The sequence below is a fragment of the Shewanella sp. VK101 genome, assembly GCF_056497865.1.
This window is the reverse complement of the sequence record NZ_CM151402.1, coordinates 2,754,803-2,812,473: the sequence shown is the minus strand read 5'-3', so window position 1 is coordinate 2,812,473 and position 57,671 is coordinate 2,754,803. Positions and strand designations below refer to the sequence as shown.

Sequence of the window (57,671 nt, the reverse complement as noted above, 5' to 3'; positions counted from 1 at the left end):
TGCCCTGAACCAAGGTACTCTCATTGAACCCGCCCATGCAGAAGGCCTGAAAATTACCGGCCCTGATGGTCAGGTGCGCCAACAGGTACGCCAGTATGGTCCGACTACGCCATCAGACACCTTCTGGAGCATTGCCCAGAAAGTCAGACCGGATTCCAGTGTTAGCATCTATCAGGTCATGGCCGCTATATTTGAGGCCAACCCGCACGCCTTCACCTCCAATAATTACAACAGCCTGGAACGGGGCATGATACTGCTGATCCCTTCCAAAGAGGTGATGCAGGCTATTCCCCAGAGTATGGCCAGAGCCCGTGCCGAGCAGGACGACAAGAGCTGGTCTTCCGGTAAGCCGCTAAAAGCAGATGATGGCAAAATTGAAACTGCCAAAGCCCCCGAGCGTGAAAGCCAAGCCGCAAAAGAGCCAACGCCGGCCACCCAAACTCCTACGGCGGCGCAGCCATCCAAGGTAGCTACAAGTGCCAAGGAAAACAGCGCGCAGCCGAAAGTCAGTGAGCCATCGACTGAGCCAACTCAAGTGGCTGCAGACAAATCGCCAGCCACCACAACCGAAAAAGCAGCCACGGAAGCAACTCCGGAAACGGCCGACGACAACAGCATTGAAGCGCTGCAGAGCCGCAATCTGAGCCTGACCGATGAACTGGGACGCGCGCAGGATCTGCTCACAGTGGCCAATACCGATAACCAAGGGCTGCAAGCGCAAATCGATGAACTGAATCAGCGTCTGTCTGTGTTGGAAGAATCGCTGCAGGCCAGCAAAAAGCAGGAGCAGCAACTCAAAGCCGAAAATGCTGAACTCAAGCAGCAACTTCAAGCTGCCAGTGCTACGGCTAATGAGCCGGACGACCTCTGGCGCAGCCTGATGGACAACCCGTTGTTACTGGCCCTGGCCGCGGCCATACCCGCGGTACTGCTGTTGTTATTGCTATGGAGCATGCTGCGCCGCAGACGTAAACAGAGTGATGCCCAAGCACCACAGACCGAAGCGGCTCCAACGGCTGCCGCGGCTGTCGCCGGCGCGGCCACAGCCGAGATGGCCAATGCCGACGATGAATTGGCGGTGCATCTGGATGATGATCCGGACGATTCCATTGATTCACTGCTGGATGTCGACAGCTCAGCGCTGCAGCCTGAGCCGGAAGTTGAGAGTGACAACGAGCAGATGGACATGGCGCAGGAGATGTTCATCGACTCGGGAGAGGGGGATGACACCCAAGAGGCCGAAGATGAAGGCCAGTCCCTCGATGATCTCTGGGCCGAAGCCATGGGCGAGCAGGAGTCGGGTGAGCAGGAAGACGCCGCAGAGGAAGACTTGGACTCACTGCTGGCCGGATTGGACGATACCGATAAACAGGAAACCATTCCTGAAGAGTTGCAGGCCGAAAGTGTTCCAGCATCAGAGCCTGAGCTCAGTGAAACCTTACCCGAAGATGTGACGGCCGCTTTCGACCAGAGCTTTGAAGCCGAGCTTGAACAGAATCTCAATCTCGAGCCCGAAGAGCAGAATTCCGAGCCTGAATTGGATACAGAGCTGCAGAGTTTGGATCTGGAGAGCCAGGCCGATGACAGCGCTGTAGTCATTGATGAGGATGAAGATCTCAGTGCCGCTATCGCTGCCGAATTGGCAGAAGATGAGCAGGCTGAAGAGACTCTGGATGAGACACAGGAAGCCGATCTCGATGCGCTGCTGGCCGGGTTTGACGTCAATGAAAACACAGAACCTCAAATTGAAGCCGGTACTCAAGTTGAAGACGATAGTAAGACTGAAGCAGAGGAAGATCTTAGCGCTGCCATTGCTGCCGAGCTGGATGAGGATGACTCAGCTGATACCGAGCTGGGCGAAGAAGCAGACATTGATGCCTTGTTGGCTGGATTCGACTCGCCGGCAGCAGAGAGCACTGAAACGGAAGACTTAAGTGACGCTATCGCCGCAGAGCTTGAAGATGACAATGTTGTCATAGACTCCAGCGATACAGAGGCAGACATAGATGCCTTGCTGGCAGGCTTCGATGACTTGGGCGATGCTGTCGAGACTCAAGCGGAAGCAGAGAAGGTTCAAGCTGAGGGAGAGAGTGAAGATCTGGACGCCTTGTTGGCTGGGCTTGCGGATGACGTAATTGCGATAGATAACGTTGATGAGGCGATAGCTGATACTGACGAGGAAGATAGCTCAGAGGTTGAGTCGGGTGATGCCACTGAGCGCAGCGATGCCGAATTGGATGCCATGCTGGCAGGCTTGTCGCAGGTTGAGGACTTGGATGAGCCTAAAAAGTCCGATGAAACCGATACTTTAGCCGATGAGAGCAGGGATACCGACAGCGCGCCACAAAGCGCTCAACGCAGCGACAAGGATTCCGGCTTCTTCGACGATCTCAAGGCCGGCAGCAAGAGCCATGATCCCCATATTCTTGAGTGGGAGCCCTCCGCACCCAAAGAGCCTTTGGTTGAGGAAGAGCCCTCAGCGCCAAAAGAGCCTTCAGCGCAAGAAAAGCAAGAGCCCTCAGCGCAAGAAGAGCCTTCAGCCATAGAAGAGCTCTTGGCTCAAGAGGAACTCTCTAATCAGGAACAGGCTGCTGATGTTGAAGACAGCGTAACAGATACCGAGCAGGCTCTGGATATTGACCTGGCCCAGGATACTGACGACAGTGACAAGAGCCTGAGCGACGATGACCTGTTGGCCGCTTTTTCTGAAAACGTTGCCAAGGAAGCCGAGGCGGATGAGGAATTCAGTCTCGAACTGGATGATGATGACTCGCTGGATCTCGAAGACCATAAACTGACAGTGGATGAAGCACTGGCGGCCCTCGATGCCAAAGAAAAAGGCAAGGTGGCTTCCAGCATGGTACCTGAGCACGATCTCAGCGCCTTCCAGAAGGAAAACGGTTTTATCGATATTGAGCGCCTGCTCAGTGAAGCCGATGAAGGCAACAGTGATACCGACCCCTACAAGGAGCTGGATGTGGATATGGGTGAGCTCGACTCCCTCGTTGGCGCCGCCGCTATGGTCGATGTCGATGATGAGGAAAACTCTGTCAATGCCAAGCTGGACTTGGCGCGGGCCTATATCGAAATCGATGACAAAGACAGCGCCAAGGCATTGCTTAAAGAGGTGGAGCTGGACGGCAACGCCCGCCAGCAAGAGGAAGCTGCAGCCCTGATAAAAACCTTGGGCTAGAGCTCAATCAATACTCAAACGGCGCCTGGAGCGCCGTTTTTTATGCAGTCCGTTTATTGTCCGGGCTTTTTCTTGGAGGCGAATGCTCGCTCTGTGGTAGAATTCGCCGCCTTGAGATCAGGGGAGAAACAGATGCGTATCGCGTTGGGTATCGAATATGACGGCAGCGGCTATTATGGTTGGCAGCGCCAGGCGGAAGTGGATTCAGTTCAGGGGCAGTTGGAGCGGGCCTTATCCATGGTCGCCAATGAGCCGATAGCACTGCAATGCGCCGGTCGCACCGATGCCGGGGTACACGCCACCGGGCAAGTGGTGCATTTTGATACTTCTGCCGTGCGTAAAGAAGGCGCCTGGACCCTGGGCGTCAATGCCAATCTGCCGGACAATATCGCGGTGCGTTGGGCCAAAGAGGTGGATGACAGTTTTCATGCCCGCTTTTCGGCAACCGCTCGCCGCTACCGCTATATTATCTACAACCACAATTTCCGTCCCGGCATTTTGCGTGGTGGCGTCAGCCATTATCACGGCGATCTAGACGAACAGAAGATGCATCAGGCGGCTCAGTATCTGCTGGGCGAGCGCGACTTCACCAGTTTCAGGGCGATCCAATGCCAGTCGCGCACCCCGTTTCGCAATGTGCACAGAGTCAGTGTGACCCGCCATGGTATGTATGTGATAGTGGATATCGAAGCCAATGCCTTTTTGCATCACATGGTGCGCAATATTGTCGGCTCGCTGCTGGAAGTGGGGCTTGGCAATCAGCCGCTGGATTGGCTGGGACAGTTGCTGGAGCTCAAAGACAGAACCAAGGCTGCCCCCACGGCCAAACCCAATGGCCTCTATCTGGTGCATGTCAGCTATCCTGAGCAATATCAACTGCCCAAGTTGGCCATGGGCCCACTGTTTATGCCGGACTGAAACCGTTAGCATGCTGTTGCCGCTACGCTTTTGCTTGCGGCAACATCAAGATTTAAGGGAAGAATCAAATGTCGCAATCATCCGCTCATCCGCATCAGCTACCGGGAGCCAACGCTCCTTTGTCTGTTTGGCTGGACTACCTGCTGGCCATTCATCCGACCGAAATCGATATGGGGCTCGAGCGGGTCACCCAAGTTGCGGCCAGGCTCGGGGTGCTGTCACTGGGCAGCACCAAGGTGATCACTGTTGCCGGTACCAATGGCAAGGGCAGCACCTGCCGTATGCTGGAGCAGATCATGCGCGCGGCGGGTTATCGGGTCGGGGTTTACAGCTCACCCCATATCATCAATTACAATGAGCGGGTGCGAATAGACGACGTCGATGCACCGGATAGCGACTTTATCTCGGCCTTTGAAACCATAGAAGCGGCCAGGGGCGACACCTCGCTGACCTTCTTTGAATATGCCACCCTGGCCGGGTTACTGCTGTTCAAGCAGGCCAAGCTGGATCTGGTTATTCTGGAAGTGGGCCTGGGAGGCAGGCTGGATGCCACCAATATCATAGATGCCGATGTCAGTGTGGTAACCGCCATAGATCTTGATCATCAGGCGTATCTTGGTGACACCCGGGAGTTGGTTGGCCGTGAGAAAGCCGGCATCTTCCGTAAGAACCGCCCGGCGATAGTGGGCGATGCCGAGATGCCTGCCAGCGTAGTTGATGTTGCCAATGAAAAGGGCGCCTTACTCAAGGCGGTGGGGCAGGCATTTTCCTACAGCCAAACCAGCACAGGCTGGGATTTTTGCGGTGAGCACTGGCAGTTTGCAGACTTACCCAAGCCGCAATTACCTCTGCCCAATGCCGCCACCAGCTTGGCTGCGCTGGAACAACTCTGGCCTGAACTCTCCGAAGCGGCGATTCGCTCAGGGCTCGCCAGTGCCAGGCTCAGCGGCAGAATGGAGCATATCAGTGAGGCGCCGCTGATTATTCTGGATGTGGCGCACAATCCCCACGCGGCCCGTTACCTGGCACAAAGGCTGGATGAACTGCAGGCCAAGGGGCGAGTCTATGGCGTTTGCGGTATGCTCAAGGATAAGGATATCGAAGGCGTGATGCAGGCGCTGGCGCCTAGCATAGACAGCTGGTTGTTGGTCACGCTGCATAATGAGCGTGGTGCCGATGCCGGCCGTTTGCGAAAAGCCCTGCCGGATGGCTGTGACGCCCGGGAATTTGAACAGATGCCGGATTGCTGGCAATACCTCAAACCCAAACTCGGCGCCGAAGATGTGGTAATTGTCTTTGGCTCCTTTTACACTGTTTCGGGCTTTAAAGCGCTTATCTAAGGAAGGTGCGAACAAATCCCATGTGTGCTCTGCGTTATCTGACTCAGGCAGGACCCGGCATGCCTTTAGTCAGATGCCTTGAACGCCAATTGCTGTGCAAGCCACTCTCTACAAAAGAGAAGGCCACGAGGACTTATTCGCACTATCCCTTATTGACTGGAAGGAAGATATTTTGTCGACTCAGTTTCATAACCGTCTTGTAGGTACCGTAGTATTGGTCGCCTTGGGGGTGATCTTTTTACCTGACATTCTCGATGGCAAGAAAGAGCGCCAGCAAGAGCAGTTCACTGAAATTCCGCTGCGGCCGGATACCGAATCGCAATTGGCGGAGCCGGGCGAGTTTGAAACCCTGGATGTAGCCGAGACTCTGGACTTGGCACAGGAAACAGACGAGCCTCAGGTTGAAGTCGAACCCGCTCCCGAGGTGAAAGCTACCGAAAACAGTGTTTCCAACACCGCCCAATCCAAGCCACAGGAGGTCAAAAAGACTCCTGAACCCAAGGCCAAACCCAGTGATGCAGCCTGGACTTTACAGCTCGGCGCCTTCAGTAACGCGGCCAATGTCAAAGCCCTGGTAGCCAAATTGCGCAAGGCCGGATTCAGCGCCTATACCTTGCCGGACAAGCCTGTGGACGGAAAGTTGACCCGGGTGTTTGTCGGTCCGGATGTCTCCAGTGATCGCATCAAACAGCAACAGAAGAAGGTTGAAGAGTTGACCAAACTCAAGGGTAAAGTGGTTCGCTATAACCCACAGGAAAGATGACAGTTTGCCCCGAGTCGGCAAGCAATTATTTACGCCCCGGGGGTGAGAATGCTTGCCTTCTCTGGTAGAATCCCGCCGACTTAAATCTTCACCGGATACTTCTACCCATGGTTTGGATAGATTACGCCATCATCATAGTTATCGGATTATCGACCCTTATCAGTCTGATCCGTGGTTTTGCCAAAGAAGCCATGTCGCTGGTGGTTTGGTTCGCCGCCTTTTTCATCGCCAGCCAGTTTTATCAGGACCTTGCCGTTCATATCACTCAAATCAATGATGAGGTGCTGCGAAACGGGGTTGCCATTGCCATCTTGTTTATTGTCACCCTGATAGTGGGGGCCTTGGTGAACTATTTGATCGGCCAGTTGGTCTCCAAGACAGGGCTCTCGGGAACGGACAGAATTCTTGGCCTGTGTTTCGGTGCGCTGCGCGGCGCATTGATAGTCAGTGCCATACTCTTTTTTATGGATGCCTTTACCGGCGCACCCAAAACCGATTGGTGGCAGGGTTCGCAACTGGTGCCCGAATTCGGGGTGGTTATCCAGTGGTTTTTTGACTACCTGGAAAATACCTCAAGCTTTGTACCCAAAATATAAAAAATACAATTATCAGAACATCTTACAATGAGGAAGCTTACCCATGTGTGGTATCGTCGGAATCGTTGGCCGCTCGGCGGTCAATCAGACCATCTATGATGCACTGACAGTGCTTCAACACCGTGGCCAGGATGCTGCAGGCATAGTGACTATCGATCAGAATGCCTTTCGCCTGCGTAAGGCCAATGGTCTGGTCAAGGACGTATTTGAACCCAAGCATATGCAGCGGCTGCAGGGCAACGCAGGCTTGGGCCATGTGCGTTATCCCACGGCCGGCAGCTCCAGTGCCTCTGAAGCCCAACCGTTTTATGTGAACTCTCCTTTCGGGATCTCTCTGGCGCACAACGGCAACCTGACCAATACAGTGCAACTGGCCGAAGGGCTGCGCAACAAGCGCCGCCATGTGAACACCACGTCCGACTCTGAAGTGCTGCTCAACCTGTTGGCCGATGAGCTGGACAAGACCGACAGCCTGACCTTGAGCCCGGATGAAGTGTTCGATGCCGTCTCCCGGGTGCACGCCGATACCCGCGGTGCCTACGCCGTGGTGGCCATGATTATCGGTCAGGGCCTGGTGGCATTTCGCGATCCTTTCGGTATTCGCCCTCTGGTGCTCGGCAAGCACGAGACAGCCTCTGGTACCGAGTATATGGTGGCCTCAGAGAGCGTGGCACTGGATGCCGTTGGTTTCGAAGTGATGCGCGATGTGGCTCCCGGCGAAGCCGTGTATATCACCACAGAAGGTGAGCTGTTTACCCGTCAGTGCGCCGAAGCGCCAAGCTATGCCCCCTGTATCTTCGAATTCGTTTACTTTGCCCGTCCGGACTCCACCATAGACAAGGTGTCAGTCTATGCCAGCCGGGTCAACATGGGCGCCAAGCTGGGTGAGAAGATCCGCAAGGAATGGTATGACCATGATATCGATGTGGTGATCCCTATTCCGGAAACCTCCTGTGATATCGCCCTGGAAATTGCCCGTGGCATGGATCTGCCTTACCGTCAGGGATTCGTGAAGAACCGCTACATCGGCCGTACCTTTATCATGCCGGGGCAGCAGGAGCGCAAGAAGTCGGTCAGACGCAAGCTCAATGCCATCAACGCCGAGTTCAAGGACAAGAATGTGCTGCTGGTGGACGACTCCATAGTGCGTGGTACCACTTCAGAGCAGATCATCGAGATGGCTCGTGAAGCCGGCGCCAAGAAGGTGTATTTCGCCTCGGCCGCGCCCGAGATCCGCTTCCCCAACGTCTACGGCATAGACATGCCAACCTCCAATGAGCTGATTGCCCATGGCCGTGATGCCGATGAAATCGCCCGTCTCATTGGCGCAGATGGCATCATCTTCCAGGACCTGAGCGATCTGGTGGAAGCGGTGCGAATGGAAAATCCGGATATCAAGCGTTTCGAAACCTCAGTGTTTGACGGCCACTACATCACCAAGGATGTGGATCAGGCCTATCTGGATCATCTTACCCAGCTGCGTAACGACGATGCCAAGGCCAACCGCAACAAGGATATAGGTACCAACCTGGAGCTGCATAACGTCTGCCATCCTTGATAAGTCCTCTCTGATAAAGCCAACCCTTGAGGTTGGCTTTTTTCTGTGCCAGTCAGTATGCTGAGCCTCGACTGTTGATGGTGCAGGGAGAGAAGCACAATGGATAAGTACCGGGAAACCGTGGCCACCTTTGACAAAATGGCGCTTCCCTATCGGGATAAGTTTGCCGGCAACGATTGTTATGACTCGGCCCATAACCGATTTGCCTCCTTGCTGAAGCAGTATCAGGCCTGTGCCGGACGGCGCCTGCGGTTACTGGATATCGGTTGTGGCCCAGGGCATGTCAGCGGCATGTTGGCAAAAAGGGTGCCTGAGCTCGAGATAGTGGGTATAGATGCGGCGCCGGCTATGGTGGCACTTGCCAGTGAATTGTTACCCGAGGGACGTTTTTATCGGCTGGATAGCCGCGAGCTTGGTTGTCTTTCGTCGCTGCTTGAAGCTGATGCCGTGCAGGCTATCGCAACCTTAGATGTGCCTGAAAGTGCAGCTACGCCCCTAAGCCTTGGGGTTTCTGATGGCTCTAATACCCTTGATGACTTTAATGCCCTTAATGGCTTAGACACGCTAGAGGGTTTTGATGCAATAGTTCTGCTCTTCGTCACGCCTTATCTTGAACGTCAGGATGTGATTGCCTTACTGCAAGACTGCCGTGCGCTACTGAATGACGGCGGGCTCCTGTATCTGGCCTCCATGGAGGATGACTATCAAGAGTCCGGCTATCAAAGCTCCAGCGCAGGAGACAGGGTATTTATCCACTATTATCCCGAAGTGTTTTTCGTCAGTGAGTTGGCCGCGGCCGGGTTTGAGCTCATCGACAGCCTGCGTAAACCCTATCTGGAGCAGGGCGAGGTCAAGGCCACAGATCTGTTTCTCTACGCCAAAGCCGTGTAAAAACAAAGGCGCTTCAGAGGCTGATAGCGCCTGAGCTTTTCAGGTAAAACGCTTATTTTGCCCGCTACTTTTTGTTCACTACTTTTTGTTCACTGCTTTTTATCACGACTGTTGGCTCGTGACTTTTTCTCGTGAATTTGTCTCACGATTTTTTCTCGTGGCCTTTTCGCGTAACTTTGTCTCGTGATTTTTTTCTCAGTTAGCGAGCCGTTTTGCGAATAAACTCCAGCAGGCGGTTATTGGCGGGCATGGCATGGTCCTGACAAAGCTCAAGTCCCTGGGCTGCGGCCAGCATCAGGATCCACTCTTGATCGCGAATGCCGCTTTGCGGATCGCGCTGCCTTAACATGGCATCGAACACCCGGTTGGAGTCGCTGCTGTAATCGCCTCGGTAGTTGAAGGGGCCATAGAGGCAGAAACGGCCGCCGCTTTGCAATACTTTGCCTATGCCGGTAAACATCGCCTCCACCATGGGCTGGCTCATGATATGCGCAGTATTGGCGCTATAGATGGCATCCGGCGCCGGCTCAGTTGCCGCCTGCGGCCAGGGTGAACATACCTCCAGAGTGATCACCTCGGCCAGGTTACTCGCCGGGAGTTTGGCATGCCAGGCGCGGATCCCATCCAGATACTGGGGCTGATCGCTGCATTGCCACACCAGATGCGGCAACTGCGGGGCAAAGTAGACCGAGTGCTGACCGGTTCCACTGCCTATCTCCAATACCCTGCGGCAGCCTGAAAATGCCTGTTTGAGTATTTTGAGTATCGGCTCGCGGTTGTTTTCACAGGCTTGGGAGAAGGGCGCGGGTATCGAAGACATAAAAGATTTCCTGCAATCTTGCCGTCGTGACGGCTGAGTGAGTCTGGTGTTTTATCGTACTGACTTTATAACATCGCCAGAGGTTTAAATCATGGCAAGACTAATCTTGCGAAGAACATAAAAAAGCGCCCCTGAGGGCGCTTGGGTCGTTTTCAGTCTCAGTCGACAGCCTTATTGGGCAGGCTTGAGATCTATGCGGTAGACGGCAAAGCCCAGCTCATCGGTACTCAGCTTGGTCATGGTCCTTTGCTGGTTGGCCTGGATGAAGTTGGCGGTCTTGTCACTGTCCTGGGTCGCAAAGCGGATATCCAGGGCAACAGCCGTATCTATACTCTTGAAGTCCCAGTTATAGTCGGCCGTGGGGTTGACCATGGCGTCATACTTGTCGGTTTCAGGATTGTACTTGGACTGCTCTGTGATGTAAGCCGCCAGAGCTTCACGGTTGGTGTCCGGCAGTTCCAGTACCACGTGCTCGCTGCCGGTGCCGGCAAACTTTCCGCCAAAGGCGCGGTAGTTGTTGGAGGCGACGATAAATTCCTTGGCCGCCAGGTTTTCACCTGTATAGACAGTGCCTTCGCTGTCGGTGAAGGCCAGATCCACAATTCGTGAGGCATCGGCATTGACCAGAGCACAATCCCGGTCGTATTTGCTCGGCTGTGTCACGTCTATCTTGTAGGACACGCCATCGATAACATCAAAGTTATAGGTGGGGTGGTTATAGTTCACTAGCTCCTGCGGCTCAGTGCTGGCAGGATCTATCTGGTTGAACTGGTTGGCTGAACACTCGAGCCAGTCTTTCAGCTCGGCGCCGTTGACCTTAACCGCTACCATAGTGTTGGGGTAGAGGTAGAGATCGGCGGCGTTCTTGAAGGTCAGCGGCCCCTTATCCACCATTACATACTGATCGGCATCACTGGTGGTGCTATGGCGGCCACCGGCCTTGAACGGCGCGGCTGCAGAGAGCACAGGCAATGACTTGAGCGCTTCCGGCAGTTTGGCCTTGACGTTGGCTATCTGGGCGTCGGAGACAATCTGCACAGTCGGGTCGTCCTGCACCAGCGTCAGGAAGCTGAACATGTCGGCGGCGGCTACCCCGATTGGCTGCTCGACAAAGGCGATGGTACCCTGGTGTTCCAGCTCAACCGCATCGTGAATGTCCTTATCGGCTTCCACCAGTGGTGTCTTGTTGGCACCGTCATAAATGGGGCGGGCCTCAGTGCGGGCCGAGAGCACAGTCCACTTGCCGTCTTTACGCTGCAGTTTGAAGTCGACCAGGCCCATGTTGTCGCCCCAGCGACCCGGCATCACGGCGGGGACACCGTTGAGCAGGCCTTTTTCTACATCTGTGTTGGGCAGGTCGGCATAGCGGGCATCGGGGAAGATGGAGTGGCTGTGGCCGAACATGATGGCATCAATGCCGTCGACATAGGTGAGGGCATAGGTGGCATTTTCGGCAGCAGGATCGCCTGGGTTTTCGGTGGAGCCAATGCCTGAGTGCGGAATGGCGATAATGATATCGGCGCCTTCAGCCTTCATTTGCGGCACAAATTTCCTGGCGCTCTCCACTATGCTCTCGGCGCGTACCTTGCCGGTGAGGTTCTGCTTGTCCCACAGCATAATTTGCGGAGGCACAAATCCTATATAGCCAATCTTGAGCTTGTGACTGTTGCCGTCAGTGTCCTTAACCTCGGTTTCCTTGATGAGGTAAGGAGTAAACAGGTTGTCACCTTTCTTGAGTCCCTTCCAGCAATCATCGGCATCACAATAGACGTTGGCGTTGACATAGGGGAACTGGGCGCCGGCGAGGGATTTCTCCAGAAAATCCAGGCCGTAGTTGAATTCGTGGTTGCCTATGTTACCCACGGCATAATCGAGCAGGTTCATTGCCTTGTAGGCGGGGTGCACTTCGCCATCGGCGATACCGACCTTGGCCATATAGTCGCCCATGGGGCTGCCCTGCAACAGATCGCCGTTATCGACCAATACTGTGTTGGTGACTTCTTTGCGGGCGGCATGGATCAGGCTGGCGGTACGGGCCAGACCTATAGTAGGGTCTTCCTTGCCGCTGTAATAGTTGTAATCCATGATGTTGGTGTGCAGATCTGTGGTTTCCAAAACCCGCAGATCCACGCTCACCGTTGGCTCATCCTTGTTGTCACTGCCACAGGCACTGAGACCCATTGCGGCGGCAACCGCCAGTGTTACTAATGTTTTAGTTTGCATTGTTTACTACTCTTGGTTTTTATTATCGACCCCGGGAGATTATCCCGTCCATCATCTGGTTAAATCACTGTTAATCATGTGATTAATCTGGTTAACCAAGGCGCAGTATACCCAAAGGCGGCGACACTTATGTGACATCGGCCGTTAAAAACGGGTGACAATTTGTGACAAGTGGCAAATAAATGTCCGCTTACTGTCCCGGTTGTTCAAAACTTGTTCCAGTGATCGCAAGAGGCCCGACTTTGGCGCTGAATTTCTGCTCAGTCATGTCGGCTCCATGGGGGAGGGCAGAATTTCTTACAGTTAAGTCATTGTCCAAATAGCGGAAGAGTTGTTAAGGTAATGGCGGGAATCAACAGGGCTGTTGCCCCGCCGAGACAGGTGTCCCGGGTATTCAATCATAACTAAGCAATAGCCTGCCGTTAATGGAGTCAAGATGCGTAAGACATTAATCGCCACCGCCATAGGCGCTGCACTGGTGCTGAGTGCCTGTGCCGAACAGCAAACTAATGAAACCGTCAGTAATGCCCCGGCCAAAGAAGCGAGCCAAAGTATGCCAGAGGCAAAAAGCACCGAACAAACAGCAAGCAATGTGCTGCTCAGCCCAAGTCCGCTGCAGTATCATGCCCCGCAGTTCGACAAGATAAAAATCGCAGACTATCTGCCGGCCTTTGAAGCCGGGATCAAGGAACACAACCAGCAAATTGCCGGCATAATCAACAACAGCGAAGCCGCTTCGTTTGATAACACCATAGTGGCGATGGAAAAGACCGGCGCCATTCTCAATCGTACTTCCAGGGTCTTCTTCAATCTGGCCGGGTTGATCTCCAACGATGAGTTTCAGGCCATTCAAGGGGAAATCGTTCCCAAGCTTACCGAACACAGCGACAATATTTTCCTCAATCCCAAGTTGTTTGCCCGGGTTGAAGCTGTCTACAACCACAAAGATAGCCTGAGCGCGCAAGATCAGCGCCTGGTGGACTTCTATTACAATCAGTTCGTCCGTGCCGGCGCCAAATTGAGCGAAGCCGACAAGACCCAAATGCGTGAGCTCAACGGTGAGCTGGCCACATTGTCGACCGAGTTTTCGCAAAACATTCTCAAGTCGTTCAAGGATGATGTGATCCTGGTGACCGATAAGGCGCAGCTCAAAGGCTTGAGTGAGGATGAGATAGGCGCCCTGGCCAACGCCGCCAAGGAAGCGGGTAAAGAGGGCTACCTGATAAGCCTGGTGAATACCACCCGCCAGCCACTGCTGTCGAGCCTGGAAGACAGAGGCCTGAGAGAGAAAATTTGGCAGACTTCGGCCAATCGCGCCATGGCCAGCAATGGTCCTATCGTACTCAAGCAGGCACAGTTGCGCGCCGAAAAGGCCAAACTGCTGGGTTATGAAACCTGGGCTGACTATGTACTGGCCGATCAGATGGCCGGTAATCCGGATGCGGTATTTGCCATTTTGGATGACCTGGCACCCAAGGCCGTTACCAAGGCTAAGGCTGAAGGCAAGGATATCCAGGCGCAAATCAAGGCATCCGGTGCCGACTTTGAGCTGCAGCCATGGGACTGGGCCTTCTATGCCGAGCAGGTTCGCAAGGCCAAATACGATCTGGATGAGAGCCAGATCAAGCCCTACTTCGAATTCAATACCGTGCTGAATGACGGCATGTTCTACGCCATGCAGAAGTTCTACGGCATCACAATGAAAGAGCGCAAGGATCTGCCGGTATGGCAGGAAGATGTCCGCGCCTGGGAAGTATTCAACGAAGACGGCAGCTCCATCGGGCTCTTCTATCTGGACCCTTACGCCAGAGTAGGCAAGAACGGCGGCGCCTGGATGGATGAGTACGTGACCCAAAGCTTCCTTTTGGATAACAAGCCTGTGGTGTACAACGCGCTCAATATTCCCAAGCCAGCCGAAGGTCAGCCTACGCTGATGACCTTTGATGAAGTGACTACCATGTTCCATGAGTTTGGCCACGGCATTCACGGTTTGTTCTCGCTGGTGAAATACCCAAGCCTGGCTGGTACCGCTACTCCAAGGGACTTTGTTGAGTTCCCATCCCAGGCCAACGAGGATTGGGCCACAGATCCGGACGTTTTGGCTCACTATGCCAAACATTACAAAACCGGCGAGCCAATTCCGCAAGCCTTGCTGGAAAAAGTGCGAGCAGCGGCTACCTTCAACCAGGGCTATGACACGGTAGAGTATCTGGCCGCAGCGCTGCTTGATATGGAGTGGCACTCACTCAAGGCCGGTGAACAAGTGGCGGACGTTAAATCCTTCGAAGCCAAGGCCCGTGCCAAACATGGCCTGGATTACGCGCCTGTGTTGCCACGTTACCAGTCGACTTATTTCAGCCATGTATTCGGTGGCGGTTACTCGGCCGGATATTATGCTTACCTGTGGACCGAAGTGTTCGCTGCCGACGCCTTTGCCCATACCATGGCAGAAGGTGGCCTCAAACGAGCCAATGGTGACAAGTATCGTCAGGCAATTCTCTCCAAGGGGAACAGTGAGGATCTGATGCAGGACTACATCCAGTTCCGCGGCCAGAAACCCACAGTGGATGCGCTGCTCAAGCGCCGAGGCCTGGTAGACTGAAACCTTTGATAACACCCGCCAAATGGCGGGTGTTTTTTATCCCTCAAATAAGATGATAAAAGCTATGGAAGCTATTCGTTATCCCATCAAGGGCAGTTGCCAGTGCGGCGCTGTCAGTTATCGCTTGTTGGCGCCGCCGCAGATGGTGGTGGCCTGCCACTGCAAGGAATGCCAGAAACTGTCCACCAGTGCCTTCAGCATCACGGCGATTGTCAGAGCCGAAGATATAGAATTCAGTGGCGAACTGAGCCATTGGCAGCGTGGTTCGGCCAGCGGTAATATCAGCGCCGCCAAGTTTTGTGGTCGCTGCGGCAATCGTATCTATCACTACAACCCGGCAGAGCCGCAGAGTATCAAGCTCAAGCCCAGTAACCTGGAAGATACCCGTATCATTCAGCCGAGTGCCCATGCCTGGGTCAGTGAAAAGCAGGACTGGTTTGTTATCCCGCCCGGAGTCAAGCAATACACCGGTCAGCCTTGAGAAAGCCCAGCCCTGATAAAGAACTAAAAAAGCCGTTCACTCAGTGAACGGCTTTTTGATTGCGCTGCTGGACATTGCTAATCCGGCAAGCGTTTATTCCGCCAGCAGGCCGCGACTGCGCAGCAGTGGCTCAATGGCGGCTTCCTGACCACGGAACGCCTTGTAAAGCGCCATAGGATCTTCACTGCCACCGCGCTCAAGGATGTTACTGCGGAACGCCTTGGCGGTAGCCGGGTCAAAAATACCGTTTTCCTTGAAGGCCTCAAAGGCATCGGCGCCGAGAATGTCAGACCAGATATAGGAGTAATAACCGGCCGAATATCCTCCGGAGAAGATGTGGCTGAAGTAGGTGGAGCGATAGCGCGGAGCTATCTCAGAGATCAGCCCCATATTGCTCAGCGATTGCTGCTCGAAGGCGGCCGCATCCTGAGGTTCGGTGACGCTGCTGCTGTGCCAGTCCAGATCCAGCTTGGTGGCTGCCATGTATTCCACCGTGGCGAAACCCTGGTTGAACTTGCTGGCGGCGCGGATCTTGTCTACCAGGCTCTGGGGGATCACCTCACCGGTTTGATAGTGCTTGGCAAAATGCGCCAGCACATCCGGTTGAGTCATCCAGTTTTCCATCACCTGTGACGGGAACTCCACATAGTCGCGGGGCACGGAAGTGCCGGACTGGGAACGATACTCCACCTTGGACAGCAAGGCATGCAGCGCATGGCCGAATTCATGGAACAGGGTACCTGCTTCATCGAAAGTCAGCAGCGTCGGCTCATCGCCACTGGGGCGAGGGTAATTGAGTACGTTGACTATGATGGGCTGCTCGTTGATGCCATCGACCACCGCCTGGCGGCGATAGGCATTGGACCAGGCGCCGCCGCGTTTGCTGTCACGTACATAGTAATCGCCAAAGAAGATACCGATAACGCTGCCATCTTTATCTTTCACCTCGAAGGTGCGTACATCCGGGTGATACTTGGGCAGATCGTCACGCTCGGTGACACTGATGCCATAGAGGCGGTTGGCGGTGTAGAACACGCCCTTGAGGGTGTTTTCCAGAGAGAAGTATGGCTTGGTCTGCTGTTCGTTAAAGCTGTACTTGGCGACGCGTATCTTGTCGGCATAGTACCACCAGTCCCAGGCGGCCAGTTTGAAGTCCTTGCCTTCGCTGTCGATAAGCTTTTGCATCTCGGCCTTTTCGGCTTCGGCCTGGGCCAGGGCGGCGGGCCAAATTTTATCCAGCAGGGCGTAGACATTTTCCGGAGTCTTGGCAGTACGCTCTTCCAGCACATAGTGGGCGTGGCTCGGATAGCCCAGAAGCTGGGCTCGTTTGGCTCTAAGAGCCGCCAGCTCTGCCAGCACCTTCTTGTTGTCGTGGGCGTTGTCGTTGTTACCGCGCTCGATATAACCCTTGTAGAGTTTTTCTCTCAGCTCACGATTATCGGCATAGGTCAAAAACGGGGTGACGGAGGGGCGTTGGGTGGTAAATACCCACTTGCCGGGATGGCCGCGCTTGATGGCCGCCTGGGCGGCAACGTCAATCACATCCTGCGGCAGACCGGCCAGATCGGCCTGCTTGTCTATCACAAGTTCAAAGTCGTTGGTTTCTGCCAGCACATTATCGCCGAACTCCAGGCTCAGCTTGCCAATCGCTTCATTGAGCTTTCTAAGCTCCGCCTTACCGGCGTCATCCAGGTTGGCACCGCCGCGGCTGAAGCGTTTGTAGGTGTCTTCGAGCAGTTTCTGTTGCGCCGGGTTAAGTACCAGCTGATCTTTTTGCTGATAGACAGTCTTAACCCGCTGAAACAGGGCGTTGTTCAGGTAAATATCATCGCGGCTGGAAGACAACAGCGGGGATACTTCCTTGGAGATCTTCTGCAGCTCGGCAGAGGTGTCGGCGCTGGTGAGGTTATAAAACACCCCTGACACTTTGGTCAACAAGGCGCCACTGCGCTCCATGGCTTCTATGGTGTTGGCAAAGTCAGCGGCGGCCGGATTATCTATGATGGCTTGAATCTCTGCCTTGCGCTCGGCAATCCCTTGTTTGAAGGCCGGCAGGTAATGCTCGGACTTGATGCGATCAAAGGCGGGGATTTCAAGGTAAGTATTCCAGGGCTGGAAGAAAGGGTTGTCCCGGGTATGTTCGGCCTTGGCAGCGGCTGGGTTTGTGCCTGTGCCATTCTGGAGAGCAGGCGCTTGGGTTTGGGCAGATGTGTCGCTCTGGGATACAGGCTGGTTGTCGCAGGCGCTCAGTGTCAGCGCCAATCCCAGGGCCAGAGCCACTGGAGAGAGGGTCATTCCCTTCATTGTTATTCCTCTATGCTGGTGTTTATCTCCCGTATGGCGCAGCGGGCCGCGCCGAAGCCGTCCTTAGTAACATGCCGTATTGAAAAAGGCCAATTTTGTCCTGTTTAGTTTGTAACAAAATTTAGCGAATGCAGTATCGAAACTGTATCTGTGGCACACTCTCAGGCCATTGAAAATAAAAGATAACAAAAACCACCCTGCCATGATGATAAGAACACTTTCCCGTTTATCCCTGTCGCTGTCCCTGTGCGTGTTCGCTCCTTTTGTAAGTGCAAAGAGCGGCCTTACGGCTCAGCCCTCGAGCCAGGTTTCAAGCCATATTTCAAGCGTAAGCGCTGCCCAAGGTACAGAGTCTGCATTGAGTCAAGTCTCGCCACTGTCGAAAACCTTGGCCCAGTACAGCCTTGACCGCTACGGCAGCGAGATGGAACAGAGCCTCGCCGAGTTGGTGCGCTTCAATACCGAGGCTATCCTAGGGTTGACGCCCGACACCAATCCGGAATTCATCGGCTTCAAGCAGGCGCTCAAGGCCCAGGCTGAGCAGTTGGGGCTGGATTATGCCGATCACGGTTATGTGCTCTTGATAGGCCTTGGCGAAGACAGGGGCGGCGGCGCTAATAAGCTTGGCATAATTACCCATGGGGATGTGCAACCGGCCAATTCAACGCTTTGGCACCAGAGTCCCTATCAACTGGATACTCAATCGCAACCGGGCAAGTTGATAGGCCGCGGCACCGAAGATGATAAGGGGCCGATAGTCACCGCCATGTACGCCATGAAGGCGCTCAAGGACAAGTCGGTAAAACTGAATCGCCGCATTGAGCTCATGGTATATCTGGCCGAGGAGTCGGACTGGGAGCCGCTGAAAGTGTTTCTCAAGGACTATCAAGCGGCCGATATGAATATCACCATAGACGCCGAATATCCTGTAGTCACCGCCGAGAAGGGCTGGAGTCAGATAAAACTCACGATACCTGAACCAAAAGTCAAGGCGCCTAATTTCGATAAACCGCAACTGCAGCATTTCAGCGGTGGCTCCTTTGCCAGTCAGATCCCCCAGCAGGCCTTGGCCCTGATCCGCGGAGCCGACAGCGCCATGGTCAGCCGTTTGCAACGCGTCGCAGAAGCCCAGCAGGGGATGCGCTATGATTTTACCCTGGATTTCGACAGCCTGGAGATCGCCGCCAACGGCAAATCTGCCCATTCCTCAACCCCTGAAGATGGTGTCAATGCAGTGACTCATCTGGCTGCGCTGTTGGAGTCTGAGACATTCGCGCCGAGCCAGTCGGCATTAACCCTGGCATTTATCAATGAAATGATAGGCTTGGACCTCTATGCCGAGCGCTTTGGCGAGCTGGGCTATAGTGATGATTTTATGGGCCCTATGTCGCTGGCGCCGACTGTGGTGGAGTGGGGACAGGGTGGTACCAGCATTACGCTTAACCTAAGGCGCCCCATAGGCAAGAGCCCGGAAACCTTGGATAAACAGCTGTCCGCGGCGCTGGCCGGTTGGCAGCAATCCCACGGCGTGACTCTGGTCGATGTCAGCAGCTATTGGGGCGAGCCTAAGGTGATGGATAAGGCGCCGCATCTGCAAACCCTGCTCAATGTGTTTGCCGAGTTTACCGGTATTGCCGATCCCAAACCTGTTGCTATTGGCGGCTCCACCAACAGTAAACTGTTTCCCAATGCCCTCAGTTTTGGTCCGGCCATGCCGGGTGTCGAGTATACAGGCCACAGTGAATATGAGTTTATCACCCGCGAGCAGTTGCAGCTGAACCTTAAGATGTACACCGCTGCCATGGTGGAGTTGGCGGTAAACCCGGGATCATAAGTCTAGGGAAGGTGCGAATAAGTCCCATGTGTGCTCTGCGTCGGCTTACAGGCCTGAATGCAAGGGGGGCGCAGCAAATGGCCCTAGTCCTTTACAATACTTCCCTAAGCTGCCGAGATAATCGCTCTTGAGTAAAAGTAAAGTCATGCGGACCGGGAGTGGCGCTATCATCACAGGGCGGTGCCTTATACTCTTAAACCGGGCCCTGCTCCAGGCCGGGCACTTGTTCCAAAGCCTGATCCCAAGCGGCGCGTGTCTGACAAAAAATGTGCGCCTGGGGAGTCAGGCCCGGCTCATCATCCAGGCTGCCTGCGGGTATTTGCAGTAGGTGGCCACCCTCGACCGCTTTGGGCAGCGGCGAGCCGCAAACGGCACAAAAGTGGCGGCTGTGGCGGGTACCTGGCAGGGTAAACGCAGTAATGGCGTCCTGGCCACTGAGCCAGGTTAACTCGGCGCTGTCTGAAAACAGATTGGCACTGTGGGCCGAACCTGAATCCTTGCGGCAACGACTGCAGTGACACAAAAAGAACTGCTGCAGCTCAGCGCTGATTTCAAAACGAACCTTGCCGCAAAGGCAACTGCCTCGATAGTGCTTCATGTTCCCTCCTTGGTGTTGATAGGTTACTCCCTTTCGAGCTCGTCCCAAAATCTTGGCTGCCCCTCCAGGCTCCCTGGCTCAAGGAATAAGCAAACGAGTTTACTCTAATGGGATGGACCGGGAAACAGCAAATCCTGTTGGCACCATAACCAGCGCGATTTTGCACCCAAAGAAGCGGCTTTGGCCTTCGGGAAATCTTCTTGTAATCTGTGACTTGCTTGGGTATGGTCGCCATAACTATCAATGAGATACAGTACAAGCTCCTGAAGTATTCAAGGATGTTTCAGCGACGAAAAGGATTGTCGGTTCCGCGGTAGCTATCGCCGATTGAATTCAAGGTTCGGCGCGCTCTCTTGTTTACTCTTTACCGGATGTTGATTCTCCAGCACATCAAACTCGTGCGCCTGGGTTATGGTGATGATTTGAGCTTATCGCTTATCCATGTTTGCGGGTTTGCGAGGTTGCAGGCCCTATATCTATGATAATGATTGGCACATTTGAATGGATTAAGGGTTTTTGACAGTTTTATCAGTTCAGGAATAAAAATGGACAACTATTTTGTGTATTTCGGTGTTGCCATGGCCACCATTCTCTTGCCTGGGCCAGCGGTGATGCTGACCGTCAACAACTCGATTCAACGCGGCTTGCTCAAGACCTTTGCCGGTATCTTTGGGGTCGCACTGGCTATTTTGTTTGTTGCCTTGATCTCGGCCACCAGTTTGGGGGTTGTGTTGGCCAGTTCAATACTGGCCTTTACTGTAATTAAGTTTATTGGCGCCGCTTATCTTATCTATCTTGGCCTGAAAATGTTCCGAGCCAAGGGTGGTGGCACCAGCAGCGCTCATTTACAGCAAGGCAGCGCTCGCAAGTGTTTCGCCGAAGGATTTTTAGTCTCCATCTCCAACCCCAAGGCGATCGTGTTTTTTATGTCGATATTCCCGCAGTTTATCGACCTGCAGCGGGAATACGCTCCTCAGTTTGCCTTACTCGCCGCAACCTTTAGTGGATTGGTGATCCTTATTCACACTCTGTATGCCCTGTTTGCTTCCATTGCCAAGACCAAGCTGGCTTCCGGTAAGGGAAGCTCAGTGCTGAATAAGCTAAGCGGCGGCGTCTTTGTCTGCTTCGGCATAGGCCTCGCCGCATCAAGCCGCTAGTGTCACAGGGGGTTATGGCATGAGCTTTTAAATAGGATGATCTCAAGCGGGTTGTTGGTATCTTCAACAAGCTTGCAGAATAAAAGGGATTTATGAAGAAAATCATAGTGGTATCAATTGCGCTGTTGCTGTCAGGCTGCGTAACTCAAGTCGATAAGTTTTCCTATCTGAAGCAATGGAATGATAGCTGGCAAGCATGTGATCGTCAGGGCAAGACATCGACACTCACATTCCCCGCCAGCCCTTGGTTCAACGCTCTGGCACGTGAAGACAAGATAGCAGTGTTGATTTACCTGAATGAGTTAAAAGACTATCAGTGTACTGAGGATGAAGCACTGAGACTCAAAGCGGTACTCGCCGATGCCGATATCACCACACTCAACGACTTGCTCAAAGGTTTTATCTATTTTGAGGCGCCGGACAAAGAGGCGATACAACACCTGGATCAGAGTCAGGTTGAGGCGCTGGCAAAGGCTATCGACGGGCCTTTTAACCCGCTGAAAGTGGCTGAAGATTTAGGCATGCTACAGCCCTGAGTGTTCAGGCATCACAGGCGTGGCATTTAGATATAAGAGGCAAAACCACCAAGAGCCAAGCTACAACAGGGAGGTTTTATGGCGCTTATTTATGAGGTTCAGGTTCGGGGAGCGGCCAAGGTGCTGGTACATGAAGTCAGCTCCCGCGCGGCCGCCGATCTATTGGTTTATCGAGTCGACAGCCGCGGCGCTACACACAATCAGGATAGTCTCTGGTGTCAGGTGGCGAGCCGCTCAATGGCTACGTCACTCATTCATTGGGTCAGCCATCGTGGCACGGCCGATCTACTGGTGTATTTTGTCAGCAGCCGCGGAGCCAGTGGTTGGCAAACTCAGCACCCGCTCAAAGGCCGTTTGTAACCCGGCTGCTTTTAAATCCAGGTAAAGAGGACGCCGGAAAGGTGAAAGAATGGATATTGAAAAACAGCTTTGGCTGCTCTGTGCGTTTTCATGAACCCGAGCTGGACACCAGTGGCTGGCTTAAACACTATTGCGTGACCATCTCGGGAGAAGGCATGCAGGCAAGTGTGAGGGTGGATAATCTTCCCTACGGACGGAACCCGGCGGATTTCTTTGAGGAGCTTGCCCGGCAGTGGCAGGGTTGGCAAGGCGAGCAAAGCTGGGCTGCCATAGAAGGTGAGTACAGTCTTGTGGCAACGACAGATGCCTGTGGCCATCTGCTATTGACCGTCAGCCTTTTAGCCAAAGGTGGTTTTCCTGCCTGGAGCGCCGAGGTGAGTCTGGCGATAGATGCCGGGCAGTTGCAGGCATTGGCGATGAATGGCAAAGATTTCTTTTATCCCGTGCCGGCCGGCCTTTGAATGCCCTTTAAAGACGTTTTACTGACAAGGATTTCCATGAGATTCGTATTTTTGCTTTGTGCCTTGCTGTCGCTGACTGTATTGGCCGAAGAGCAGCGTTTTACACTTGCGGCCGGGCTTATCGATGAAGCCGTGACAGTTCAGGTTGCTTTGCCCGAGAGTTATCGACATTCAGACAGTTTTCACTACCCCTTGCTGTTGGTACTTGATGGTTCGACTCAGTTTCATCATGTGGCATCCAGCGTCGGCTTTCTGAGCACATACGCCATAGTACCGGAAATGATAGTGGTGGGCATAAGCACCCGCGACAGACTCAAGTACTTTACTCCCACAGAGCCGAAAGATTTCGCCGCAAGGGCGGGAAAGGCCGATGTTTATAACCGTTTTATCGCAGAGGAACTGCTGCCTACATTGAGTGAACGTTACCGTCTGGCGCCTTACCGGATGATATTTGGCCACTCTTTGGCCGGGCTTTACAGCAGTTATCAGGCGCTCGGTCCGGCATCTTCCTTCAATGCCGCGATAGCCATTAGTCCCAGCCTCTGGTGGGACGATGGTGCCTTGATTACAGATTACGACAAATACCAGACTCGCGAGCGCAAAGCGCCCATGCGCTGGTTTCTCAGTATGGCGAGTGAGCCAGGCGAGATGGCGCAGGCTTTTGACGCCATGCTGCAAAAACTGGAAACCAAGAAGCCGTCAAAGCTACAGGTTTTCAATGCCCGTTTTGCCCGAGAAACCCACGACAGCACTCCCTTGATTGGCAATGTCGAGGGGCTTAAAGCCATCTTCAGTGGCTGGAACGCGGTACCACAAGTCGATGTGATGTCGCTGCAACAACTGCAGGCGTTCTACAGGGGAAAAACTGCCGAGTATGGCTATACCTTTCCGTTGTCGGCACATCAATTCAATGTATACGGCCTAAAGGCCGCCTATGAGGGCCAAACTGCCTGGGGCGTTGCCATATTGGAGCAAGGAGTAGAGAAATTCGCTCGCTCGGAAATCCTTTGGGACAGCTTGGCAACGGCCTATACGCTTAACCAACAGCTCGATAAGGCAATGGCGGCTTCTATCAAGGCGCTGCAATTGGCCAGGCTGCATGGTTCGGTTTTTCTCGAAGAGATTATGACTCAGAACCGGGCGCTTGAGCAAAAACTGAGTCAGCCCTAACTCAGGTCTTTTACCTACCAAGCCCGGGATTTCCCGGAGAAGATTTACACCTGTTATGAGAGGAATGTCGTGTTTCGTGGATTAAATGAGATAAAACAACATATTGAAGAAGGCAATCTGGACTATTTGCGCCAGCATATGCCGAAAGCCTGGTCCCAATATATGTTCAGGATAGAGAAAGACCCGGCCGGGCTTGAGATCATCTCTTATCTCAGGGCGAACGCCGTTATCAAGGACTATCAAATCTATTACCTTATGTATTGCCGTGTGACGTATTATTCCGAGCCGAAGCAGTTTACGCCGCTATTTGACATCATCAAAGTCAACGGCCCGGATGGCAGCTTGGTCGAAGACGACCCTGAACATCTTTACCGGCTGTGTCACGATGTTTATCTCGGTTTTATTAGCGCGTTTATTTCAGTGGGTGGCCGCTTGGACCATAACCGGTTGTTGGCATTGGTCTTCGCAGGAGAGTCTGACGCTTACGCCATTTTTAATTTTCTACTGCCCAGATACGCCTTCTCCCATGAGGCACTGGCTACGGCGGCGGCCTGTTTGTTTTACAATGAATACCATTTGAATGGAGCCGGTGAACAGGCTTTGGCTGCCTTGCTAAGTCGGGGCATAGCGTTGGATTACTGCTTTGATGATGACAGTGAATTCGGCGAATATGCTTGCTTGGCGGCATTGATCTTCGGTCACAACCCAAAAAGGTTTAACCAGCTGTATGCCGATGGTGTCGAGCAGGCGCTTGTCGACAGTTTCGATTGGTCGCTCTTACTTACCGAGCATGAACTGACTCTTGAGCATATTGAAGCCCTTAAGCTGTTGTCCCGCAGCGCTGCGTTACCCATAGATGAGATTGGCGAATGCCTGTTAGAAAGAGAAGATGAAGCACTGCTGGCTGCTTTTGACTCCCTGCGCTGATGTCTTGGGCTGAATAACTTTATCAATCACGGCGCGAATGGCCGTTGAGGCTGTGAGCGGGAAACTCAGGGTGTTGCAAGAAACTGCCGACTTTCAAGGAGCGAAAAAGTATGAATCTACTGCTGCTCAGTAATCACCAAAGCGCAACCGGCCATAAGGCGCTAGCGTTTGTTATTGAGGCTTTGGGGCTTAAAGGACAAGTCGGTGGTTACATAGGTTCAGAGCCTGATCCCGAGGGAGATTTCTACCGGCCAACACAGGCGTTTTATCAAGGCCTTGGCATAGGTCTCAACACCTACCTGGATTTTGAGCAGGGTTTTAACGACACTGTGATGCAGACGTTACTGGATAAGCCTTTAGTGCATCTCTCGGGCGGGGATACTTACCGTTTTTTGCGCGGCTTGCATAGTCGCAATCAACAGCAGAAACTCAAGAGTTATGCTGCATCCGGACATCTCCTGGTTGGTGTCAGTGCCGGCGCCATGCTGCTGACCGCCTACATAGAAACCGCGGTGCTTTGTGGTGACAGCAATACAGTGGGCCTTGAAAACCTGAAGGCGCTGGGCTTGGCCGACCTTTTATTTGTGCCCCATGTGGTTCATTCGCAGAGCCGAGACCAATCCCATGGCCTCAGCCAAAAACAGCGTGCAAAGCAATTGGCAGAGCGGCATGGTTTGCCCGTTTATCTCTGCTCGGATGAAGACGCTCTGGCCATTATTGATGGCTATCTTCACTGTTTTGGCGCACCGGAGATCATCCTGCCAGAGGCTATCGCCTGAGTTTTGCAGTGCAGCAGTGCCCGTTCATCTGGATGACAAACCTCATCTATTGGGGTAGTTTGAACATTATTGATGGCTTATGCCAACAAGGCCTTAAGGAAGCAAGGCATCACCCAAGAGGAAGCAAGGATGACAGCAGAACTGATCAAATCGTCAATGACTACAGTGCAGAATGGAGTGGCCAAAGCCGATGGCAAAATCTCCTTGACCGGCAATGAACTCAGGTTTGTGCCTTTCAATCAGCAACTGGGGCTGGGGCCCTACACACTCAAGCGTGATGATATCTGCGCGGTAGAAAAGTGTCTGGCTACTGGCGGCGGTATTTTCCCTATATCGGCAGATGCGCTGCGGGTCATTCTCAATGATGGCAAACGCTATGAGTTTATTCTGGCAGATACCTCAGAGTGGCTTACGCTGCTGTAATTTAGTGCCTCTTTCGGCAAAAGCGGCATAGTCGGGAGCTGGGTATGAAAGTATTGGCAATGTCTCAAGCGCAATGGTACCTGTTGGAGCATGAAGGACAACTATATCTGGATGTGCTTTGCCGACATAACAACCGCTTTATGATCCAGCTCAATGGGCAGGAAATGGCGGAATATCGCCGTTCCGGCAATCTATTTCTCGGGCAACTGGCCCGTGATATTCAATATGCAGTACCTATCCTCAAGGGCGCCCGTTCCAGCTTCCAGGGGCGGGATCAGCGTCGTCAATTGGGTGAAGTGGCCACCACCGCCGAATGTGAATGGCTGGCGGCCAAAGAAGCTGAGCAGTGACCAACTGAGAAACAGCCTCAAAAAGAATTTTATAAGGAAAACCGTGCAAGCAGTGTTTAAGCAAACCGAGGGCGATTACCTCGAAGCCGTTATTGAAGTGGCGGGGCAGCCGCTTACTGTGATGGATGAATTCGGTGGTGACAGCCTGACTTATGGTGAGATCATTGATATTGAGCTGAGCGTCGGTATCGCCTGTGAACAGGAGGATCAAAACACCATGTTGGCCGGCAACCCGGAGGGGTTAAGGCAGCTGCAGCATATTCAGGGATGGAGCTACCGCGCATTTGGCACCATAACCGATATTACCCAAGGTGCTGTTATAGATGTCGGCCTATGTCGGCTGGAGGCACCTTTCGATAGCAATATTAGCGGCGAAAGCATCGCCTTCACCATTTTACGGCTCGATGCCAGGGTTGTACCACAATAAGCTCAGACTGATGCCTTAAAGCTTGTCGCCGAGAGTTTTGCGATCGAATAGATATTGCGGACAAATATCGATACTGTCTCAGCGATTTTTGGGCTTTGTGTATAGCCGGTGCGTCTCTCGGGATTGCAATCATGCTATCAAAGGCCGCATAATCGGCAACGGGCTTATCCACGCCCCATGTCTAAGTGCCTGCTAAGGCTTTCAAATCAAGGTCACGGAAAACCCAAGGTTTTGTGACAGTTATTCTGATAGGAAAAGGAATTTTACCTCAATGCTTCTGCAATCTTTTATCGACCATCTGCCACCCGGCGCAGATATCAAATCAGTATCGGCGCCAACTCTTGCCAAATATCAGGACCATTTGCCCGAGTGCTTATTGGAACTGTGGCAACAACATGGCTTTGGCCACTATGGTGATGGTTTAATCCAACTTATTGATCCGGATGAATACCTGGACAATCTCTGGGGCTGGCTGATGTTGGATGAAGACATGAGTCGCATCCCGTTCGCTATCAGCTGTTTTGGCGACATTTTTTATTATCGGCTCCTGAGCGACGAAGGGGATGAAGATATCGCCTTTATCGATCCCCACACTTCGCAGACAGATGTGCTCACCTGGAGCATGGAAGATTTCTTCAACGACTGGTGTTGTGACGATGAAGTGCAAGCCAGTTTCTTCAGGAAGAAGGATCTTCAGCAAGTCAGTGACCTGCAAGGCAAGCTGCAGCAGAACCAGATCTACTTTTACACCCCGGCACTGCGTCTCGGTGGTGAGCCTGCCATTGATAAGACTCAAAGAGGCGATGCCAGGGTTCAGCTGGACTTATTGCTGCAATTGGCACTTGAAGCCTAACCGCGAGAACAGGAGGAGAAATTGAACCGGGCAGCAGTCATAGTCTACTGGTTGGTCTGTTTGTATACGCTTGGCAAGCTGGTTTTGTCGGCGCACTGGGCCATGTTTATCGATTTCCCCTCCATGCTTGGCGTTATTGCTCCCGCCCTGGCTTGTTGGTTTACCCCTTTGGCTGCGACAAGGCGCGCCAAATTACGGGGTGCCATCAAAGTATGCTGGTTGGCCGCCGGGCTTATGTTTATTTACGGTTTGCTGCGGGTTTTGATGCAAAGCTTAGGCGGCGCCGAAACCATCATGGCCGGTTTGGGCGTGGCCTTGTTGCCGCTGTTTTACATTTTAATCATTAACTTATTTGCCGCGCCATATCTGTTCTTTGGTGCCGCTCGGCAAGTGGGCTCCAATCAGGCTCTGAGCACAAAGCGGCATATTGGAGAAGCGAGCCAAGCAGAGTGAGTTCTTATGTTTGCCCATCTGTTTCGAAAACGAAAGATAAGGCAATATGCCCGTAAGCTATCCAGGGATTTGCTAAAGCATTATGGCAAGAAGAGATATTACTCCAGAAATCAGCTGGAAAGGGCCTTAATCAGACAAAAGCTCAGGCGTCCGGCCAGAGACGGTGACAGCAATGGCAAGATTTCGACCAACGAATATTATGCCTATGCCATGTACTGCTCACCGGCCGAGTTTTCCCGCATTTCGATGCAAACTTCCATCGCCCAAGGTTCCAGTGAGCCGGACTATGGGCAACTGAGAAGGGAAGCTGCGGAGGTTACCTTTGGCCGGCCACAGGATTTTTCTATCACGAGCCTGCATGATGCCAGCACAGACCATAGTGCAGCGGAAACCGCCGCTGTGGAACTAGGGTGTGATTCTGGCAGTGATTAAGCTGAAAGTGAGCGAGCTGGTCGTGGGCGCTTGGCCTTTGCTTCTGCGATGACCACTCCTGGCTGACAGGAGAGCTCCGGTCAGCACTGTAAATCGGGCAAAAGGGTTAGAAGCTTATACTCAGGGAGAGGGCAATGCCGGAACTATTGATCCAGCTTGTGCTGGGTTTTGCACTGCTGACGGGCGTTTTGGGCTGGTTTGCCTTGATGTTTGCCTCGCTTCCCGGCGCCGAGCTGCGTCGCAGTTTGTCTATGCGTCTGGTGCGAGGGTTGTTTTACAGCTATCCCCTTTGGGTGTTGGTGCCGGTATATCAGCTTAAATACACCTTGGTGGCAAGTTCTGTGGATTTGCTTTGGGGGATAGTCCCAATGCTGCCTTTGTTGTTGGTCTGGTCGATATTCACCCTTCAGGGGCGGGAGCTTAAACGTCGGCAACAATCAAAAGTGGTATCAAAGCCCACGACCAAACAGGAGTAGAAGGGCAGCTAAACCAGAGGCTGCCAATGTCCAAGTAATACCCATGCCCATTGATACCCGCAACGACTGGCCTAACAATCAAGGAGGTTTAGATGGTGACTATCGCCGAGCTGCAAGCTTTTATTAACTATGAGCTGCCACATAGCGGCATTGTGATTGAACATCTGGGAGATAAGTCGGCCAGAGTGCGTAAGCCGATAACTCAGGCGCACCTGCGCCCCGGTGGTACTGTTTCAGGGCCGACCATGATGGAGCTGGCGGATATTGCCATCTATGTCGCCTTGCTGGGGGAAATAGGCATAGTGCCGCTGGCGGTAACCACTAACCTGAATATCAACTTCCTGCGTAAACCCAGTGCCGAGTGTGACATTGTCGCCGATTGTAGGCTGCTGAAACTGGGTAAATCACTGGCGATTGCCGAGGTGTCTGTGTTTTCGGACGGACACAGCGACCTGGTGGCCCATGCCGTGGGCACTTATTCCATTCCGCCGGCGAGCTAGCCTCTAACACTATTCAAAAACAGTTGTTGTCCTCCGCGCTGATAGAGATGTCGCATAATGTATATTCCTCCTGAAATCAATTTATTGTCACCTTTTACTGCGGACGAGCAGCCCATGGGACCCTATCCTTCATTGGGCTTTCTGCCTCTGTTCGATGCCGAGCTCGGCAACGGTGATTATTTTGGGCTCTATTGGCCCTTGGGCCGGGAGACAGAGGCGCCGATTGTCTGTGACATGTGGCACGATGAGGCCAAGTTGGTACCGGCCTTTTCCGGCGCCGGTAAATTTGTTGCCTGGCTCGAAGCCAACGACTGGGAGCGCGGCGATGAAGAGCCGCAAGACGCAGACTTTGCGCCAATGTTGGTTCAGAGCGCCAAGGCGTTTTTTCGCGGAGCAGAGGAGGGGCCAGCCAAGCAGGACGATATTGAGGCAGGCATTGTTTTACTGCAGCAGGCCTGCGAGCAATTACCGGAAGTGGGTGACTATTGGTTTGCACTGGCATCGCAGTTAAGGCGTTTGGGGCGAAATGAACTGGCGGCTCATGCTGCTCTACGGGCGTTTCACAGTAATTGGGCCTTCGGCATCCCCTCCGATGGCGTAATGCGAATGCTCAGCCAGGTGCAGTTGCAAACTTATCTTGAAGATGATCCCTTCATCCGCCGGCTCGATGGCTTTAAGCCGGGATTCGGCGGTGAAAAGCATAACGACAACTATCCCATCATGCTGGCGGCATCCAGGGAGTATCTGCAGGCTGGCCAAGTGCTGCCCGGATTGATGCTGTATCAAAACTATGCCTATTCCATGTACTTTGAGACTCAGGCCTTTCAAGAGCGCTATGGGTTTGAGCTGACTCGTTGGCAAAGCGAGTTTTCCGCCTTGTGTTTAACGCACTTAGGGGATGATCGCCGCGTGAGACTCAGTCATGAAACGGCTTGGAAGCCGTAACTCTTGGTCAAAGGGGCTTCAATAAAATTAAAAAGGCTCCCTTGGGAGCCTTTTGGCTTATCTAAGGTTAAAACTGGTAGGTGACTGAGACCCCAAAGTTACGGGGATCGACTATCGCCGCATAGCCATCCGGGTAGTTACGGGCTGCCGGAGAGCGGCTCAACACGGCTTTCTCATCAAAGGCGTTGTTGACGAAGGCGTTGAAGATCCAGTTGTCTGTCTCATAATTGAGCGACATACGTGCCAGCACATAGTCACCGGCAACTCGTTCCTCTGTGTTCTCAAAGTCACCATAGTACTCACCGACATAGTTGGCGGAGACACTGAAGGTAAGCTGATCTGTCAGCCAATACTGGGCACCGAGATTGGCGGTCATTGAGGGGGCCGAATCCAGTTCATTGCCCTTGGCTGAGGCATAACCTTCTCCAGGTTCCTTGATTTCCGAACTCAACAGCCCAAGGCCGCCGTGCAGGCGCAGATCCCGGGTCACCATGGCTGAGGCTTCAAACTCGGCACCATAGGTAATTACCTTGTCCATGTTGATAACCCGTCTGGCAGAACCTGTGGCCTGATATCCGTCGTAGTCGTTGTAGAACAGGTTGGCGCTCAGGTTGATATTACCGCCATCCAGGCTGGTTCTCAGCCCAAGTTCATAGGCGTTAACGTACTCTTCATCGTAGAAGTAGAACTCATTCTCCGGAAAGCCTATCGCCGCACCGGCGGCGTTGTAACCACGGCGACCGCTTAAGGAGACTGTGGTCTCGGCATTGATATCGTATTGCAGCACCAGCTTGGGCAACTTGATGGTCTTGCTGTTGTCCAGGGTATCTTCTATGGGCGTTTGCGGCTGCTTCATCCAGAAATTACGTAGCTGCGATTCCCGTTCGACCCGGCCTCCGGCGGTGATCCTGAAGTCATCGGTGAAGTTATAGGTAAATTCGCCGAAAACCGCTTTGGAGTCACTATTGTCGTCGCCGCGATAAACCGAACCGCCGATACTGTTGAAGTCTTGATCGCGCTTGAAATAGTAGAGGCCGATAAAGCCGCTGTAGAGTTCGCTGTTAAGGCCAAAATGCAGCTTGGTTTCAGCCGTGGTGTTGGACTCCTCCATACTCACCACTTGCTCGGTAGCAGGATCCTTGTCATAAGTATCCATCACCCAGTTGTAGTTCATTCTGGCCAGCAAGAAGTCGACCGAGAAATTGTCACTGATCCTGTAGTCCAGCTTGATGCTGCCGGTATCGGATTCAGTGTCCATGTTTCTGGGATTGATGGGCTGATACTTCCAGGGATCGTCACCACTGAAGTATTGCCGTCCCGTGTTGCCGCGCTCATGGTTTTTGGAATAGCTGAGCATGGCCTTGAGGCCGTCAATGGCAGCGGGCTCCCACAGGAGTTTGGCTCTTATTCTGTCTGTGTTGAGCTTATTCAGATCAAAGCCAGGCGGGTTAGCTTCATGGATAACCGGGTTGGCGTAAGTTTCACCATCGGTATGCTGCGCCGACAGGCGAAAGGCCAGCTCATCTTCAATCAAAGGGCCGGAGATAGCGGCGGCCGAGTCTATATATTGGCTCTCACTGCGATAACCCACACGAGCGGCACCCTGCCAGTCAAAAGTCGGATCCTTGGTCTTGATAAACATGGCGCCGCCTATGCTGTTGCGGCCATTGCTGGTGGATTGGGGACCACGGAACACTTCAATCTGCTCTATGTCCCACATGCCAGTATCGCCGGTCAAATCCGCCATAAAAGGTTCTGCCACTCCATCGGTTATGGTCGATACCCGGGTCTTGGCGCCGCCGGAAACCCCACTAAAGCCGGTGGCGGCGCCGTTACCGGAAACCCCGCGGATATTGGGCATCTGCCCGGACAGCACTACCAGGTTGGGTATTTCAGAGATGGCGTCATGCACCGACAGGTATTGCAGTGTCTTAAGCTGCTCTTCCGTGATGACAGATACAGATGAACTCACGTCTTTCAATGATTTCTCTGTCTTTTCCCCCAAAACGACAATTTTTTCGATTGATTGATTTCCGCGCTCGACAGCATCGTCGGCAAAGGCCGGTGATGCCAGCATAGCGAGTAGCAGGGCGTTGAGCTTAAACTTGTAGCTAGGCATGAGTATCTGTCCTGATTAACAAATGAAGCGATTGAGAAAATAAGCTTTAAGTGGGGGGCAAATTTATATTGTTACAAATATAAGTGCAAGTGATAATTGTTATCATTTAATAAATTGTGATCGAATGCAGGGAAATCTTTTGTAAAAGGGACAAATTGGATACACGAAATGAGTGGCCGCAGACGTTGGAATAGATGGGACAAGTATCTGAGCGCTCACAAGGTGAGTTGTCAGAGTTAAGTTTGCTCTTTGAGGGAAGATACGAACAAAAGGCTTGCCGTCGCTTTGATAAACTGGCCTTTACAATTAACCGGGCGCAGTTGAAGTTTACGGCTACTTGAAGGCCACACTTCGGATAAGTGAGCATGGCTTACCTGAGGGGTTATAGTCGTTTGGCGCCCGAACTCCATTTCGGGGCAGGCCCAAGGAAAACAGACAGTTATTAAACCGTCTGCTCGGTCTTGGGCGCGCGTTTGTGCCGTTTATGCCTTGATTGTTTATCATTGGGAGGCCGATTCTTTGACGGTTTTCCCATTGGTCTGTTGGGTGAATGTGTCGCTTTTTTGCCTGTAGCTTGTCTTGGGCTTTTGCCGTCGGCATCCGGTTTTCTTCGTAATCGGCAATGTTTGGGAATTCTGGCTATCACTTCGGCAAACAGGTTTCTGTATTTCCCGGCGGCGCCAGGGCGACTCAGAAACTCGAGATCGCCGAAGAAGAGCAGGCTTTGCTTGGCGCGGGAGCAGGCCACATTGAGTCGTTTCCAGTCGAGAATAAAGCGCAGGTTGCCCCGGGTTCGCACTGTGGAATAACAGACTATCTCATCTTCGCTGCCTTGAAAGCTGTCCACTGTATTGATGCGGATATTGAACTGACCCAGGCGATATTCCCCACTTGCCGCGGGCGATGATAACTCGCTCATCAGGGCACGGATCAGTCGTTTTTGGGCGCCATAGGGGGTGATGACGGCGATGCCCAGAGGCGTGGCAGGCTGATGAGTCACCCGGCTCTCAGTGGTGTTTTCCTGGAGATTATTTTTGTCTGCCAGATTCTTGATAAAGGTGACTATCGCCTCGGCTTCTTCGCGATTGTACTTACTGGTGCCTTCTTGTTGCTGTTGACCGGCGACATCTTTCCAAATCAAGGTGTGCGGCAGGACGAAGTCTTGTTCATTCAGTTGTCGGCCGTTGAACAGTTGTCGCTCACCGTCCGGGCTGTAAAAGAGCTCGGCGACCAGATCGCCTATCTTTTCCGGCATTCTGAACTGTTCAGCCAAAAAGCTTTTGCTTGTGGGCGGCAATTGTTCATAAAGGCCTTCAAAGAAACTGGTTTCCAGGAAACATTCGTTCAAAAAGGGTAATTCGTCATTGGCTTCATCTGTTTGCAGTAGCGGCGCAACGCTGGGAGGCAGTTGGAAATGATCGCCAATCAGTATCACCTTGCGGGCTCTGAGCAGAGGGATCATGAGTTCGGGTACCGTGGAGCGACCGGCTTCATCAATGATCACGAGGTCGAACCTGAGCTGATCTATGCTTTGACGTCTGGAAGCTAGTCCAACGCAAGTCGCGCCAACCAGATTATGATCTGCCAGTAACATCCAGTTGAGCTCTTTATCAAGCCTTTGTTGTTCCTGCTCTGTGCCCAAAACGCCGTAAAGCCAACGGTGAGCTAGCTCAGGCAAAGGTTCGGCTTCGGTTGTACAGGCCAGGGCACTGCGGCGACTTCGCTGTTCAAAGTCATTCAGCTTTTGTTTAATGGTGTAGTCGCTGAGTTTGCCACTGACCTTGTCATCGGCCCCAATTCTCAATAGCCGTACCTCTTGCTGCTCCAGCAAGGCTTGGTGTAAATCAATAAAGCGTGCCAGGGCGTTGTCCACCGCCGCATGTTGCTGCGATACCAATAATACCCGGGTCTCTGGACTATGGTGGAAAATCTGGTGCAGCATCTCCACTATGCAGGTGGTCTTGGCGGTACCGGGTGGCCCCTGGATCAGAGCAAGATACTGCTCACTGAGTGCTGTGCGGATAACCTGCTTCTGGCGTTCGGTCAGTTGGGTATTTTGCCAGCAAAGATCTGCGCGCAATCTGTGTTGCCAGAATGGATCCTGTTGCGGCGTATAGCTGCCCGGTGCCAGAAGTATCTGCTTTAGCCTGGGCTCGACCAAGGCATCGTTACGAAATGCATCCAAAGCCGCTTGTTGTCGCTGAAGCGCATCGTCAAACAGCTTGAGACTGAGCCGCAGGCATGTTTTTGTTGAACCGACCTGAGTGGATTGCAGCTCTTGTGCCCATTTTTGCGGCAACCTCAGCTGCATACTACCGGAATCGATAGTCACTTCGAGGCGGTTTTGTTGCCGGGCGGGAAGGGGATTGAGCCAGACAAATTCGCCTGCGGCGGTTTCGCCCCAGTATTCGAGGGTGCAACGAGGCGAAAAACCACTGCTTTGCTGCGCTTTGAACCCGGCTTTGAAATCCGCCAGCAGCTGGTGCTGACTGCCATCGACGATAAAGTGCAGCAGTAAGTCCTGCTCTTGCTCCTGCAGCTTGTCGGCCCGTCCCACTAAGGTGATATCCAACTGCGCCTGCTGATAATCGAGCACGCTTTGCCACTGACACAGCATTTTCAGTTGCGCCATCCGCGTCTGGCTGTCGGCTTCACTGCTGCTCAAGTGGTTGATAAAGGCGACAAGGGCACTGATACCATCCGGATTGGCCAGCACACTGGACTCAAGAGCACTGTCTGCCGGGATCAACATAAAGGGCAGCTCATACCCCTGACCTCTGTCTTCAAAGTCTTCGACATCGCTGACCCGCAAACAGGCTTGCTTGGTATCAATTTGGCAGTTCAGCGCCAGAGTGTGGCGGGCCAGTCGCAAGTCACCGCTGTGCTGTTCCATATCGGAATGGAGCAAGCGCCAGGGCGTTGGATCATCCGCCCGCAGCGCCATGAGCTCCTGCTCAGAAAATAGCTCTGAAGGCAGGTAAAGATAGAGTGAGCCTTCATCTGTGCCGCCGAGTTCGGCCGTGTCCAGCATATTGAGTTGAATTCTTCCCCGGGATTGCTGCTGGCCAGGGCTGGCGTCTAGCGTCAGGTTGTAAAGCTCTGGCCAGGCTTGTATCTGTTGGCCCGGTAGAAGTTCCAACATGGGGTTGGGGGTCATCTGCCTTGGCAGAAAGGCGGATATGGCCTTGCCTTGAGTATGGGCCAGATAACCTTTGGCTACCCGGCGTTCAATTTCGAATGCCATTGGCCTGGCAGACATTATCGCCTCTACCCAGGCGACACCTCTGGCGACACAGGCATAGAATAACCGGGTGCCATTCTTGCCGCTGCGTTGGTGAGTTATTTGCAGCGGAATGGCTTGTGGATCGTCATAGCTGAAAAACAGCTTGCGCTGCAGGTCGTTGCTCCAGCCCTGCAAGCCCAGGTTATTGCCAAGATGCAGCCTGCTGTTGAAGGGCAGGTCTGTATCCAGTTCATCTTGCTCTACCAGCACCACTTTCCCGACATAGAGCCATTCTGCGGGTAAGGTCGGGCTCGGTGGCGTAAGCTCATCCAGGTGTTTTTTGAGTTCAGATACCGAAGGCTCGGTGTCGAGCGTATCCCGCACGGCTTTGAGTTGTGCCAGATACCAGTCGAGATAGTCTTTGTAGGCAACCAGGCGGCTGCGGGCATCTTCTACCTGACAATAACTTTGCTGCAGCGCCCGGCGCCGATAGGGGCTCAGCCCCTCATCATTGAGCTCTGTGGCTATTTGCTCGGGTAACAGTTGGAGTTCGGCGTCTATCAGGCTGACTTTATTCAGCAGCTCATGATATTGAGCTTCCATTTTGGAGAAGAGTTGCTGCAACGATTGACTCAACTGTAGAGCTTGCTGCCTGTCGTGCTCTGCCGCCATGCGGCTATAACGCCGATTGAGAGCGTCTATGTCTCCGCGCAACTCGTCGTGGCGCTGATGCTCTTTAGCTGTGGCTCTATCGAACAACCAAGCGGTCGCAGTTGCTGTGACAGTAACCCCTATGCCTATGATGATGGCTGGCAGCACTCAATAAACTCCTGGATTAAAGGTTTGGCAATTTATGCAACAGTTGCAGCAGCTGATATTCTTCATCGCTGGCTTCACCCAAACTCACCTTACGGCGCAAAATCTCAATCGTTTGCTCGCGACTTTGATGATTCTGTCGCCAGCGTTGATGGGCCTGTTCATTGAGTTGATGTTCATTGTCGGCCTTGAGCCTGTCGAGGGCGATTTCCTGACAGCGCTCCTGATGTTTGAGTTGCGCCTGACGTAATTCGTTGTCGGACAGCTCTATCTCTTTTAACGCTTCGGCTTTTACTCTTTCAGTTTCCGCTCTGGCAGTTTCCAGTTGGTTGTAACTCTGATAAGCACTGACCGCCTCTTTGGCTAGTGCAACGACTTCTGCGCCGCTTAGCTCCGGGGTTTTGCTTTGTGGTTTGGCCGGGGACTTGGTGCCAATTCGGCTGGGAGTTTTCATTTGTGTATGCCCTCTGAACTTCAATAGCCTTGATTTAGGTGAATTAGGGTTGACGATAATGAATCGCAAATCTTTAACTAAGCTTGGTGTTACTCAAAAGCGCTGACCAAGCACAAGAGTTGTGCCTTCATTAACTCATCGGTCAGTCTGCTGAGTCGTCTGAGCTCTGGGCACTCACGGCGAGCGGTACTTCTCAGATGCTGCAACTGTCCAAGAAATAGCTCCAGACTCTGGCGGCGACTCTGTAGTTCTGCGACAAGTTGAGTCGTCAGGTGATTGTCGTGCTGTAATCTGTGTTGCAGCAGTGTCATGCGCTCCTCGGCCTCCATTTGCCAGAGCGTTTGCTCCAGTGCCATCTGTTTGCTGAGGTTTTTGAGTTGATGCTGCAACGTACGTTTTTGTGCTTGCAACTGCTCGGTGACTTCTTTGGCACGCTGCAGCTTAAAATAGGAGTTGAGGCAGTCAAGTACCGAAATGGCGGCATCGACCCACACCAATACAGGGTTAACCCCTTTGGCGCCGCGCATCAGTTGGTAACCTATTCGGCCAGCCTGGTAGAGCCTCGCCTGCCGGGCACTGCCAATTTCCAGGGTCTTACTGGCAAACAGTGAAACAGTTTTCATTGGTTTGGCTCCAACGAGGTTTCAAATTGTGCCTTGAGTGCCGCCATCAGCTGCGGCTTGTCGAGTCGCAGTGGGCGCAGGCTCTGGTTCAGCGTGATGTGACGACTAATGCCGGTATCAAGGGGCTCATCTTTCGTGCCGATGACCTGCAACAGTTCGCTTATGGGCTTTTCAGCGCTCTTGGGCCAACTAGCGTTGCCTTCAACTCGCTCGCTGGTGTTGATAATGGCGCCGCTCAACTGGCACAAGTGGAGTCGACTGGGTGGGGGACTTGCCAGTGTTGAATCGAGCAGGGGCGGCACAGTGTAATTAGCTTGATATTCGAGTGTCGGGGCTTTTAATAGCAGTGTGCCGCGTTTTTCCGAAGTTAATGATGTTTCGCTATCAAGCTCGACCCAGGCATAACGAAGCTCTGTTTCATCGCCGATAATCTCAAGCAGTGGCTGCCAGGCAGTACGCTTCTCCTGGAGCATCCTGTGATACTTGGTCGGACAAAGCTGTTGCATCAGCTCTGTTAGCTCCCCTTGATTTTCCAGGCTGGAGGCCAATCGGCGGTTCAGTCTTTGCTGTTGCAGCACCGTCTGAATATTCCAGTCTGTTTCGTACTCTCTCAAGGTCATCCAAGGTTCGGAGGGGTTATTTTTCAATAATAGTTGTTCATCGTGGCACCAAACGGGATTGAGTTGCGGATCCATCACATCAAGCCATAGCACAAAGCTCAGCTCGGTCAGCTCACAAGCCAGCGCCATTTGACTCCCTTGTGGGGTCAATTGGCGCAGATCATCTTCCAGCCAGCCGAGCGCACATAAACGTTCGAGCAGTGGCGTCAGTTGTGAGCTTGTCAGTGCCGTAACTTGCTGGATCTGTTCCTGGGTTACACCGTATAAGGTAAAAGATTGCAGCAAAAAACGTGAGACCTTACCCAGGATATCCAACTGTTGATGACGAAAGCTCAACCGATAACGACGCATGGGCAGAAGAATATTCAAAGGGGTTGGAAGGCTATTTGTATGGGCCACTGTTGGATCTTACTTATCTGTTTGAGCTGGAGGTTTATGTCATGAGAGACGGCGCAAACCTTAACACGAAAGTTGAAATAAAAAACCAGATATTGAGTGTTTTTTTGAAAAAATATTAATATATGCAACAGCTTGCATAAAATTGATTCAATATGATTTCAAAGCTTGTCAGCGAGTGTGTTATTGCGCCGGCTTTGGATCTGCAGCGACAAGAGTTGCCAATGAGGCGTCAGGTAACGGGCGAACATTCTTTGTGCCAGGCGCTGCTTCAATCTTTGCCAAAGACCGGGAGGAGTAGTGAACTGCAACATAATACTCTCCTTGAGCCACTGCTCATCGAAACCGGCCCATTCGCCACAGACATCGAATAGATTGGGGCCACACACAGGGGCAACTTCGCGGTACAGAATATGCTCCAGTTCCGGCAGGGAATAGGGTGAAAGTGCACATACTCGGGTGATGCCGGGGTAGTGCAGGGCGACATCTGTATCAAGAAACAAGTCCGACAGTGCGCTCCATACCGCCTGGCGGGTGTGGAGCGTTTCTGCGTCTTCAAGCATGATCTGTGCGGGGGATTCAGCCATAGGGTCCTTCCTTTGGGGCTGCAGTCTGTGCCGTGAGGTTAACCAAAGGGGCAATCGACATCAAGTGTTGGCTGCCTGTGGTTCGCGGCGCCAACCCAGACTCATGGCGAGGAGCAAAGCCATCAGCGCCAGCAAGGCCCCGGCCAACGGAAGCTCTTTCAGTCCTGTGCCCAATGCCAGCAGAGTCCCGGCAATCCAGGCACCGAAGGCATTCCCCAGATTAAAGGCACTTTGGTTAAAGGTTGACGCTAACAAAGGCGCCTTGGCGGCACTCTTGACCACTAACATCTGCAGCATGGGGCAAAGCGCAAAGCCGACAACTGACCACAGCATCAGCAGCGGCACGGTTAACAGCAAGCTGCCGAGGCAAAAATGCAACAGGGTTAGAATGCCAATCAACGCCAGACTCAGGAATGTGAGCGAGGGCAGGAGTTTTCTGTCGCCGAGAAAGCCGCCAAGCAAACTGCAAAGAGACAATCCCAACCCCAAGGCAAACAGTACCAAAGTGATCTCCTTGGGAGAGGCGCCGCTAACTTGTCCCAAGGTTGGGGCAATATAAGTGAAAACACTGAAGAGGCTGGCGTTGGCCACCACGGATAAGGCCAGGCCGCTGAGGACTTTGCGGTTCTTTAGTACCTTGAGTTCATCTTTAAACCTTACCTTTTGCTGAACCAGATTGGCCGGCAGGTAAAACCACAATGCAACGAGTGCCAACAATCCTATTGCGGCAACTCCCCAAAAGGCGCTGCGCCAACCCAGTGCCTGACCTATGGCTGTACCCAGGGGCACTCCCAGGATATTGGCCAGGGTAACGCCCATAAAGACCAACGCAATGGCTTGGGTCCGTTTTTCCGGCCGGGACAAATCGGCAGCCACTATGGAAGCCAAACCAAAAAACGTGCCATGACATAAAGCGCTCAGTACGCGAGCCAGCATCAAGGTTTCATAGCCATCGGCCAAGGCGCAGCAAAGGTTACCGCCAATAAACAGTAACATAAGCCCGAGTAGGGTGCGCTTGCGGGGGATCCGGGCAGTAGCCATCGCCAGTACAGGGCCACCGAATACTACGCCAAGGGCGTAGAAGGTCACCAACAGGCCGGCCTGAGGCAAGCTGACATTGAGTGACCCGGCGACTTCGGGCATTAAACCCATAATGATAAATTCGCTGGTTCCGATGGCGAAACTGGCGAGAGTTAACGCAAGAATAGCCAGTGGCATCTTGACTCCTGTGGATAGTGGCAAGCGACGAAAGATAGTGCTGCAGTCATAGTTCAGAAATAATTCAGCAAATGCGATTTTACGACCCGTCTGTGCTGCCACGCTCATGAAAACTTGTTATGGGGCTATGCCATGCGGAAATTGAAGGGTGGGGGCACCTTTGAAGCGACACAAGCGGGCTGCGCTTATGTCAGGGCCGGGGAATATTTTGATAAGGGTTAAAGCGATAAAAAAGGACCAGCATCGAGCCAGTCCTTATTAAGGGGGGGAACGGGTTATTTACGAACCCACTTGCCGGAAGTATCCTGCACTATATGGCCTTTGTCGGCGGCAGCAATCGCCTTGGCGCCAGCGAGTTTGGCGACATCATCCACGGAAATCCCGTTTTGACGGGCGATTTTTTCATAATGTGCCCGGCGTTTGGCATTGATATCCTTAACCAGTGCCGTCACCTCGGCGCTGGATTTGACCACGCCCAAATAGCCGTTTTGCTGTTCACCCACCAACCCTTGGCTCTTGGCGTCCTGCAAACCTATGGCAAAGACGCAGAAACTCATCAACAGGGCGGCAGTCAGGGTCATCAACTTGGTTTTCATCTGTGTTTTCCTTTCGCGAATTCTGGCACCTTAGAAGAGTTCATCATTGGTCAGCAGCTGATCCAACTCTTTATCGACCTTAATGCGAATTTCATGTTCGATTTTCACATTCAGGTTGATAACGATTGGCTTATCCGGTGGCTCAATCTTGACCGTTGGGGTACAACCCGACGCCAGCAGCAAGGCTGTAGCCAGCGGCAGCAGAAATTTAATCTGTTTCACATTCATGTCCTTTTGTGTCCTCACTGCATGGAAGCTTCAATTTGGGTTTGAAGCTTGTCACCTATGGTCAGACTCCTGAGGAGCTGCAGCATGTTCTCCTCATGAGAGTAGTTCAAGTGGATAGGGCGTTCAATCCCCTCGGCCTTACCTTTTACTTCAACCTTGAGCCAGGCCTCACCATCCGGTGCCATATCGTAAGTGCTGGCCAGGGTAGAATATTGCAAGTGTTCGAGGGTAGAAAAGGCAAAGTCCAGATAGGGTTGCCCAGCACGCATTTGAGCTACAGCCGGATTATTGCCGACCTTGATAAGTCCGCCTGGGGCACGGGCCGCCAGGCGGCCGCCTTTGACCGACACCTGGCCGTCGGTAATAAATACCGGCAATACACCATCGAAAATACCGTCGGCGTAGATGCCTTCCTGAGGCTGGATGGCCAACAGTTCTTCCAGGCTCAGGCCCTGCAACACCAAATAGGCATTGGATGGCGCGTTGAGCCGCAAGCGGAAGCTGGGCAGCAGCATTTGTCCCTTGAGTAACTCGCCTTGGCCGCGCACCTGAATATCGGCATCCCGAAACCCGGGCAACAGCTTGGCTTGAGTGCTTTGGTTGCTGTCGAGTTCAGGGGTCAGGCTGAGCTGGCCTTCTAAACCCAGGTTGGTCAACAGCACTCCGGGGTTGAAGGCCTGTACCGAAGCCTTGAGCTGCTGACAGTTGAGTTCGGCCTCTGCCGGCGCCTTGGCTTCCTTGGCCAGTGTCAAACGGCACAATGCCGACAGGTTGGCGCCATCAAATGGTAACTGACTGATACTGCCAGAGAGATCCGACAGCAGCGGGTTGAAATCCAGTTGCAATTGCAGCGCTCGTCCAAGCCCTTCGAGCTTGAGGTCGGCAATCATATGGGTCTCGCCCCTGAGTACCAACTCAGGAGGCAAGGGCAGGTTCTTGGCCGCCAGCGCCTTGATATCCGCGAGATCCGTATCCAGGGTCCAGCGACTGTTCAAGCGATAGCCAAGCGGATCTTTGGCCCGCTTGGGCCAGATGGGCATAAAGTCGTGGCGGCTGTGAAGCGGGATATTATCCAGTTGCCAGTTTTCTTCACTGATAAGACGGTTATCCTGCCAGTCAATGGTCTGGCTGAAGCTGCCATAGCCCAGATTGAGCAGGGTTTCGGTGCGAGGTCCGAGCTTGGTATGCCGGGTTTGGCTTAAGTTGAGCCCATCGAAGGCCAGATTCAAACGACTGGCAAAACGCTCATCCAAGAGTTGGCTCAAGAGTGGCAAGTGCCGTTTTTGATTTTGGTTGGCATCCAGGGTTCGACTGAGCCCGGGGCTCAGGAGCGAGGTTTGGGCAATCGACAGTGCCAGCGGTCCGCTTTTAGCCTGCAATTCACCCAACTGGCTGCTGACCGCGGGCAAAGACAGCTTAAGTTTGCCTTGGTTGAAGCTGCCACTGAGAGGGGCCAGCAGTGACAACTTAAAGCCCGAGAGTTGGATACTTTTATCCTCTATACCGGCTTGAATGGCGCCTGTGCTGAACCCGGGGTTGGCGGCGAGGCTGAAGTCCAGTTGTTGCCCTTCGCTTGTCGACTTCAGTGCCAGCTTACCGCTAAGTGCCATTGAGGCGCCCTGATTGAGTTGCAATTCAGTTGCAGCCGACTGCCAACGAAAACCGCTCGGCAGGGAGGCTTCAAGGCGCCAGCCTGTGCTTGCTTGTTCCAGTGGCAACTGCTCAAGGCTGAGTTGCAGGCCTTGAATGGCCTGTTGCAGCGCCAGTTCGAGTCGCTGCTCGGCCGACGAGGGCTTTGAGTTTGAGGAGTTTGGTGAGCTTGAGCCTGATGAGCCAGAGCTTGATAAACCAGAGCCTGATAAACCAGAGCTTGAGAAGTCAGAGCTTGATAAGCCAAAGCCCGGTGAATTTAACCCTTGAGGTTTGGCGCTTTGCGGCAAAGAAACAGAAGTGTCTTGCTGTGCTCCTGTGGCCTTTGGCAGTTGCAATTGCAGGTTTTCAAGGGTCAGCAGCAAACTCGGCCGCTCGCCACTACTGAGCGCTGCCGGGCTCAGTTTCGCAGCACTTGGCTGATTAATTGGCGTACCGAACGACGCTTGCTGCTTCTCTGTCATCAGGGCGGGCAGTAACGGCCGCACTGTCAGACTCGGCAGCGATACCCGCATGGATGTCTCATTGCCCGTTGCCGCATTGTTCTTTGTATCAGTGACCTTGGTGGGTTTGAATTCGGCGTCGAGGCCCTGATCAAGCGCCAGCTCAATTGCGGCGATAAGGGGTTTTACTTGTTTTTTTTCAGCTGGCTCTTGCGCCAAGACTTGCTGCAGCTGCGCCAATTGCGATTCGAGTTCCGCGGCCTGGGTTGCTGATGTTTGTGCGGATGTGGATGTTGCTGCGAGCAAGGCAAGCAGCGCTTGGCGCTGAGCCGGAGTGGTTGAAAGCGTAAGTCTCAGCGGCGCCAGCTCAAAAATCTGCTCGCTGGTGGAGCCCGAAAAGCGAAAGCGCAACCCCGCGCCATCACTATCCTTAACCTCAGCCTCAGCCTTGGCACTGAAACTGGCAGCAGCGTTGGAACTTGGGCACAGAGGGCTATCGGTCAATGAATTGTGTGCCTTAGCTTCCAGAGGCAGCGGCGTTATCTTAAGCGCCACTTGCTCGAGTCCTGGCATGGCAATAGTCGGCGTTGACCAGCAATGGCGCGAGTCTATGTTGCCTTGGGTTAAATCCAGAGTCAGTTGCGAGAAGAGATCTCCGCCAAGGCTCGGCATTAGCTCGGCATTCACTATTTCATCAAGCTTAAAGGCGCTGATGAGGGGCGCTGCGGCCGGGTCCTGCTCAACACTTGCCAGCGCCTGTTGCAGCGCTTTGAGATGCAGTTGACTGGTCAATCGCCAGGCGGGGGCACCGTTGGCGAGTTTGGCTTTCAAGTCGGCGGTTAATGCCAGCAGGGGCGTCTCTTGTCTTGTTTGAGTTCCTGAGTGAGTCTCTTGTTGCACTCCTTGTAACCGGGTGGCCAGCTCAGTAACCAGTTGCCCGGAAGGGCTGAGCTGCAACTTTTGCAGCATCAGAGTAAAGCTTGGGGTATTACCTGCCTTATTCAAGGTCAGCGACGTATTGGGCGTATCGGATACGCCCGCCTCGGGTTGCAGGCTTATTCGGGTCGGCCCCAGGGCTATTTCGGGCACAGAGTTCAAGTCCAGCGCCAGGCTCTGACCGCCATCATCACCGCCGGGCAAGAGTAGCTCAGGCGTCAAACTAAAACCGGCGTCTTGATAGCTGACTTTTTGAAGTTGCGCCATCAACCAGTCGGTGGAGCCAGGGGGCGGCGTCGATGCTTCGCCTGCCAGCAATTGCCAAATCCGTTTTGCGCTGACAGGCGATTTGAGCTGAAGCCTGAGTTGATGAAACTCAAGCTCGCTGCCCTGGTAATCAAGCTTGAGATAATCGAAGCTCAGTCTGTCCCAGCCTTCAGGCGCCAGGCGCAACTCGTCGATACGAATATCTTGCGCAGCCAGATATTGATTAATATGCGGCAGCAGCCACTGCGGCCTTTCATACAGGGACCAAGCCAGCCCCATCAGCAGGGCACCCGGAAGCAGCACCAGCAGAAGCAACAGGCCAACAGCCCATACCGTCAGGCGTTTCTTGCTTGGGAGTCGATACCTCATTGGTGTTTCCCGGCCTTGGCCGCTCACTCCTGCCAGCGGATTTCTGTGGTCAGAGTGTGACTCTGTTTGGGGCCGAGCACCAGTTTATCTTCCAGCACATTGGCGGCTTCCAGGCAGACCATGGACAGGTAATCCTGCTCTTGGAAACGGGCCAGCCGCTTGGACTTGTCTATCCAGGGATTCCAAAGTACTGCCGAGTGGCTCTGCTCACGTCTGACAAGAATCGTGCCGTTGGGGGTATGCAGCTTTTGCAGCTCGGACAAGCCGGTGTAAACCCGGTCGGTCTCGCGCTCAAAGCGCACTTCGTCCTCGACTTGTGCATATAGGCCTTCACCAAACTCGATATATTGGCTGCCGGCAAAGCCTGTGGCGCGCAGCTGGTGGATATCGCCGATGGGGAAATAAGTGTGCAGCGCCTGGGTCAGCGTCACGCTTTGCTCTCCGAGGTTGCGGTTAATCAGGCTGACTCTGAGGCTGTCGCTGAGGACAAAGTCCAGCCGCACCTCGGTATCGTGGGGCCAGTAACCTTTGTCCTCGTCGCTGAGTTTAAGGGTAAAGCTCAGCTCTACCCGTTCATTGCTGATATGAGTTCGCTCAAGTTGCCACAGCCGGGTACGGGCAAAGCCATGCTGGGGCCAGCTCTCATTGGCATGCATGCCAAACCAGGGCCAGCAGACGGGAATACCGCCGCGAATACCACTGCCCGGCAGATAGTCATCGGCAGGAGAAACCCACAGCAGCGGCGCCTTGCCCTTGGGCACAAAGCTGTCTATCTGGGCACCCTGTAAAAAAATACGGCCGTAGCAGAGTGGAGTATCGATTTCGATATAGTCCAGACCATTGGGGTGTTTGCGGGTGTTGACGCTGGCCATGCAGGATTCCTTTAGCGGGCGAACAGGATAATGCCCCTAGCTTACAAAGTTTTACAGCCCGAGATAAGGGGCTGTTCAAGCGAATTTACGCAGAGCGCTGTTCTTGTATTCAAAAAAAGTGATATAAAACTGGTCAGAGGTGCTGAGTTTTTACTCAGAATTGGCTAAGGTGAGACATCAATCACAGGGAAAAGGAAATAAGCATATGGCAAGTTATCAGCCGCCGATGCGGGATTACCGCTTTATTCTTGAACAGTTACTGGATATTTATCAGCAGCCAAAGCTGCAGGGGTTCGATGAAATTGACCCTGAGTTGGTCAATGCCATTCTCGAAGGTATGGCCGATTTCAGCACTGGGGTGATGCTGCCGCTTAATAGTGTCGGCGATCTGCAGGGCTGTCGACTGGAAGCCGACGGGGTGAAAACCGCCGAGGGCTTTATCGATGCCTATCGCCAGTATGTGGACAACGGCTGGCCAACGCTGACCTGTGATCCTGAGTTCGGTGGTCAGGGCTTGCCGGAAGTTGTGGGTATTTTTGCCACCGAAATGCAGACCTCCTCCAACATGGCCTTTGCCATGTATCCCGGGCTGACCCACGGTGCTTACAGTGCCATTTTTGCCCATGGCTCCGAGGCGCTCAAGGCCAAATATCTACCCAAACTGGTGAGCGGCGAGTGGACCGGCACCATGAATCTGACCGAATCCCATGCCGGTACCGATCTGGCGCTGCTGCGCACCAAGGCCGAGCCCAGCACTGACGGTTGCTATCTTGTCAGCGGTGAGAAAATCTTTATCTCCAGTGGCGATCACGATCTGGCCGAAAACATAGTGCACCTGGTCTTGGCCAGGTTGCCGGATGCACCGGCCGGGGTGAAGGGGATCAGTTTGTTCGCCGTGCCCAAATACTGGGTCAAGGAAGATGGCAGCCTGGGCGAGGCCAACAATGTCAAGGCCAGCGGCCTCGAGCATAAGATGGGCATTCACGGCAATTCCACTTGTGTGATGCTGTTCGATGGCGCCAAAGGCGAGCTGGTGGGCGAACCCCATCAAGGCCTCAGAGCCATGTTCACCATGATGAATCAGGCGCGCATGGGCGTTGGGGTTCAGGGGCTGGGCGTCTCTGAAATCGCTTATCAGAACGCGCTGGCCTACGCCAGAGAGCGGGTTCAGGGAAGGGCACTGTCCGGCACCAAGGCGCCGGAGCAAAATGCCGATCCTATTCTGGTGCACGGTGATGTGCGGCGGATGCTGTTGTCGCAAAAAGTCTTCAATGAGGGCGCCCGCGCCCTTATCGGCCAGCAGGCGCTGTGGCTCGATGAAGCCGAGCGGCATCAGGATGCCGAGCAAAAGGCCAGAGCCAAGGCGTTGGCGGCGTTGTTTACCCCTGTGGTCAAGGGCTTTATCACAGATAGAGGCTTCAGCGCCTGTGTCGATGCCCAGCAGGTGTTTGGCGGCCATGGTTATATCCATGAGTGGGGGATGGAGCAGTTTGTCCGTGATGCCCGTATCGCGATGATTTATGAAGGTACCAATGGCGTGCAGGCCCTGGACCTGGTGGGACGCAAGCTGATGGGGGACAAGGGCGCGGCGCTGAAACTCTGGGCCGCAGAGGTGGAGGCCTTTATCGAAGGTGCCAAACCCAAGGCCGCTCAAGATCCCCGGTTTGCCAAAGTGCTCGAAGGTTTGGGCCAGGCGGCAATGGATCTGCAGCGTGGTACTCAGAGCCTGATGGAGTTGGCGATGAAGAATCCCGACAACCTGGGTGCGGCCTCAATGCCTTATATGCAGCTGTTTGGCACAGCTGCGCTGGCGTGGATCTGGGCGCGGATGGCCGAGCTGGCGCTCGATGGGCTGGCAGATGATGCCGACGGTTTCTATGCCGGCAAACTGGCCTCGGCGGGTTTCTTTATGGACTACTATGTCAGCAGCGCCAGTGGCTATCGGCGTCAAATCGCCGCGGCCAGTGAATCCATCATGGCCTTCGACGACAGTTACTTCGGCTAAGCTTCAATACCAAAGGGTCGGTGCAACCGGCCCTTTTTTGTGGTACACCAATAGCTTCCAAGCCAATCGGTTCGTCAGTATGGAGTGACAAGATGGATCTGAATTACGACAACAACAATATTTTCGCCCGTATTCTTCGCGGCGAGTTGCCCTGTATCAAACTCTATGAAGACGAGCATACTCTGTCTTTCATGGATATCATGCCGCAAACCAAGGGCCACTTATTGGTGTTGCCCAAAGAGCCGGCAGTGACCCTGTATCAGTTGTCTGATGAAGCGGCGGCGGCCTGCATGCGTACCGTCAAACTGATGGGCAAGGCAGTGGAAAAGGCCATGGGGATCCCGGGCTCCACTGTGTTCCAGCACAACGGCAGCGCCGCCGGTCAGAGTGTGCCCCATGTACATTTCCATGTGCTGCCCGGCCCGCTTAAAGGCCTGATGGAGCACGCGGCCCATCAGGGGGATATGGATGAGCTGCACACCATAGCCGACAGAATTCGCGCTTGTATCGGATCTTGAGTTGTTTTCCCCCGCCAGACAGCCGCCACAGGGCGGTTGTTTACTATTAGTGCTATCTCAATCTGCTTAAAGTCAGTTTGCCGTTGATGAGCAAAGAGAGGTTTGATTGCATAATCGCATTGTATTTACCGGTGGGCCGGGTTCAGGCAAGACGTCTGTCATCGACTTTTTGCAAAGCCTGGGTTATCCGAGTGCGCCGGAAGTCGGCCGTAAGGTGATAAAGGCTCAGCTGGCGCAAGCTGGAAGGGCGCTGCCCTGGGATGACAAGAGCGCTTTTCGTGATGCCATGGTTGATGAAGAGCTGGCGCGTTATCAAGCTTTCAGCGGCGATGACGGCATTATCTTCTTTGACCGCAGTATGCTGGATTCCTACGGTTATAGCCTGCTTGAGAACTTAACGATTCCCGAGAGTTTGCTGAGTCATTGCCGTGAGCTTGTTTATCACCCCAGGGTATTCATTTTTCCGCCCTGGCAAGCCATTTATGCCAATGATATAGAACGTAAGCAGGACTTCAGTGAAGCGGTGGCGACTTATCATGAGATGAAAAAAGCCTATAAGGCTTTCGGTTATGAGTTAATTGAAGTGCCCAGATGGTCGGTTGCGAAGAGAGCCGGTTTCATTTTGGCCAAGGTGAGCGAGGCACTGCAAACGCCCTAAGCCGTCGCTCACATTTTCTCCGTTACTTTCTGTTTCCCCAGCCATTCAACCAGAGGTTCCGGTTTAATCCCCGGGCCGACCTACCAAACGCTCAGTTTGAATATTGCCAATATCACAGCAGAGGTCAGCAGTCCAAGACCACCCAAAACACAAACCACTTTTTCCGGGTAGCGTGAACCCAGTTCGGGAAAGAGGATAGCGCCCAGGCTGAAGCTTGGGATCATCTCGTACAGTAACCCCATTCTCTGGTTGCTTGCCGGTGCAAATGGCGGCAGGTAGAAGTAACAGAGCAGATAAATAGCCAAGGTGACAATCGCGAGCCATTCATAGCCCAGAAAGGGCTCATCGGCCTTGAGCAGACGACGCAGCAGGACAATCATAATCGCCGCGATTAAAAGTAGCATGACACTTCCCTGTAAATAAAATGGCCGCCACAAACTACGGGATCCCAGATGAGCTGACAAGCGCAAAAGAGAAAAAGCGTCGCAGGGGCGACGCTTTTGAGGTTATTTACCAGCTCAGGTGGTAATTGATGGCAAAAGTGCGGCCACGGCCGTGATAGTCAAACATCTTCTCCGGGCCGTAAGTTGGGCTGTAGAAGTAAGCGGCTCGCTGGCCCCAAAGGGTGCTGTAGTCCTTGTCAAGCAGGTTTTCTATGCCATAGCTCAGGGTGCCGACCGGCAGTTCGATGGAGCCGAGCAGATCCAAAGTGGTATAGCTGCCTAACTCACTTCTCTGGCCATCATTTGCCTTGAAGCGATAGTCAGAGTCGGCGCTGAAGCTGTGCTCGGCCTGCAATCTTAACTGTTGGCTGTCACCGCGCCAGGCGATAAAGGCCGTGGCCTTGGAAGGTGAAGCATAGGTGACTGTCTCATCAATCCAGTCGGCGCCATTTTTGATTTCACTGCGAACCAGATGCAGGTTGCTGCCCACCTGCCAGGCGCTGCTGATATCGAAGTTCAGTTGGGCTTCCAGGCCATAGGTGCGTTTATCGTTGTCCTTGACTTCTATGGTCAGATCGCTGCGATTGACCTCAATCACCTTATCCGAGATGGCGTAATACAGACTGGCCTGGGCCTGCCAACGGTCGGCCAGATAGCGCCAGCCCAGCTCAAAGGAGTCGGTCTTGATGCCATCGAGGCGGGAATCATTGATATTAATGCTGTTGGTCAGCTGCAGATAACCATCGGCATCGGCCTGATAGCTGCCGCGACCATAGTATTTGGACAGATCCGGCAGCTCAAAACCCTGCGAGTAGGCGAGCCACAGTTGCTGATCCCGGCTCAATTTAGCCACCAATCCCAGGTTAACCAGGCCGACATGGTAGTCTGTGCTGCCGCCCTTGATAGCATCGGCGCCCGGCGCCTTACCCTGGGCAATCGCCACCTGTTGGTTATAGCCGATAAAGTCATCGACGTTGTTGTCCATCTGCTGATAACGATAACCTGCGTTGAGCACCAGATAGTCGTTGATATCCCAGCTGCCCTGCAGGAAGGCTGCGATGGACTCGACACTGAAGTCGACATATCGGCCTGTGGTGAACAGCTCCTTCATGGTCAAACCGCCACTCTGGTTGGCGGCGTCGAGATCAAAACTCATCTGATCCGAGTCGAAGCTCTCCTTGTCCCAGTCGATGCCCCAGGTGAGTTTGAGGCTGTCGCTGGGCTTGGATTCCAACACGGCTTTCAGGCCATATATGCCGGTGTTTTGTGACGAGGCCGAGAAGTTGTAAACCCCGAGGGTTTCACTGACGTAAGGGAAGGGGTGAAAGTCGAGATCTTCCTTGCGATAAAAGCCTTGCAGGTACAAGGTTTGGCCGAGAAAGTCCGCCTGGGTATAGTTGAGGTTCAGTAAGGTACGATCGGTTTTGGGGCTGCGATCGGCATTCAACCCCTTGCGGCTTTCGAGCAGGGAAGCATCTGAGGTAACGCCGCTGAAGTTTTCCCCCATATAGAGGCCGTGGTCGCCATCGGACTCATTATTGTAAAACTGCACCATGGCACTGAGGGTGGCATTGTTTGGCAGGCTCCAGTCCAGATTGGCCATCAGATCATAACCTTGGGTGTACTGCATGCCGGTTTGGGTGATATCCGGCATCACCTGATTGCCGCTGCCGTCGAACCACTGGCCATTTTCCTGCCAGGCGGCACTGAAACGTCCCTTGAGGGTATCGCTGCCTCCGGCCACGGCAAAGGCGGCGCGGTAATCCAAGTCATCACTGCCGTTAAAACCCGATTTGAAACCTGCTTCGGCTTCAAAGGTATCCAGGCTGTCGGCGGCTTTTTTGGTCACTATATTGATAGCGCCGCCCAAAGCACCGCCGCCATAGAGGGCTGAGGCGCCGGCCAAGACTTCAATGCGGGCGATGTTAAAGGGATCTATGCTGTCCAACTGGCGGCTGATCCCTCTGGAGGTGTTCATGGATACGCCGTCTATCAGCACCACCATGGCGCGGCCGCGCATGTTCTGACCAAAGTTGGTCCGGCCCTGGCTGGATACGTCCATGGAGGGAACCAGGGCGGCCAACATCTCTTTCACGCCTTTGCCGCTGTCTATCTGCTCGCGAATGCTGTTTTCATCGATTAGCCAAACCGTGCTGGAGAGCTCGCTTATCTGGGTAGGGGTACGGTTGGCGCTGACCACCATGCGCTCCATCTGAGCTTCTTCGGCCATGGCGGCCCCCATCAGCAGCAATTGACTGCTGACAGCAGCAGCGACAAGGCTCATCCGAACCATGGATTTGGGCATAACATTCTCCTAAACAACTCAAGGGGTTAAATGAGGCACCAGACAGGGACCCAGCAGGCAAACACCAGGCTGAGCGTCTTCTTGCCGGGTTGGTATCCCAAGGCTAAAGACAGCACCAAGCCTGGTGCCAACAGCAGGATCAACAGCCGGGCATCCAGCCCAAAACTGGCCAATACCAGCATGATTGCCAGCAAGACCAATCCCTCACACCAAAGCAGTTGGTTACAGCGCAACAACAGCGGGGACGTTTCCATATTATTTGGCCTCCTGAAAGATGTTGCATTTTAATTGCAAACAAGAATGGTTCGCAATTGAATTTACACTGAGTGATGGAAAAGTGAGCTTATGGAGGTATGAATATTTCCATAATTAAATCATGGGTATGTGAAGATATCTTCGAATAGTGCTTTGAAGAGGGACCGCAGTTGGGACACTTGGTTTTGACTGTCGGAAAAATAAGGGTTTGCTCTTGGCCTGGAAAGTCTCGACCGGGCTTTCATGGTTGATTTCAGCCGCTGATAGGGCATAGATTACGGCAAGGTAGAAAGGGAAATACTGAGAAAGGTTGTATTCAACACTATGGACAAGTTACTGGAAAATCTGTTTTCAAAGCGCGCTGATGAGCTGGATGCCTTGCTGGATAAAAGGGATGAAGCGGCATTTGATAATGCTTGGGTGCATTTAAATCAGCAAGTAGGCGAGGTTGATGCTCACTTGGATAACAAATTTGATAGCAAAGCGTTGTTTATAAAATTGTCCGAAGCGACCAATTGTCACGAGATATGCTGTTATATCACAGATGACCTGGAGCTGATTGAGAAAGCTCGGACCATGGGCTTGGAGTCAAGGTTTCTGGATTATTTAAAGCAAAGCTATCGGCAAGGTCAGGTGCCTTGCGAATGGTTAGGCTAAAAAACAGACTCGCTCTTGCATATCGGCGGCGTTGCCGGCTTGAGCAGATTTCAGGAGACTTGTTTGATGAAAGTGAAACGAATCGTAGCCAATGTGGCTGCTGCCGACCTGGACGCAGGTCAAGTATTTTATGAATCGATTTTTGGTCTTGAGCTGGTTATGGACCATGGCTGGATTAAAACCCTTGGCTCAGCTGAAGAGATGAAAATTCAAATCAGTTTGGCAACCGAAGGCGGCTCAGGGACGCCGGTGCCAGATCTCTCTATTGAGGTGGACAATCTTGATTTGGTGCTTCATCGGCTGAGAGCGCAAAACATAGAGATTGAATACGGGCCAATCTCAGAGCCTTGGGGTGTGCGCCGCTTTTATATCAGAGATCCGTTTGGGAAATTGCTCAATGTACTTCAACATGATCCGGATATACTCCTAACTTCAAATTGAATAGTGAATGATTTTACTTAAATAACCCATTGATTTCACTATGGCCACCCCAGGTGAATTGCTTTTACCCCGGGGCTGAGCGTCGGGCCAATAAGGAATGAAGCAGATGCAGTTACCCATAGAGTATTACTGGTTGAAAGCGCATAAATTTGCAGGACTCATGCCTTGGTGGTTTATCGATGAACCCGGCGGACCCGGGCTGAGAATGGAGTACCAAAAAGAAACCGGGGAGGACTTCTATCCCATCGCCAGGCGGCAAGATAATGACAGCGTCGCCGGGTTTAAAGTGATTGACGGCGAAATACAAAAAGAGCTGGTCTCTGTCCATTTAACCTGGACAGGAAAGCGCGAACAGCAAGGTTTTCCGACCAGGGCCGTGTACAAGGATATTTTTTCCTGGTTGTCAGAAGAAGTCCTTCCCGAAACAGCTGACTGGGTAAGTGAAGAATTCCTGGCGGAGTTTGAGGAGGAAAATAGATAGCTGCGCTGTGTTTAGTTGCTTTGTTTAGTTGCCTTGTTCAATCGCCTTGTTCTATCAACTTTGCCCAATCAAGCTTAGTTAATCATGCCATTACCCACAGAGGGTTTGCAGCCGACAGATGACTTGGCTAGAATTACTGTAATTTTATCCAGTAATACTGTTCAGTGACAGTCAAAGGACGCAGTGGATGATCCTCTATATCGCCGAAAAGCCTAGCCTTGGGCGCGCCATCGCCGAGGTGCTCCCCAAACCCCATCGCAAACATGAGGGCTATATCGAGCTTGGCAACGGTGATTGTGTTTCCTGGTGTATAGGTCATCTGCTGGAGCAAGCTGAGCCGGATGCTTACGATCCCGCCTACAAGTCCTGGCAGTTGGAACATCTGCCGATTGTCCCGTCCGATTGGCAGATTAAACCCAAAGCCAGCAGTCGCGGCCAACTCAGTGTCTTGCGTAAATTGATCAAGCAGGCCAGTGAGTTGGTCAATGCCGGCGATCCGGACCGGGAAGGGCAGTTGTTGGTGGATGAAGTGATTGCCCATCTTGGGGTCAAGGGCGATAAGTTGGCAGCGGTTAAACGCTTGTTGATAAGCGATCTCAACCCGCAGGCGGTAAAACGCGCCCTGGGGCAGATGCGCAGCAACCGCGAGTTTGTGCCATTGTCGACTTCGGCACTGGCGCGTAGCCGAGCCGATTGGCTCTACGGCATGAATATGACCCGTGCCTATACCCTGCAGGGGCGCAAGGTGGGCTATCAGGGCGTGCTGTCGGTCGGTCGGGTGCAAACCCCTGTGCTTGGTTTGGTTGTCCGGCGCGATCTGGAAATCGCTGCCTTTGTGCCCAAACCTTTTTATGAAGTACTGGCCCATCTTAGCACCCAAGAGGGGAGCTGTTTCAACGCCCGCTGGCAGCCCAGTGAGGCCTGTCAACCTTGGATGGACGAGGAGGGGCGGGTGCTCTCCCGCGGTTTGGCGATGAATGTGGTCGGCAGGATCACCGGCCAACCCGGCCGGGTTGACGAGCTGGAGCGCAAGCAAAGACACCAGGCACCGCCTTTGCTCTACAGTCTGTCAGCGCTGCAGATTGATTGCGCCAAACGCTTCGGTATGAGCGCCAAAGAGGTGCTGGATACGGCGCAGTCCCTGTACGAACGGCATAAATTGATAACCTATCCGCGCTCCGATAGCCGTCACCTGCCCAAGGCGCAGTTACAGCTGGCCCCGGCAGTCTTGAATGCCATTACCCAAGGGGCGGCAGAGCTGCTGCAAGGCTGTGAAGCGCCCAATCCCGCCCTTAAGTCCAAGGCCTGGAATGATGCCAAAGTGGACGCCCATCACGCGATAGTGCCTACGGAAAAGACGGCTAACCTCGGGGTTTTATCACAGCGTGAGCGTCAGGTGTATTTGCAGATCGCCCGTCAGTATTTGGCGCAGTTTTACCCTAATTATGAGTACCTTGAAACCCGCGCCGTGATCGACATTGTTGGAGGTTGTTTCGTGGCCAAGGCCAAACAGCCATTGAAACAGGGTTGGAAGCAATTGTTTGGCAAACAAAAAGCCGACGATGAAGCGGAAGATATTCAAACCAGCTTACCTGAGTTGACTCAAGGGCAGATACTGGATTGCCTTAAAGGTGAATTAGTGGAAAAGATGACCCAGGCCCCCAAGCATTTTACCGATGCCACACTGCTGGCGGCGATGACAGGAATAAGCCGCTATGTGAAAGACCCAGAGATCCGCAAAATTCTCAAGGAAACCGATGGTCTGGGCACAGAAGCGACCCGCGCCGGGATCATTGAACTCTTGTTTAAACGTGGCTTTTTGAAACGTCAGGGCAAGAGTATTTTGGCTACCGAGGCTGGCAGCGGGCTTATTCAAAGCCTGCCTGAAGTGGCCACCACGCCGGATATGACGGCGCTGTGGGAAAGTAGCCTGGATGCGATTTGTCACCGTGAGCTTAAATATCAGGCCTTTATGCAACCCTTGATGGCTAAACTGGGCGAGCTTATTGAGCAGGCCAAGGCACAACTGCCTACGGCCTTGAGTGGCGTGAAAAGTACAGGCTTCAAAGGACGTAAACGTCGCAGTGGCGCTTATGCCGGCAAGGCCGGTGCCCCCAAGGGCACAAGCACCAAGAAGAGCACTGGCGTTAAGACCGGAACCGGCAAGCGCAGCTATCGCTCAGCGACCAAGAGCAAAACCAAAGCCCAGTCCGCAACGTCCTGAGAACTTGGGGTTAATTCAAGCGTCGGTATTGGTTGGACAGGGCATGGTACTCGTATCCCAGTGCACTGAGCTTATGCTCGAGCTGGGCAGGTGACAGGTCAAGTTCGTAATAAAGTGCATCTCTGTCCGGGCAGTGCAGTCTCAGTTTCTCATTGACTATGCCCAGCAGTATTTCGGCGGGCAGATGTTGCAGGCTTTCCATATTCCCTCCAGGTGTCAGCGGTTGACTGTTCCATAATGCAATAGAGTTGGCTTGGGTTGCAAATCTTGCCCGAATATATTTAAAGTTTCATAAAATCAATATCTTAATAAAGCAATTTCATTTTCTATTCTCGGCGGTTTTGCCTTTGTTTTATCCCCCTTCTTTATCAACTCTTGTTACATCAAGCATTCGTGATGATTCGAACCGAGTCAGCTTTAACCGTATAAAAATCAAACCGTTACTCTTTCCTGTGTGGCAGTAAACTCTGCTCTTGCCGATACGCATGCATCTCTTTTGCTGCATAAACTGCTCGCTTGTTACAACGATATTTAATTCTTCTCACGGCATTTAACGCCCGCCAACCACGATATTTCACGATTTGTCGATCCAGCTCAGGAAACCAGGGGTTGGGATTGGCTTTTTAACAGCTGGCACGCAAACTGCATCCCTCGAGTAACACATAGAAATATGTCTAATAAATCAGCGTATTAAACGCATTTTACTTATAAAAGGGTAATGAATATGAACAAGAAGATCCTGGCACTTATGATCCCGGCTATGCTGGCGAGTGGCGCTTCTCAGGCTGTGGAACTGTATAACGATCAGACCAACAGTGTGAACATGATAGGTTGGTTGGGTTTTGCCGCCTTCAATGATGGTCATGAAACCTCTGTTATTGATAACTTCTCTCGCGTAGGTTTCCGTTTTGACCGTCAGGAGCGTAACGGTTGGCGCGCCTTTGCCCACACAGAGTGGGGCATCAACATGGTGACCAGCGATGACGGCCTGATCTACACCCAAGGCCAGGGCGGCGGTCAGATGCGTGCCGAGAAGAACAGTGACTTCTTGTTCAACCGCTTGGGTTATGTGGGTATGGCTCACGATAAGTGGGGTACTCTGACTTTCGGTAAGCAGTGGGGTGCATACTATGATGTGGCTTACACTACCGACGTGCTCAATGCCTTCACTGGTTGGTCTGTAGGTGCCTACACCTTTGGTGACGGTGGCCTGACCGGTGCCGGTCGTGCCGATGCAGCCTTCCAGTATCGCAATACCTTCTTCGGCAAGCTGCATATCGCCCTGCAGTATGCTTCCAAGCAAAATGACGATGTTGCCCTGTTTGACGAAAACGGCGCCGCTCTGAACGATGGCTCTGAGCTGAGCTTTGACTCCAGCTATGGTGCCAGCGTGACTTACTATGTGACCGATAAGTTCAAGGTTCTGGCCGGTTTCAACCGTGGCGACTTTGAAGGCAACCTGGCCGGTGTTGCCGTTGATGATACCAACCAGATCGTCGGTATCGGTGCCCAGTACGGCAGCTTCTACCAGTATGCTCCAGGCCGTGACGCCGATGGTTTGTACGTGGGCTTCAACGCTCACAAGAGCAAGCAAAACGAACTGGTTGGCGGCAGCCTGTACGATTCCACCGGCGGCGAATTCATCCTTGCTTACCAGTATGACAACGGCTTTGTTCCTTCTCTGTTGCTGAGCTATCAGGATCTGGACACAGATGCCAACACCGCCATCCAAGGCGATTGGACCCGCCAGTTTGCGGTTCTGGGTCTGCACTACCGTTACAGCCGTGACACTGTGATGTATGCCGAAGCCAAGATTGACTTCAGCAGCATGGATGACAAGTCCTGGGAAGATCTGCAGGACAACAACTATGCGGTAGGTATCCGTTACTTCTTCTAA

General features: G+C 53.2%; 53 protein-coding genes (1 of these 53 cut by a window edge). 34 read left to right on the top strand and 19 right to left on the bottom strand.

The window, feature by feature from the left end:
- The 7 genes from ACSHSR_RS12655 to ACSHSR_RS12625 all read left to right on the top strand — a co-directional run.
- Positions 1 to 3,193, top strand: partial view of a FimV/HubP family polar landmark protein gene (locus tag ACSHSR_RS12655; RefSeq protein WP_208251197.1) — the 3' portion only. The gene continues 47 nt to the left of window position 1, outside the view; 3,193 of the gene's 3,240 nt are visible here — the last part of the coding sequence; its start codon lies beyond the left edge, outside the window; it ends in the stop codon at positions 3,191 to 3,193.
- Positions 3,194 to 3,325: 132 nt separating this feature from the next.
- Positions 3,326 to 4,111 (top strand): tRNA pseudouridine(38-40) synthase TruA, encoded by a 786-nt coding sequence (gene truA, locus ACSHSR_RS12650; protein ID WP_479630806.1) that lies wholly within the window; start codon positions 3,326 to 3,328, stop codon positions 4,109 to 4,111.
- 68 nt (positions 4,112 to 4,179) lie between these two features.
- Entirely contained in the window at positions 4,180 to 5,451 is a 1,272-nt protein-coding gene (folC, locus tag ACSHSR_RS12645; protein WP_144380450.1) for a bifunctional tetrahydrofolate synthase/dihydrofolate synthase, read from the top strand.
- A gap of 172 nt (positions 5,452 to 5,623) precedes the next feature.
- Complete coding sequence (locus ACSHSR_RS12640; RefSeq protein ID WP_044734295.1) at positions 5,624 to 6,214, top strand: SPOR domain-containing protein; 591 nt, start codon at positions 5,624 to 5,626, stop codon at positions 6,212 to 6,214.
- A gap of 107 nt (positions 6,215 to 6,321) precedes the next feature.
- The gene (locus tag ACSHSR_RS12635; RefSeq protein ID WP_025889046.1) at positions 6,322 to 6,810 is read left to right on the top strand and encodes a CvpA family protein; all 489 of its coding nucleotides are present in this window, start codon (positions 6,322 to 6,324) and stop codon (positions 6,808 to 6,810) included.
- A gap of 43 nt (positions 6,811 to 6,853) precedes the next feature.
- Entirely contained in the window at positions 6,854 to 8,368 is a 1,515-nt protein-coding gene (gene purF / locus ACSHSR_RS12630) for an amidophosphoribosyltransferase (protein WP_025889048.1), read from the top strand.
- Positions 8,369 to 8,467: 99 nt separating this feature from the next.
- Positions 8,468 to 9,259 carry a class I SAM-dependent methyltransferase gene (locus ACSHSR_RS12625; protein WP_144134679.1) on the top strand — a complete coding sequence of 264 codons (792 nt, stop codon included), beginning with the start codon at positions 8,468 to 8,470 and terminating at the stop codon, positions 9,257 to 9,259.
- Positions 9,260 to 9,458: 199 nt separating this feature from the next.
- Here the strand turns inward: ACSHSR_RS12625 and ACSHSR_RS12620 are convergent, their stop codons facing one another.
- On the bottom strand, positions 9,459 to 10,079 hold the full coding sequence (locus tag ACSHSR_RS12620) for a DUF938 domain-containing protein (protein WP_045283381.1): 621 nt from the start codon (positions 10,077 to 10,079) through the stop codon (positions 9,459 to 9,461).
- A 171-nt stretch (positions 10,080 to 10,250) separates the two neighbouring features.
- Positions 10,251 to 12,302, bottom strand: coding sequence for a bifunctional 2',3'-cyclic-nucleotide 2'-phosphodiesterase/3'-nucleotidase (locus ACSHSR_RS12615; RefSeq protein WP_479630805.1), 2,052 nt, complete (start codon positions 12,300 to 12,302; stop codon positions 10,251 to 10,253).
- A 436-nt stretch (positions 12,303 to 12,738) separates the two neighbouring features.
- Here ACSHSR_RS12615 and ACSHSR_RS12610 point away from each other — a divergent pair, with 436 nt between their 5' ends.
- Complete coding sequence (locus ACSHSR_RS12610; protein WP_117200608.1) at positions 12,739 to 14,904, top strand: M3 family metallopeptidase; 2,166 nt, start codon at positions 12,739 to 12,741, stop codon at positions 14,902 to 14,904.
- 64 nt (positions 14,905 to 14,968) lie between these two features.
- Positions 14,969 to 15,385, top strand: coding sequence for a GFA family protein (locus ACSHSR_RS12605; protein WP_062793990.1), 417 nt, complete (start codon positions 14,969 to 14,971; stop codon positions 15,383 to 15,385).
- A 93-nt stretch (positions 15,386 to 15,478) separates the two neighbouring features.
- Here ACSHSR_RS12605 and ACSHSR_RS12600 read toward each other — a convergent pair whose 3' ends face one another.
- Positions 15,479 to 17,689: a M3 family metallopeptidase gene (locus tag ACSHSR_RS12600; protein WP_208186067.1), complete on the bottom strand. Its 2,211-nt coding sequence runs from the start codon at positions 17,687 to 17,689 to the stop codon at positions 15,479 to 15,481.
- Between the two features lie 205 nt (positions 17,690 to 17,894).
- Between ACSHSR_RS12600 and ACSHSR_RS12595 the strand changes: the two genes are divergently transcribed.
- Positions 17,895 to 19,523: a dipeptidase gene (locus tag ACSHSR_RS12595; RefSeq protein ID WP_479631521.1), complete on the top strand. Its 1,629-nt coding sequence runs from the start codon at positions 17,895 to 17,897 to the stop codon at positions 19,521 to 19,523.
- A gap of 193 nt (positions 19,524 to 19,716) precedes the next feature.
- On the opposite strand, the gene ACSHSR_RS12590 is transcribed toward ACSHSR_RS12595, so the two are convergent.
- Entirely contained in the window at positions 19,717 to 20,121 is a 405-nt protein-coding gene (locus ACSHSR_RS12590; protein WP_123116176.1) for a GFA family protein, read from the bottom strand.
- 545 nt (positions 20,122 to 20,666) lie between these two features.
- On the opposite strand from ACSHSR_RS12590, the gene ACSHSR_RS12585 reads away from it, so the two are divergent.
- The 16 genes from ACSHSR_RS12585 (at position 20,667) to ACSHSR_RS12510 (ending at position 30,370) form a co-directional block, all read left to right on the top strand.
- Positions 20,667 to 21,278 (top strand): LysE family translocator, encoded by a 612-nt coding sequence (locus ACSHSR_RS12585; protein ID WP_028781056.1) that lies wholly within the window; start codon positions 20,667 to 20,669, stop codon positions 21,276 to 21,278.
- 92 nt (positions 21,279 to 21,370) lie between these two features.
- Entirely contained in the window at positions 21,371 to 21,814 is a 444-nt protein-coding gene (locus ACSHSR_RS12580; protein ID WP_028781057.1) for a hypothetical protein, read from the top strand.
- Positions 21,815 to 21,892: 78 nt separating this feature from the next.
- Positions 21,893 to 22,174: a 7(1) septoil knot domain-containing protein gene (locus tag ACSHSR_RS12575; protein ID WP_045283386.1), complete on the top strand. Its 282-nt coding sequence runs from the start codon at positions 21,893 to 21,895 to the stop codon at positions 22,172 to 22,174.
- A 41-nt stretch (positions 22,175 to 22,215) separates the two neighbouring features.
- A complete protein-coding gene (locus ACSHSR_RS12570) occupies positions 22,216 to 22,635 on the top strand; it encodes a DUF6228 family protein (RefSeq protein ID WP_479630804.1) in 420 nt (139 codons plus the stop codon).
- A 36-nt stretch (positions 22,636 to 22,671) separates the two neighbouring features.
- Positions 22,672 to 23,805, top strand: coding sequence for an alpha/beta hydrolase (locus ACSHSR_RS12565; protein WP_208171009.1), 1,134 nt, complete (start codon positions 22,672 to 22,674; stop codon positions 23,803 to 23,805).
- Between the two features lie 69 nt (positions 23,806 to 23,874).
- The gene (locus tag ACSHSR_RS12560; RefSeq protein ID WP_117200611.1) at positions 23,875 to 24,732 is read left to right on the top strand and encodes a hypothetical protein; all 858 of its coding nucleotides are present in this window, start codon (positions 23,875 to 23,877) and stop codon (positions 24,730 to 24,732) included.
- Positions 24,733 to 24,842: 110 nt separating this feature from the next.
- Positions 24,843 to 25,511 carry a Type 1 glutamine amidotransferase-like domain-containing protein gene (locus tag ACSHSR_RS12555; protein WP_479630803.1) on the top strand — a complete coding sequence of 223 codons (669 nt, stop codon included), beginning with the start codon at positions 24,843 to 24,845 and terminating at the stop codon, positions 25,509 to 25,511.
- A gap of 129 nt (positions 25,512 to 25,640) precedes the next feature.
- Positions 25,641 to 25,934, top strand: coding sequence for a hypothetical protein (locus ACSHSR_RS12550; protein WP_101059322.1), 294 nt, complete (start codon positions 25,641 to 25,643; stop codon positions 25,932 to 25,934).
- Positions 25,935 to 25,978: 44 nt separating this feature from the next.
- Complete coding sequence (locus tag ACSHSR_RS12545; RefSeq protein WP_208171011.1) at positions 25,979 to 26,284, top strand: hypothetical protein; 306 nt, start codon at positions 25,979 to 25,981, stop codon at positions 26,282 to 26,284.
- 43 nt (positions 26,285 to 26,327) lie between these two features.
- Positions 26,328 to 26,711 (top strand): hypothetical protein, encoded by a 384-nt coding sequence (locus ACSHSR_RS12540; RefSeq protein ID WP_107111202.1) that lies wholly within the window; start codon positions 26,328 to 26,330, stop codon positions 26,709 to 26,711.
- A gap of 271 nt (positions 26,712 to 26,982) precedes the next feature.
- On the top strand, positions 26,983 to 27,564 hold the full coding sequence (locus tag ACSHSR_RS12535; protein ID WP_025010481.1) for a GAD-like domain-containing protein: 582 nt from the start codon (positions 26,983 to 26,985) through the stop codon (positions 27,562 to 27,564).
- 21 nt (positions 27,565 to 27,585) lie between these two features.
- Positions 27,586 to 28,017 carry a hypothetical protein gene (locus ACSHSR_RS12530; RefSeq protein WP_208171012.1) on the top strand — a complete coding sequence of 144 codons (432 nt, stop codon included), beginning with the start codon at positions 27,586 to 27,588 and terminating at the stop codon, positions 28,015 to 28,017.
- A 6-nt stretch (positions 28,018 to 28,023) separates the two neighbouring features.
- Positions 28,024 to 28,449, top strand: coding sequence for a DUF6559 family protein (locus tag ACSHSR_RS12525; RefSeq protein WP_096141227.1), 426 nt, complete (start codon positions 28,024 to 28,026; stop codon positions 28,447 to 28,449).
- 134 nt (positions 28,450 to 28,583) lie between these two features.
- Entirely contained in the window at positions 28,584 to 28,925 is a 342-nt protein-coding gene (locus tag ACSHSR_RS12520; RefSeq protein ID WP_044734307.1) for a hypothetical protein, read from the top strand.
- A 92-nt stretch (positions 28,926 to 29,017) separates the two neighbouring features.
- Entirely contained in the window at positions 29,018 to 29,425 is a 408-nt protein-coding gene (locus ACSHSR_RS12515; RefSeq protein ID WP_025010485.1) for a PaaI family thioesterase, read from the top strand.
- 114 nt (positions 29,426 to 29,539) lie between these two features.
- Positions 29,540 to 30,370 carry a tetratricopeptide repeat-containing protein gene (locus ACSHSR_RS12510; RefSeq protein ID WP_144196775.1) on the top strand — a complete coding sequence of 277 codons (831 nt, stop codon included), beginning with the start codon at positions 29,540 to 29,542 and terminating at the stop codon, positions 30,368 to 30,370.
- Between the two features lie 67 nt (positions 30,371 to 30,437).
- On the opposite strand, the gene ACSHSR_RS12505 is transcribed toward ACSHSR_RS12510, so the two are convergent.
- The 11 genes from ACSHSR_RS12505 to ACSHSR_RS12455 form a co-directional block, all read right to left on the bottom strand.
- Entirely contained in the window at positions 30,438 to 32,489 is a 2,052-nt protein-coding gene (locus ACSHSR_RS12505) for a TonB-dependent receptor (RefSeq protein ID WP_117200615.1), read from the bottom strand.
- A 442-nt stretch (positions 32,490 to 32,931) separates the two neighbouring features.
- Positions 32,932 to 36,531, bottom strand: coding sequence for a DEAD/DEAH box helicase (locus ACSHSR_RS12500; RefSeq protein ID WP_129978997.1), 3,600 nt, complete (start codon positions 36,529 to 36,531; stop codon positions 32,932 to 32,934).
- A 16-nt stretch (positions 36,532 to 36,547) separates the two neighbouring features.
- A complete protein-coding gene (locus tag ACSHSR_RS12495; RefSeq protein WP_025010488.1) occupies positions 36,548 to 36,982 on the bottom strand; it encodes a hypothetical protein in 435 nt (144 codons plus the stop codon).
- Between the two features lie 89 nt (positions 36,983 to 37,071).
- A complete protein-coding gene (locus tag ACSHSR_RS12490; protein ID WP_025010489.1) occupies positions 37,072 to 37,605 on the bottom strand; it encodes a hypothetical protein in 534 nt (177 codons plus the stop codon).
- Positions 37,602 to 38,624 (bottom strand): hypothetical protein, encoded by a 1,023-nt coding sequence (locus ACSHSR_RS12485; RefSeq protein ID WP_479630802.1) that lies wholly within the window; start codon positions 38,622 to 38,624, stop codon positions 37,602 to 37,604. Before ACSHSR_RS12485 ends, ACSHSR_RS12490 begins: the two co-directional genes overlap by 4 nt.
- Positions 38,625 to 38,782: 158 nt before the next feature.
- Complete coding sequence (locus tag ACSHSR_RS12480) at positions 38,783 to 39,208, bottom strand: DUF7079 family protein (protein ID WP_025010491.1); 426 nt, start codon at positions 39,206 to 39,208, stop codon at positions 38,783 to 38,785.
- Positions 39,209 to 39,268: 60 nt separating this feature from the next.
- Positions 39,269 to 40,426 (bottom strand): MFS transporter, encoded by a 1,158-nt coding sequence (locus tag ACSHSR_RS12475; protein ID WP_479630801.1) that lies wholly within the window; start codon positions 40,424 to 40,426, stop codon positions 39,269 to 39,271.
- A 275-nt stretch (positions 40,427 to 40,701) separates the two neighbouring features.
- Positions 40,702 to 41,022, bottom strand: coding sequence for a YdbL family probable chaperone protein (locus tag ACSHSR_RS12470; RefSeq protein WP_144134657.1), 321 nt, complete (start codon positions 41,020 to 41,022; stop codon positions 40,702 to 40,704).
- Positions 41,023 to 41,052: 30 nt separating this feature from the next.
- Positions 41,053 to 41,235 (bottom strand): YnbE family lipoprotein, encoded by a 183-nt coding sequence (locus ACSHSR_RS12465; protein WP_411394084.1) that lies wholly within the window; start codon positions 41,233 to 41,235, stop codon positions 41,053 to 41,055.
- Positions 41,236 to 41,264: 29 nt separating this feature from the next.
- Positions 41,265 to 44,915, bottom strand: a complete 3,651-nt coding sequence (locus ACSHSR_RS12460) for an intermembrane phospholipid transport YdbH family protein (protein WP_479630800.1) — start codon at positions 44,913 to 44,915, stop codon at positions 41,265 to 41,267.
- 23 nt (positions 44,916 to 44,938) lie between these two features.
- Positions 44,939 to 45,787: a D-hexose-6-phosphate mutarotase gene (locus tag ACSHSR_RS12455; RefSeq protein WP_479630799.1), complete on the bottom strand. Its 849-nt coding sequence runs from the start codon at positions 45,785 to 45,787 to the stop codon at positions 44,939 to 44,941.
- A 205-nt stretch (positions 45,788 to 45,992) separates the two neighbouring features.
- Here ACSHSR_RS12455 and ACSHSR_RS12450 point away from each other — a divergent pair, with 205 nt between their 5' ends.
- The 3 genes from ACSHSR_RS12450 to ACSHSR_RS12440 all read left to right on the top strand — a co-directional run bounded on the left by ACSHSR_RS12450 (position 45,993) and on the right by ACSHSR_RS12440 (position 48,968).
- The gene (locus ACSHSR_RS12450; RefSeq protein ID WP_208194143.1) at positions 45,993 to 47,792 is read left to right on the top strand and encodes an acyl-CoA dehydrogenase C-terminal domain-containing protein; all 1,800 of its coding nucleotides are present in this window, start codon (positions 45,993 to 45,995) and stop codon (positions 47,790 to 47,792) included.
- Positions 47,793 to 47,884: 92 nt separating this feature from the next.
- A complete protein-coding gene (locus ACSHSR_RS12445; RefSeq protein ID WP_174539799.1) occupies positions 47,885 to 48,310 on the top strand; it encodes an HIT family protein in 426 nt (141 codons plus the stop codon).
- A gap of 106 nt (positions 48,311 to 48,416) precedes the next feature.
- Positions 48,417 to 48,968 (top strand): AAA family ATPase, encoded by a 552-nt coding sequence (locus ACSHSR_RS12440; protein WP_054743863.1) that lies wholly within the window; start codon positions 48,417 to 48,419, stop codon positions 48,966 to 48,968.
- A gap of 80 nt (positions 48,969 to 49,048) precedes the next feature.
- On the opposite strand, the gene ACSHSR_RS12435 is transcribed toward ACSHSR_RS12440, so the two are convergent.
- The 3 genes from ACSHSR_RS12435 to ACSHSR_RS12425 form a co-directional block, all read right to left on the bottom strand.
- A complete protein-coding gene (locus tag ACSHSR_RS12435; RefSeq protein ID WP_144159410.1) occupies positions 49,049 to 49,372 on the bottom strand; it encodes a hypothetical protein in 324 nt (107 codons plus the stop codon).
- Positions 49,373 to 49,478: 106 nt separating this feature from the next.
- Positions 49,479 to 51,716 carry a TonB-dependent receptor gene (locus ACSHSR_RS12430; protein WP_479630798.1) on the bottom strand — a complete coding sequence of 746 codons (2,238 nt, stop codon included), beginning with the start codon at positions 51,714 to 51,716 and terminating at the stop codon, positions 49,479 to 49,481.
- 26 nt (positions 51,717 to 51,742) lie between these two features.
- Positions 51,743 to 51,970 (bottom strand): hypothetical protein, encoded by a 228-nt coding sequence (locus tag ACSHSR_RS12425; RefSeq protein WP_025889504.1) that lies wholly within the window; start codon positions 51,968 to 51,970, stop codon positions 51,743 to 51,745.
- A gap of 325 nt (positions 51,971 to 52,295) precedes the next feature.
- Between ACSHSR_RS12425 and ACSHSR_RS12420 the strand changes: the two genes are divergently transcribed.
- The 4 genes from ACSHSR_RS12420 to ACSHSR_RS12405 all read left to right on the top strand — a co-directional run bounded on the left by ACSHSR_RS12420 (position 52,296) and on the right by ACSHSR_RS12405 (position 55,774).
- Positions 52,296 to 52,628 carry a hypothetical protein gene (locus ACSHSR_RS12420; RefSeq protein WP_107004677.1) on the top strand — a complete coding sequence of 111 codons (333 nt, stop codon included), beginning with the start codon at positions 52,296 to 52,298 and terminating at the stop codon, positions 52,626 to 52,628.
- A gap of 66 nt (positions 52,629 to 52,694) precedes the next feature.
- A complete protein-coding gene (locus ACSHSR_RS12415; protein WP_025889506.1) occupies positions 52,695 to 53,069 on the top strand; it encodes a VOC family protein in 375 nt (124 codons plus the stop codon).
- Positions 53,070 to 53,175: 106 nt separating this feature from the next.
- Positions 53,176 to 53,550 carry a hypothetical protein gene (locus ACSHSR_RS12410; protein WP_115390490.1) on the top strand — a complete coding sequence of 125 codons (375 nt, stop codon included), beginning with the start codon at positions 53,176 to 53,178 and terminating at the stop codon, positions 53,548 to 53,550.
- 187 nt (positions 53,551 to 53,737) lie between these two features.
- On the top strand, positions 53,738 to 55,774 hold the full coding sequence (locus tag ACSHSR_RS12405; RefSeq protein ID WP_144437496.1) for a DNA topoisomerase III: 2,037 nt from the start codon (positions 53,738 to 53,740) through the stop codon (positions 55,772 to 55,774).
- Positions 55,775 to 55,784: 10 nt separating this feature from the next.
- On the opposite strand, the gene ACSHSR_RS12400 is transcribed toward ACSHSR_RS12405, so the two are convergent.
- A complete protein-coding gene (locus ACSHSR_RS12400; RefSeq protein ID WP_144437497.1) occupies positions 55,785 to 55,976 on the bottom strand; it encodes a DUF4250 domain-containing protein in 192 nt (63 codons plus the stop codon).
- 522 nt (positions 55,977 to 56,498) lie between these two features.
- Between ACSHSR_RS12400 and ACSHSR_RS12395 the strand changes: the two genes are divergently transcribed.
- Positions 56,499 to 57,671, top strand: coding sequence for a porin (locus tag ACSHSR_RS12395; protein ID WP_025010504.1), 1,173 nt, complete (start codon positions 56,499 to 56,501; stop codon positions 57,669 to 57,671).

Excerpts from the sequence above, each read along its gene's own strand:
- truA (WP_479630806.1), top strand. The coding sequence starts at position 3,326 with ATGCGTATCGCGTTGGGTATCGAATATGACGGCAGCGGCTATTATGGT.
- folC (WP_144380450.1), top strand. The coding sequence starts at position 4,180 with ATGTCGCAATCATCCGCTCATCCGCATCAGCTACCGGGAGCCAACGCT.
- ACSHSR_RS12635 (WP_025889046.1), top strand. The coding sequence starts at position 6,322 with ATGGTTTGGATAGATTACGCCATCATCATAGTTATCGGATTATCGACC.
- purF (WP_025889048.1), top strand. The coding sequence starts at position 6,854 with ATGTGTGGTATCGTCGGAATCGTTGGCCGCTCGGCGGTCAATCAGACC.
- ACSHSR_RS12625 (WP_144134679.1), top strand. The coding sequence starts at position 8,468 with ATGGATAAGTACCGGGAAACCGTGGCCACCTTTGACAAAATGGCGCTT.
- ACSHSR_RS12620 (WP_045283381.1), bottom strand. The coding sequence starts at position 10,079 with ATGTCTTCGATACCCGCGCCCTTCTCCCAAGCCTGTGAAAACAACCGC.
- ACSHSR_RS12615 (WP_479630805.1), bottom strand. The coding sequence starts at position 12,302 with ATGCAAACTAAAACATTAGTAACACTGGCGGTTGCCGCCGCAATGGGT.
- ACSHSR_RS12610 (WP_117200608.1), top strand. The coding sequence starts at position 12,739 with ATGCGTAAGACATTAATCGCCACCGCCATAGGCGCTGCACTGGTGCTG.
- ACSHSR_RS12605 (WP_062793990.1), top strand. The coding sequence starts at position 14,969 with ATGGAAGCTATTCGTTATCCCATCAAGGGCAGTTGCCAGTGCGGCGCT.
- ACSHSR_RS12600 (WP_208186067.1), bottom strand. The coding sequence starts at position 17,689 with ATGAAGGGAATGACCCTCTCTCCAGTGGCTCTGGCCCTGGGATTGGCG.
- ACSHSR_RS12595 (WP_479631521.1), top strand. The coding sequence starts at position 17,895 with ATGATAAGAACACTTTCCCGTTTATCCCTGTCGCTGTCCCTGTGCGTG.
- ACSHSR_RS12590 (WP_123116176.1), bottom strand. The coding sequence starts at position 20,121 with ATGAAGCACTATCGAGGCAGTTGCCTTTGCGGCAAGGTTCGTTTTGAA.
- ACSHSR_RS12585 (WP_028781056.1), top strand. The coding sequence starts at position 20,667 with ATGGACAACTATTTTGTGTATTTCGGTGTTGCCATGGCCACCATTCTC.
- ACSHSR_RS12580 (WP_028781057.1), top strand. The coding sequence starts at position 21,371 with ATGAAGAAAATCATAGTGGTATCAATTGCGCTGTTGCTGTCAGGCTGC.
- ACSHSR_RS12575 (WP_045283386.1), top strand. The coding sequence starts at position 21,893 with ATGGCGCTTATTTATGAGGTTCAGGTTCGGGGAGCGGCCAAGGTGCTG.
- ACSHSR_RS12565 (WP_208171009.1), top strand. The coding sequence starts at position 22,672 with ATGAGATTCGTATTTTTGCTTTGTGCCTTGCTGTCGCTGACTGTATTG.
- ACSHSR_RS12555 (WP_479630803.1), top strand. The coding sequence starts at position 24,843 with ATGAATCTACTGCTGCTCAGTAATCACCAAAGCGCAACCGGCCATAAG.
- ACSHSR_RS12550 (WP_101059322.1), top strand. The coding sequence starts at position 25,641 with ATGACAGCAGAACTGATCAAATCGTCAATGACTACAGTGCAGAATGGA.
- ACSHSR_RS12545 (WP_208171011.1), top strand. The coding sequence starts at position 25,979 with ATGAAAGTATTGGCAATGTCTCAAGCGCAATGGTACCTGTTGGAGCAT.
- ACSHSR_RS12535 (WP_025010481.1), top strand. The coding sequence starts at position 26,983 with ATGCTTCTGCAATCTTTTATCGACCATCTGCCACCCGGCGCAGATATC.
- ACSHSR_RS12525 (WP_096141227.1), top strand. The coding sequence starts at position 28,024 with ATGTTTGCCCATCTGTTTCGAAAACGAAAGATAAGGCAATATGCCCGT.
- ACSHSR_RS12520 (WP_044734307.1), top strand. The coding sequence starts at position 28,584 with ATGCCGGAACTATTGATCCAGCTTGTGCTGGGTTTTGCACTGCTGACG.
- ACSHSR_RS12515 (WP_025010485.1), top strand. The coding sequence starts at position 29,018 with ATGGTGACTATCGCCGAGCTGCAAGCTTTTATTAACTATGAGCTGCCA.
- ACSHSR_RS12510 (WP_144196775.1), top strand. The coding sequence starts at position 29,540 with ATGGGACCCTATCCTTCATTGGGCTTTCTGCCTCTGTTCGATGCCGAG.
- ACSHSR_RS12505 (WP_117200615.1), bottom strand. The coding sequence starts at position 32,489 with ATGCCTAGCTACAAGTTTAAGCTCAACGCCCTGCTACTCGCTATGCTG.
- ACSHSR_RS12495 (WP_025010488.1), bottom strand. The coding sequence starts at position 36,982 with ATGAAAACTCCCAGCCGAATTGGCACCAAGTCCCCGGCCAAACCACAA.
- ACSHSR_RS12490 (WP_025010489.1), bottom strand. The coding sequence starts at position 37,605 with ATGAAAACTGTTTCACTGTTTGCCAGTAAGACCCTGGAAATTGGCAGT.
- ACSHSR_RS12480 (WP_025010491.1), bottom strand. The coding sequence starts at position 39,208 with ATGGCTGAATCCCCCGCACAGATCATGCTTGAAGACGCAGAAACGCTC.
- ACSHSR_RS12475 (WP_479630801.1), bottom strand. The coding sequence starts at position 40,426 with ATGCCACTGGCTATTCTTGCGTTAACTCTCGCCAGTTTCGCCATCGGA.
- ACSHSR_RS12470 (WP_144134657.1), bottom strand. The coding sequence starts at position 41,022 with ATGAAAACCAAGTTGATGACCCTGACTGCCGCCCTGTTGATGAGTTTC.
- ACSHSR_RS12460 (WP_479630800.1), bottom strand. The coding sequence starts at position 44,915 with ATGAGGTATCGACTCCCAAGCAAGAAACGCCTGACGGTATGGGCTGTT.
- ACSHSR_RS12455 (WP_479630799.1), bottom strand. The coding sequence starts at position 45,787 with ATGGCCAGCGTCAACACCCGCAAACACCCCAATGGTCTGGACTATATC.
- ACSHSR_RS12450 (WP_208194143.1), top strand. The coding sequence starts at position 45,993 with ATGGCAAGTTATCAGCCGCCGATGCGGGATTACCGCTTTATTCTTGAA.
- ACSHSR_RS12445 (WP_174539799.1), top strand. The coding sequence starts at position 47,885 with ATGGATCTGAATTACGACAACAACAATATTTTCGCCCGTATTCTTCGC.
- ACSHSR_RS12435 (WP_144159410.1), bottom strand. The coding sequence starts at position 49,372 with ATGCTACTTTTAATCGCGGCGATTATGATTGTCCTGCTGCGTCGTCTG.
- ACSHSR_RS12430 (WP_479630798.1), bottom strand. The coding sequence starts at position 51,716 with ATGCCCAAATCCATGGTTCGGATGAGCCTTGTCGCTGCTGCTGTCAGC.
- ACSHSR_RS12425 (WP_025889504.1), bottom strand. The coding sequence starts at position 51,970 with ATGGAAACGTCCCCGCTGTTGTTGCGCTGTAACCAACTGCTTTGGTGT.
- ACSHSR_RS12420 (WP_107004677.1), top strand. The coding sequence starts at position 52,296 with ATGGACAAGTTACTGGAAAATCTGTTTTCAAAGCGCGCTGATGAGCTG.
- ACSHSR_RS12415 (WP_025889506.1), top strand. The coding sequence starts at position 52,695 with ATGAAAGTGAAACGAATCGTAGCCAATGTGGCTGCTGCCGACCTGGAC.
- ACSHSR_RS12410 (WP_115390490.1), top strand. The coding sequence starts at position 53,176 with ATGCAGTTACCCATAGAGTATTACTGGTTGAAAGCGCATAAATTTGCA.
- ACSHSR_RS12405 (WP_144437496.1), top strand. The coding sequence starts at position 53,738 with ATGATCCTCTATATCGCCGAAAAGCCTAGCCTTGGGCGCGCCATCGCC.
- ACSHSR_RS12400 (WP_144437497.1), bottom strand. The coding sequence starts at position 55,976 with ATGGAAAGCCTGCAACATCTGCCCGCCGAAATACTGCTGGGCATAGTC.
- ACSHSR_RS12395 (WP_025010504.1), top strand. The coding sequence starts at position 56,499 with ATGAACAAGAAGATCCTGGCACTTATGATCCCGGCTATGCTGGCGAGT.